Raw genomic sequence first — 57,671 nt, forward strand, 5'->3', positions numbered from 1 at the left:
CCCTCCCACATTTCTAAGCCGTCTTGCCGGTATGGTTATTCAACGAAATAACCTTGGTCTTGCCGATGCGATGACGGTAGATCTCGCGCAGGTACTTGATCGCCTTCTTCACGCAATCGCGTGACAGGCGAATGTCATTGATCGACACAAACTTGTCTTTGTCATTGATCAGCTCGCGGTACTTCTTCTCATACATCGGCTTGATCGCGTACCAGTTGGTGTCGAGGATCTTGGCCGGGTTCTCGAATTCGTTGAGCAGTTCGTCGATACGGTCTTCGTCGAAATCCTCGTGGATGATGAAGTCCAGCATCGAATTGTCCAGCGTGTCATCGAATCGATACGGGTTGCGTGCAAAGCAGCGTTTGATGAACGCGACGATCAAGGTGAGGAAGTCATCCGACAGGCATGGGCTCTTGGCGATCAATGTTGTCAGCGATAAGTTGGCCGAAGCGCCGATCACCAGCGCGTAGCGCTTGAGCGTGGTGTTGGGGAACAGGCTGTTGAGGTGGGTCTTGAGCCGGTTCAGGTCCATGTAGGACAGCTTGTAGTCCTTGGGCAGCGAGACGATGGACACCACCGACGAGCAGTTCTTGAAGAAGTGCAGGTCGTGCAGCGCCGCGGCGTCGTAGCCGGAGTTCTTGTACTGTTCCAGGGAAGCTTTGTAGCGTTTGGACTCGATCGGCAACAGGCTGATGCCTTCGATGGCCTGGGTGACCTTGTTGAAGTGCGGCAGGTCGATGGAGCGGAAGAACAGGTCATCGATGTTCAGGCGTTGCGGCTCTTTTTCGAACACCTTGAACTTGTCATTCGAAGGCGCCGGGGTTTCCGGGACGACGGACTCGGCGTAGGCAATCGCTACGGGACCTGCCAGGCTCATGAACAGGTCGTTGGCATCCAGGCGGATGGTTTCGCCGATGTCGATGCCGGCGCGACGGAAGTAGTTCTGGTCGTAGTCGGTGGTCACGGCCTGGGCGGTGAGGATGTTGAAGATCTGTTGGGAGATGTACTGGTTGGCGTGTTTTTCCATGGCGTTGACGTCAATGTTCTGGATGTTGCCGTCATCGCTTTCTTCGGCGTAACGCATGATGTCGTTGGAGATCAGCATCATCGCGTTCCACGGCCGGATGCGGCCTTTCACGCTGGCTTCGCTGCTGTCTTCGTTGGCGAAGTTGTACGAGAAATCCCATTCTTCCGACAGGTATTTGCACAGCAGTCGCCCGGCGTTGATGTGCAGCGCCTCGGACATTTCACTGCGGTGGTCGGAGATGTTCGGCAATACGCAAATGCCGCTGGTGAAGATCGGCTCGAACACAAAGGCGTGGCCGCTCTTGCTGTCGTGCTCGTCTGCGGGTTTGGTGTCGAACGTTTTGTTCATGTACGAATGCTGCTGGGCAAGGCCGAATTCCGAGGCCATCCCCGACCCCGTCCCGCCGCCGGCGCTGAAGATCGAAAAATACAGACGCGACTGGTTGGCCTTGATGCCGCAGGAGTCGATCAGGTACGAATGGATCATCTTCCAGTCGGGGCTGGAGAAACGCTGGGTGTCTTTGTTGAGGATGATCTTGGCCAGGTACTGGCCGAGGATCGGCGCGTTACCGGCGCCGCCGGCATGGACTTCGGAGAGGTCCATGATTTTCATCTTGCTGTAGTCGCGCAGGAAGCCGCTTTTTTCGCCCTTGCGCGAGAAGCGGATACGCCCGGCGATGTCTTTGTCCAGGTCGCCGAGCATCACCAGGGGTTCGACCAGGAACACCGGTTTGCTGGCCTTGCCGCTGCCCAGGCGCAGGTTGTTGCGGATCCACTGGGTAGGGCTGTAACCCTTGTCTGTATGGCTCTTTTTAAATTGAAGCTTGTCTTCGTTACTGAATTCGTTCAGGTAGAACTTGCGCGCGTTGTACACCAGTTCCGCCACGTCCAGCGCGATGTTTGAACCGCACCGCCCCAGGCCGATCAGGCACACCGACGGGAATTCCTGTTCGCTGCGCGGATCGCTGTCGCCTTCAAGATGGGGCGGGCGCGGGAACACCATGTCGCGCAGGCCATCAAGGTTATCGAGGATACGGTCGGTATTGGTTTCGGTGAAGTACAGGTACTGCTGGGTGGCCAGCGGGGGGGTGGTGCTCAATGACTTTGAACCTGAGGGTTTGTCCGCAGGAGCTGTGGGCAACACGTCGGATACCACGGTGGCAGAGCTGTTTTTAGAAGTCATTGTGCGCCATGTGCCTGGGCGGATGGCTGAAAAGAATCAAAGGGCCATCACGGAATGGGAGTTCGCGACTTTACAGTGCGTCCTTGTCCGGAGAATCGGGCTGACCCTGATAACCCCAGGCAAAACCTGGGCGGACTCTGATTAATCGGCCGTTCGTCGCCGATCTTTAGGCGAGTGATGGCGAAATGCCAAATTTTCGGCGTCAGCAGGTCGGCCTGGCGATGTTCGTTTGACCCTAGGCGCTGACGGGCAGCTCCAGCTCGAAGGCGGGCGCTTCCAGCGGCGCCAGGCCGAACGCGGCACGTGCGGCATCGCAATCGACGTTTTGCTCGCCCTGGCTCCACGAGGCATCGAACTCTCGGCAGGGGCTTGAGCGTTGCTCATAGATCGAACAACGGGTGCCTTGACCCACTTCACCTTCAAGGCTGCAGCAGCGCGCGGGTTTCTGGTCGGTGCCGATCATCGCGACGCGAGTGGGGTTGATCTGGACCACCAGGTCGTCGGGCACCGTGCCGCCCGATGAGGCGCACTCGCCCCAGAAGAAAGACACACGAAAGTATGAACAGCAGGCACCGCAATTCAGACACGGACTGGCTTCGGACATGGGCGTCATCAATAAAAAGTAGGGAGGGGCACTACGGGAAGGCTCGCCATTCTATCTGGGCCATGGCCGTTGGGAAGAGGGGGCAGCACTTATATTTTGCGTAGGGAAAGTCCGGAATACCGGACGAAATCATGCCCTATCAGCTTTACGAATCATTACAGACAAGCGGCGCTCGCCTGACTATGTTGCAAGTACCCGAGCAGGGTGCGTCGTGCATCGCAGCTCTCATAACAATAAAAGAGACGGACCCATGCAGAACTCGACCCAAGCGGCGAATGCCTGGCGCATTCTGTTCCTGCTGTTCCTCGCCAACCTGTTCAACTTCTTCGACCGCACCATCCCGGCCATCATCATCGAGCCAATCCGCATGGAGTGGCACCTGAGCGACTTCCAGCTCGGCATCATCGGTACCGCATTCACCATCGTCTACGCTATCGCCGGCCTGCCGCTGGGGCGTATGGCCGACACCGGCTCGCGCAGCAAGCTGATGGGCTGGGGCCTGTTTGCCTGGAGCGGGTTGACGGCGATCAACGGATTCGTCGGCAGTTTCTGGACCTTTTTGCTGGTGCGCATGGGCATCGGTATTGGTGAAGCCAGCTACGCGCCGGCGGCCAACTCGCTGATCGGCGATTTGTTTCCTGCGCATCGCCGTGCACGCGCCATGGGGATTTTCATGCTCGGTCTGCCGTTGGGCCTGCTGCTGGCGTTTTTTACCATCGGTGCGATGGTCAAGGCGTTCGACAGCTGGCGCGCGCCGTTCTTTATTGCAGCGGTGCCGGGGCTGATCCTCGCGGTGTTCATGTTCTATATCAAGGAACCCAAGCGCGGTGCGGCGGAAACCGTGCAGGTGTCCCAGGAGCGCGTCGACCGCCCGATCCGTCGCGTACTGGCCGTGCCCACTTTCCTCTGGCTGGTACTGGCCGGGTTGTGCTTCAACTTCGCCACTTACGCGTGCAATTCGTTTCTGGTGCCGATGCTGCAGCGTTATTTCCTTATGCCGCTGCAGGACGCCGCCGTCGCTACCGGTGTCATCGTCGGCTTGACTGGCCTGGTGGGCCTGACGGTGGGTGGCTGGATTGCCGACAAGATCCATCAACGCGTCGCCAATGGCCGGCTGCTGTTCGCGGCGTTCAGCCTGATCATCTCCACCGTCACCACCGCCTGGGCCTTGCATGCCGGACGTATCGAGATTGGTGTGTTCGTGGCGCTGTTCAGTGTGGGCTGGTTGTTTGCCTATAACTTCTACACCTGCGTGTACACGGCGATCCAGGATGTGGTTGAACCACGCCTGCGGGCGACGGCGATGGCGTTGTTCTTTGCCGGCTTGTATTTGCTGGGCGGCGGCATGGGGCCGATCGTGGTGGGCGGCTTGTCCGACCATTTCGCCCATTCGGCGATGTATGCCGCGGGGGCCGAGCAGATGACTGAGGCCTATAAAGCAGTGGGTTTGCACGACGCCATGTACCTGATTCCGGTGGCGCTGTTCTTGACCATGCTGTTTCTGTTCCAGGCCTCGCGCAGTTTTGTGCGTGATGCCAGGCGGATGAAAGAGGGGTTGAGCGCGGTTGAGGTGCCGGTTGCGGCCGCGACGGCTTGAAACCGCGGTGACGCTATCGGGGCAAGCCCCATCCCACACTTAACGGTATTCACAAATCAAAATGTGGGAGGGGGCTTGCCCCCGATGAGGCCCGCAAAACCAGCACTGTTCTCAAGTGAATAAAAAAGCCCGCATTGCGGGCCTTTTTTTAAACAGGGCAGGGCGTTAATCAACCCGCCACCAACACCCGAATCGCTTCCAGTCTCAGCGCAGCCTTGTCGAGCATGGCCAGGCCTTGCTCGCGCTGGTTGCGCAGGGCAACCAGTTCACTGTCACGCACGGTCGGGTTGACTGCTTGCAACGCGGTCAGGCGCGCCAGTTCTTCATCGGTGTCTGCCGCCAGGCGACGCTTGGCCTCGGCCACGCGCTCGGCATGACGCGGGGTGATCTTCTCTTCACCGGCGTTGATGCGCGGGGTGAGTTGATCGCGCTGGGCCTGTACGAACTTGTTGGCACTGGCCCGTGGCACGCTTTCCAGCTGGTCGTTCAAGGTTTCGAACGAGACGCGCCCGGACAGGTCATTGCCATTGGCGTCCAGCAGGCAGCGCAGTGCGGCCGGTGGCAGGTAGCGACCCAATTGCAGCGAACGCGGTGCAACCACTTCACTGACGTAAAGCAGTTCGAGCAACACGGTGCCTGGCTTGAGCGCCTTGTTCTTGATCAGTGCCACGGCGGTGTTGCCCATGGAACCGGACAGCACCAGGTCCATGCCGCCCTGCACCATCGGGTGTTCCCAGGTGATGAACTGCATGTCTTCGCGCGACAGCGCCTGGTTGCGGTCGTAGGTGATGGTCACGCCTTCGTCGTCGCCCAGGGGGAAGCTGGCGTCGAGCATTTTTTCGCTCGGCTTGAGGATCAGCGCGTTTTCCGAATGGTCTTCGCTGTCGATACCGAAGGCGTCGAACAGGGTTTCCATATAGATCGGCAGGGCGAACTGGTCGTCCTGCTCCAGGATGTCTTCCACCAGCGCATCGCCTTCACCTGCACCACCGGAATTGAGCTCCAGCAGGCGGTCGCGACCGGTGTGCAGCTCTTGCTCCAGGCGTTCGCGCTCGGCACGGGCCTCGTCAATCAGCGCTTGCCACTCGCCGTCATCGGCGTTTTCCAGCAGCGGCAGCAGGCGCGGGCCGAACTGGTGCTGCAGGGCGTTGCCGGTCGGGCAGGTATTGAGGAACGCGTTCAGCGCTTCGTGGTACCACTGGAACAGACGCGCTTGCGGACTGGTTTCCAGGTACGGCACGTGCAACTCGATCACATGCTTCTGGCCGATCCGGTCCAGACGGCCGATACGCTGTTCCAGCAGGTCGGGGTGGGACGGCAGGTCGAACAGCACCAGGTGGTGGGCGAACTGGAAGTTGCGGCCTTCAGAGCCGATTTCCGAGCAGATCAGCACCTGGGCGCCGAACTCTTCGTCGGCGAAGTAGGCGGCGGCACGGTCACGTTCGAGGATATTCATACCCTCGTGGAACACCGTGGCCGGGATGCCGGAACGCACGCGCAGGGCGTCTTCCAGGTCCATGGCGGTTTCGGCGTGGGCGCAGATCACCAGGACTTTGGTGCGCTTGAGCATTTTCAGCTGATCGATCAGCCACTCCACCCGTGGGTCGAAGCGCCACCAGCGGTTTTCTTCCTCGATGTCCGGCTGCGACTGGAAGCTGACTTCCGGGTACAGCTCGGCGTGTTCGCCCAGTGGCAACTCCAGGTATTCGTCCGGGTTCGGCAGCGGGTAGGCGTGCAGCTTGCGTTCCGGGAAGCCCTGGACGGCGGCGCGGGTGTTGCGAAACAGCACGCGGCCGGTGCCGTGGCGGTCGAGCAGCTCACGCACCAAGCGTGCGCTGGCTTCGGTATCGCCATCGTTGACGGCGCTGAGCAGCGCTTCGCCTTCGTTGCCGAGGAAACCCTGGATGGTCTTGTGGGCCGCCGGTGACAGCCGGCCTTTATCGAGCAGCTCCTGCACGGCCTCGGCCACCGGGCGATAGTTTTCGCTCTCGGCGCGGAAGGCCTGCAGGTCGTGGAAACGGTTCGGATCCAGCAGGCGCAGGCGTGCAAAGTGGCTGTCCTGACCCAGTTGCTCCGGAGTGGCGGTGAGCAGCAGCACGCCAGGAATCACTTCGGCGAGTTGCTCGACCAGCGAATACTCCGGGCTGGCTTTCTCTTCGTGCCACACCAGGTGGTGAGCCTCGTCGACCACCAGCAAGTCCCAGCCGGCGGCGAACAGCGCGTCCTGGGCCTTTTCGTCGTCCACCAGCCACTCAAGGGCGACCAGGGCCAGTTGGGTGTCTTCGAACGGGTTGGCGGCATCGCTTTCGATAAAGCGTTCTTCATCGAACAGTGCAACCTGCAGGTTGAAGCGGCGGCGCATTTCCACCAGCCATTGGTGCTGCAGGTTTTCCGGCACCAGGATCAGCACGCGGCTGGCGCGGCCCGAAAGCAGTTGGCGATGGATCACCAGGCCGGCTTCGATGGTCTTGCCCAGGCCCACTTCGTCGGCCAGCAACACCCGTGGCGCGATACGGTCGGCGACTTCCCGGGCGATATGCAATTGGTGAGCGATAGGTTGCGCACGTACGCCACCCAGGCCCCACAGCGAGGACTGCAGTTGGCGGCTGGTGTGTTCCAGGGTGTGGTAGCGCAGCGAGAACCAGGCCAGCGGGTCGATCTGCCCGGCGAACAGACGGTCGCTGGCCAGGCGGAACTGGATGAAGTTGGAGAGTTGGGTTTCCGGCAGGGTCACCTGCTCGTTCTGCCCATTGAGGCCGTGGTAGACCAGCAAGCCGTCGACGTCGTCGACTTCCTGTACGGTCATTTTCCAGCCTTCGAAATGGGTGATGGAGTCGCCCGGCGAGAACCTCACGCGGGTGAGGGGCGCATTCCGTAGCGCATACTGGCGCGTGTCGCCAGTGGCCGGATAGAGCACGGTCAACAAGCGGCCGTCCTGTGCCAGAACGGTGCCTAACCCCAGCTCTGCTTCGCTGTCACTAATCCAGCGTTGCCCCGGTTGATACTGCTGCGCCATGCTGCCTGACTCCCGCCGTGAAAAAGCCGACTATGTTAACGGAACAAGGCTCCCACGCCCAAGGATTCTGATAAAAACTACTCTGTTTGAAGGCGGCGTCGGCAGTTGGATCGACGGATGGCGGGCACTTGGGAGTGTCGACTGGGTCACAGGTTGGCGAGCTTTTGCTCAAGTCGCCCTGCGGCCCGCCGACAGCCTGTTGATCAGGAGAGTAAAGATTATGTTGCCACCCATGCTGCCCGTCAGCGTTGTGCCGGTCACGTCACAACTTGATCCGGTACGCCAGAAGCCGGATATCCCGCCCGTGGTGCCTGTGCAAGCAGGCGCCAACGAAAGCGCGATCGACCTGAAAAAGGGCGATGCCGAGCAGTCGGCCTTTGTGTTGCGCGAAGAGCAACGCCGCCAGCAGGAACAGCAAAAACGCCGGCGTGAAGCCGAGGAAGACCCGGACCAACACCTGGCCATCCCAGGCGACGAGCTCAATGCCGACAACACCGTGCCCGTGGTGCCGTTGATCGAAGACGCGCCGCGCCAGGGCTTATGGGTGGACGTCGAGGTTTGATCGCTCGGTTGCGGGCGAAGGCCTGCCTTTTGTCGCGCGCTGATTTGCCGTCGGGCGGGGGAGGCCGCATTATTAAGCCCTTCTCGCCACGACGTAAGCCAAGCCATGAGTGATGATGACAAATTGATCGACCTGAATGCCGAGCGCGCCAAGCGGGTTCATGACCTCAATGACAAGCGCCTGAACGAAGTGCGCCAGGCGTTTGAGCAGGCAATGCCGTTAGGCAAAGCCAATAAGAAGCCGAAGAACAAACCGAAAAAGCGTTGAAATGGCCTGCATCTATTGATGCAGGTCAGTTATTGCCCTTCTTTACGCCCCGTTGCGGGCGACATTGATCCCCGTCAATTTTCCCGTCCGACTTCTCCAGTAACTTAGCCCTATCGCAACAGGGCAAGCACAGGAGGCCGGTCATGTTTATCGATAATGTGGTATTCGCCGGAGTGCTGACCGTAAGCCTCATGGTGCTGTTTTTTGTAGGATTTGGAGTTTTTATCTGGAAAGACGCGAACAAGCGTAAAAAACCTTAGGTCTTTCCGGGTTACATGAGCACGCAAGGCATTTTGGGCGACTTCGGTCGCCTTTTTTTTCGTCTGTTATTTGGCAATAAAAAAGGTGCGACCCTTGCGGATCGCACCTGTTTTCGTTGCAGCGCAGTATCAGCTGCCGAGTGCCTTTGATGCCAGCCAGAACAACCCGGCCGACAGGCCACCGTTGCCGGCAGGGTCAACACCCACGCCATCAGGATGGTCTTGACCGTGCCACCTTGCAGGCCGCTCTTGTTGGCGACCATGGTGCCGGCCACGCCAGAAGACAGCACGTGGGTGGTGGATACCGGCAGGGAGAAGATGTTGGCAAAGCCGATCATGGTCGCGGTGGTGATCTGCGCCGACATACCCTGGGCATAGGTCATGCCCTGCTTGCCGATCTTCTCGCCGATGGTCAGTACCACGCGCTTCCAGCCCACCATGGTGCCCAGGCCCAGGGCCAATGCAACCGCGAGGATCACCCAGAACGGTGCGTACTCGGTGGTGGCGGTGAGGTCTTTGCGCAGCTTGTCGAGGTCGGACTTCTCACGTGCGTCCAGGCCCGGCAGTTTGCCGACTTTCTTCGCGGTATCGTCCAGGCAGAGCAGGTAGCGGCGCACTTCGATGCGCTGATCGGCGTTCAACGAATGGTAGTCGGAGACGCCTTTCAAGGTGCTCACGAGCGCGTTGATGGTCGGCTCGGTCTGCTGCGGGTTGCACTGGAACTTGCCCGGCAGGTCGTCCTTCACGCTTTTACCCAGCGCCAGGAATTCGCCGAGGGTGGCGTTGTTGCGCTGGTAGAACTGGCTCAAATGCACGGTAGCGTCGCGGGTACGCTCGATCTGGTAAGTGGTGCTGCCCAGGTCAAGGACGAACTGCGCCGGCACGATACCGATCAACACGAGCATGATCAGGCCGATACCTTTCTGGCCATCATTGGAGCCGTGTACGAAACTCACGGCCATGGCGGAAATCACCAGGACCAGGCGGTTCCAGAATGGCGGGTGTTTCTTGTCGTCGAGCTTGCGGCGCTGGTCGGGGGTCTTGTGCATCTTCGACAGCGGACGCCACCATTTCAGGCCGATCAGCACCAGGGCCGCGACCAGGAAACCGGCCATCGGCGAGAACACCAGCGAGGCACCGATATCGATTGCCTTCTGCCAGTTCACACCGTCAGCCAGGGGGATATCGTTGATCAGCGCGTTGGCCAGGCCAACACCGAGGATCGAGCCGATCAGCGTGTGGGAACTGGAGGCGGGGATGCCAAAGTACCAGGTACCCAGGTTCCAGGTGATCGCGGCGGCCAATAAAGAGAAGACCATGGCCAGACCGTGGCCGGTATTCACATTGATCAGCAACTCCACCGGCAGCAAGTGCACGATGGCGTAGGCGACACCGACACCACCGAGCAACACGCCGAGGAAATTGAACACCCCGGAGAAGAACACGGCCAGATGCGGCGGCATGGCTTTGGTATAGATGACTGTGGCCACCGCGTTAGCGGTGTCATGAAAGCCATTGATGAACTCGAAGGCGAGGACAAAGGCCAGGGCGAGCAACAGGCTCACGAGAACCCAAGCATCCAGTCCGCTGAATAAATCGATCATGAAGGTTTTCTGACCCGGTCGTAAGGGGGCGCGATTATGCCAGAAAACCTCGGTAATCGATGCACTAGCTGCTCATCGGTCACCCTCTTCATTGAAAAAAAACCGGCAAAGGCCCTTCATCCCAGGGTTTTCGGGGCTTTGGCAAGTCTTTGATTTATAAAGCAGGGGGGCCAAAACAACGGTTTTTGTCATCAATCCGTCATGCCAGAAACATTTGTATGAAATTTTACCGAGGCGATGGGCGACGGGTAGCCAATTGATAGCTATGTGCCCTTGGTCAGGGTTGCAACCTTGAGGCTCAACCTGAATCGCTCAGGGCTCTTCGGCTTTGAGTTCCTGTTCGATCTTTTGAATTTCCTGGGCAAATGCCTGATCGAGCAAGCTGGCTCGCTTGCGCCAGGGTTTGCGTTCAGGTTCTGGCTGGGCGGCGTAAGTGGTGACTTCCCCGCCGTAAACGTCCTTGTAACGTTGTTCCTGGCGCTCTAGTTCTGCGCGCAGTTCATCTTTCGTCACGTTGTTACCTAATTGAGTTGAGTGTAAATCGCTTGCAGCGTTATCCCTGAATATCGCCCTCGGCTTGTTCAAAGTTGAACGTTCTAAACGTTCAACTAAAAGCAGAGGCGCCGTCACTTGTTATGGCATTGATTCAAGGTAAGTGTTGCAACCGGCACTGCATGACATATGCACGACCTGGCGAGCTCTGGTGCCGATGGTGAAACCGGGCAGACCTGAGCACAGGGTGCATTATAGCGACGCATTTGGATAACACTATCGGTATAAAGTTAAAAAGCGTCAACATTATGTGCGGGTTTTGTTACACGAGCATGTGAATACGTGCTCATATTCTGACGTCATAAAGTGTGCCCGACATGCGGTGTTATAAAACATGCCTGAAATTGTGCCGGGGACGTGAAAAGCGCTCAGGGTGCCGGCAACCGGTAGAATTGCGATAATCGAATGATCGTCCGATAATCGCCCAATGTTCCCGGCTCTGCCTTGTGCCCCACGTCCGGCGCGGCTTGTAATAGCGGCCGAAGTCCCTGCGGTCGACAATAAAAGAAGGATCCCCTCATGAACGATCAATTGCGCAACTCTTTCGCGTCAGCCGCGCGCCGATCGTTGCCTCGCCGGCCAAGCGCATCCAGGCGTTTACCGGTGATCCCGACTTCATGACCTCCCTGGCGCGTGGCTTGGCCGTGGTGCAGGCATTCCAGGAGCGCAAGCGCCACCTGACCATCGCCCAGATCAGCCACCGTACCGAGATTCCTCGCGCCGCCGTGCGTCGTTGCCTGCATACGCTGATCAAGCTCGGCTACGCCACCACCGATGGGCGCACCTATTCATTGCTGCCCAAAGTACTGACGCTTGGCCACGCCTATCTGTCGTCCACGCCGCTGGCTGTGTCGGCCCAGCCCTATCTGGACCGCATGAGCGAGCAACTCCACGAAGCCTGTAACATGGCCACCCTCGAAGGCGACGACATTCTTTATATCGCCCGTTCGGCCACCACTCAGCGCCTGATTTCGGTGGACCTGTCGGTGGGTGGGCGCTTGCCGGCCTATTGCACCTCCATGGGTCGCATCCTGCTGGCAGCGCTGGACGATGCTTCGCTGCAGGACTACCTCGATCATGCCGACCTGCAAACCAAGACCAGCCGCACCCTGACCACGCCCGAAGCTTTGTTCGAATGCCTGCAGCAAGTGCGTCAGCAGGGCTGGTGCATTGTTGACCAGGAACTGGAGCAGGGTTTGCGCTCGATCGCCGTGCCGGTGTATGACGCCTCGGGTCAGGTCTTGGCGGCGCTCAATGTCAGCACCCACGCCGGACGCGTCAGCCGCAGCGAATTGGAGCAGCGCTTCCTGCCGAGCATGCTCAGCGCCAGCCGTGAGTTGAGTACACAGCTGTTCGCCTAAGCTGTTCGGTGATCGCACAGATCCCGGCGTGATCGATTGACGGTGTTTCACCTGGCTTATTACTGTGCGGCAGCGCGCTTCTGGCGCCGCCCAATAATAATGACGACCCCAGGTCGTCGGCCCGCCCCCGGTGTGGAATAAAAACAATGAATCAACCTTCTGTCGGTGCCCCCCTGGACGTGCAGTCCTTTATCAATGCCCAGCCACTGTCACGCTACCAGTGGCGTGTGGTGATTCTGTGTTTCCTGATTGTGTTCCTCGATGGCCTGGATACCGCCGCCATGGGCTTTATCGCGCCTGCCCTGTCCCAGGACTGGGGCATCGACCGCGCGAGCCTCGGCCCGGTGATGAGCGCCGCGTTGATCGGCATGGTCTTTGGCGCACTAGGTTCCGGCCCGCTGGCCGACCGCTTTGGTCGCAAAGTCGTGCTGGTGGGGGCGGTGCTGGTGTTTGGTGCGTTCAGCCTGGCGTCGGCCTACAGCAGCAATGTCGATCAACTGCTGGTGCTGCGCTTCCTCACCGGGCTGGGCCTGGGGGCCGGGATGCCCAACGCCACCACGCTGCTGTCCGAATACACCCCCGAACGTCACAAGTCACTGCTGGTGACCAGCATGTTCTGCGGTTTCAACCTGGGCATGGCCGGAGGTGGGTTTATCTCGGCCAAGCTTATCCCCGCGTTCGGCTGGCACAGCCTGCTGCTGATCGGCGGCATCCTGCCGTTGATCCTGGCCGTGGTGCTGCTGGTGTGGCTGCCGGAGTCGGCGCGCTACCTGGTGGTGCGCAATCGCGGCACGGACAAAGTGCGCAAAACGCTGTCACCCATCGAGCCCACTATCGTCGCCCGAGCCACCGACTTCAGTGTGCCCGAGCAAAAAACCGTCAAGGCACGCAACGTGTTCGTGGTGATTTTCTCCGGCACCTACAGCGCCGGCACCTTGTTGCTGTGGCTCACCTATTTTATGGGCCTGGTGATTGTTTACTTGCTCACCAGTTGGCTGCCGACGCTGATGCGCGACAGCGGCGCCAGCATGGAGCAGGCCGCGTTTATCGGTGCGTTGTTCCAGTTTGGTGGCGTGTTGAGTGCGGTCGGCGTGGGTTGGGCGATGGACCGGTTCAACCCTCACAAGGTGATCGGCGCTTTCTACCTGCTGGCCGGGGTGTTTGCCTACGCGGTAGGGCAGAGCCTGGGCAATATCACGCTACTGGCGACCCTGGTGCTGATCGCCGGGATGTGCGTCAACGGCGCGCAATCGGCGATGCCCTCCCTGGCGGCCCGTTTCTACCCGACCCAGGGCCGCGCCACCGGCGTGTCATGGATGCTTGGCATCGGCCGCTTCGGTGCGATTCTTGGCGCGTGGATGGGCGCCACCTTGCTCGGCCTGGGCTGGAACTTCGAGCAGGTGCTCACCGCTCTGGTGATTCCGGCGGCGTTGGCCACCACAGCAGTGGTCATCAAAGGCATGGTCAGCCACGCCGACGCTACCTGAGGCCTGACCGAGTTCGCCCAAGTGAGTAGCTAGACAACAATCAGTTCGATAATCGAACGGTTAGTCGATTATCGGATTGTTTGACCCATTTGCCCGGCTTAATCTGCAAGCACTTCGGCGCCCTCTCAGCGCCTTTTTCGAACAACACCGGGAGCCCGACCCCATGGCTGAAATTCTTGCGCTGCGCGACGCGGTGAAGCGATTTGTGAACGATGGCGATACCGTCGCCCTCGAAGGCTTCACCCACCTGATCCCTACGGCCGCAGGTCATGAAATCATCCGTCAGGGCAAGAAAGACCTGACGTTGGTGCGCATGACGCCCGACCTGATCTACGACCAGTTGATCGGCGCCGGCTGCGCACGCAAGTTGATTTTCTCCTGGGGCGGCAACCCAGGCGTGGGCTCCCTGCACCGGCTGCGTGACGCCGTCGAAAAGCAATGGCCGCAACCGCTGGAAATCGAAGAACACAGCCACGCCGATCTGGCCAATGCCTACGTCGCCGGCGCCTCGGGCTTGCCGTTCGCGGTGCTGCGTGCCTATGCCGGTTCCGACCTGCCCAAGGTCAACCCGCTGATCAAAAGCGTGACCTGCCCGTTTACTGGCGAAGTGCTTGCGGCGGTACCGTCGGTGCGTCCGGACGTCACGGTGATCCATGCACAGAAAGCCGACCGCAAGGGCAACGTGCTGCTCTGGGGCATTCTCGGTGTGCAAAAGGAAGCGGCGCTGGCGGCCAAGCGTTGCATCGTGACCGTTGAAGAGATCGTCGACGACTTGAATGCACCGATGAACAGCTGTGTGTTGCCGACCTGGGCCCTGACTGCGGTGTGCCACGTGCCCGGCGGCGCACACCCGTCCTACGCTCACGGCTACAACGAGCGCGACAACCGTTTCTACCAGGCGTGGGACCCGATCGCCCGCGACCGTGAGACCTTTACCGCGTGGATCAACGCATACATCCACGGCACCGCCGACTTCACTGAATTCCAGGCCAAGCTGACCGCACAGCAGGAGGCCAAGTAATGGCTTACTCGACCAATGAAATGATGACCGTCGCCGCCGCGCGCCGCCTCAAGAACGGCTCGGTGTGCTTTGTCGGCATCGGCCTGCCCTCCAAAGCGGCCAACCTGGCGCGCCTGACCTCATCGCCCGATGTGGTGCTGATCTACGAGTCCGGCCCGATTGGCGCCAAGCCCTCGGTGTTGCCGTTGTCCATCGGGGACGGCGAGCTGGCGGAGACTGCCGACACCGTGGTGCCGACCGGTGAGATCTTCCGCTACTGGCTGCAAGGCGGGCGTATTGACGTGGGGTTCCTCGGCGCGGCCCAGGTCGACCGTTTCGGCAATATCAACACCACCGTGGTCGGTGATTACCACCGGCCCAAAGTGCGCCTGCCGGGTGCCGGTGGCGCGCCGGAGATCGCCGGTTCCGCCAAGAGCGTGCTGATTATCCTCAAGCAGTCGTCGCGTTCGTTTGTCGACAAGCTGGACTTCATCACCTCCGTCGGCCACGGCGAAGGCGGCGATTCACGCAAACGCCTGGGCCTGCCGGGTGCCGGTCCTGTAGGGATTATTACCGACCTGTGCATCATGGAGCCGGAGGAGGGCACCCATGAATTTGTGGTCACTGCGCTGCACCCTGGCGTGACCCGCGAACAAGTCGTGGCGGCCACCGGTTGGGCGATTCGTTTTGCCGACCAGGTTGACACCACCGCCGAACCGACAGACATAGAACTGACGGCCTTGCGTGACCTCGAAGCCCGCACCGCCGCCGCCCATGGCCAAGCGCCAGGAGAGGCCTGATGCGCGACGTATTTATCTGTGATGCCATTCGCACCCCCATCGGCCGGTTCGGCGGCGGCCTCGCCACCGTGCGTGCCGACGACCTGGCGGCGCTGCCGATCAAGGCACTGATGGAGCGCAACCCGTCGGTGGAGTGGACGGCCGTGGACGAGGTGTTCCTCGGCTGCGCCAACCAGGCCGGCGAAGACAACCGCAACGTCGCCCGCATGGCGCTGTTGCTCGCGGGCCTGCCGGAGAGCATTCCGGGTGTGACCCTCAACCGTTTGTGCGCCTCGGGCATGGACGCTATCGGCACTGCGTTCCGTGCCATTGCCAGTGGCGAGATGGAGCTGGCGATTGCCGGCGGCGTCGAGTCGATGTCCCGCGCGCCGTTTGTGATGGGCAAGGCCGACGCGGCGTTCTCGCGCAACATGAAGCTGGAGGACACCACCATCGGCTGGCGCTTTATCAACCCGTTGATGAAAGCCCAGTACGGCGTGGATGCGATGCCGCAGACCGCCGATAACGTCGCCGACGATTACAACGTTTCGCGCGCCGACCAGGACGCCTTTGCCCTGCGCAGCCAGCAACGTACCGCTGCCGCGCAGGCCGCCGGCTACTTCGCTGAGGAAATCGTGCCGGTACGGGTCGCCCATAAAAAAGGCGAAACCGTGGTGCAGCACGATGAGCATCCACGCGACACCACCCTAGAAGCCCTGGCCAAGCTCAAGCCGGTCAATGGCCCCGACAAGACCGTCACCGCCGGCAACGCGTCGGGTGTGAATGATGGCGCCGCCGCGCTGATTCTGGCCTCGGCCGAAGCCGTCAAAAAACACGGCCTCACCGCCCGCGCCCGGGTACTGGGCATGGCCAGCGCCGGTGTCGCGCCACGTGTGATGGGCATCGGTCCGGTACCGGCGGTACGCAAACTGGTCGAGCGCCTGGGCCTGGCCGTGACTGATTTTGATGTGATCGAACTCAACGAAGCCTTCGCCAGCCAAGGCCTGGCGGTGCTGCGTGAACTGGGCATTGCCGACGACGCGCCGCAGGTCAACCCGAACGGCGGCGCCATCGCCCTTGGTCACCCATTGGGCATGAGCGGTGCGCGGCTGGTACTGACCGCCTTGCACCAGTTGGAAAAAACCGGCGGCCGCAAAGGCCTGGCGACCATGTGCGTGGGCGTCGGCCAAGGCCTGGCCCTGGCGATTGAACGCATCTAACAAGAGAGGAACGCTCCATGAGTGACAAGCCCGGTTACCGCGCCCGCAAGCGGGCACCCAACCTGATTACCTGCACCCGGCCTACCAGTCGACGAACCTGCGTTCGCCGTCCCAGCCGTTGGTGTTTTTGCCGCATTCACTGTCGGAAATTACCGGCCCGACCATCGGCGCCGAGCGTGTCGATGCGAAGGACAACGACCTCACCGCCCAGCATGAAGGCGAGCCCCAGGGCGAGCGCATCATCATTCATGGCCGTGTGCTGGATGAAAACGGCCTGCCGGTGCCGGGCATCCTGGTGGAGATCTGGCAGGCTAACGCCGCGGGTCGCTACAACCACAAGCGCGACCTGCACGACGCGCCGCTGGACCCGAATTTTACCGGCACCGGGCGGACCGTCACCGACGCCGACGGCTGGTACCAGTTCCAGACCATCAAGCCCGGCGCCTACCCGTGGGGCAACCACCACAACGCGTGGCGCCCGGCGCATATCCACTTTTCACTGTTCGGCCCCAGCGTGCTGACGCGCCTGGTGACGCAGATGTATTTCCCCGGCGACCCGTTGCTGGAATACGACCCGATCTACAACTGCGTGCCCGATACCAGCGCCAAGGAACGCCTGATCGCGCGTTTTGACCTGGAAAAAACCATTCCTTCCTATGCCCTCGGCTACCGCTGGGACATCGTCCTGCGCGGCCGCGACGCCACGCCGATGGAGAAATGAGATGAGCCTTTACGCAACCACGTCCCACACCGTTGGGCCGTATTACCACATCGGCCTGACCTGGCTGAACCGCGAGGACCTGACCAGCGCCGCCACTCTCGGTGAGCGTGTGGCGATCAGCGGGCAAGTGGTGGATGGCAACGGCGATGCGGTCAACGACGCCATGCTCGAAGTCTGGCAGGCCAACGCCGCCGGCAAATATGACCACCCCGAAGATGAGCAGGACAAGGCCGTCGACCCCAACTTCGAAGGGTTTGGGCGTGTGCCGGTGGATGCCGAGGGGCGTTTCCGCTTTACCACCATCAAGCCGGGCTGTGTGCCGGGGTTGAAGGGCACGACCCAGGCGCCGCATCTGGTGGTGCTGGTGTTTGCGCGGGGTCTGGTCAAGCACCTGTTGACGCGGATTTATTTTGACGGTGAAGCGCTGAACGGGGACGACCCGTTGCTGGCGTGTGTGCCGGCAGAGCGGCGCGGTACGTTGATTGCCAAGCCGGGGGATGATGGGGTGTACCAGTGGAATGTGATTTTGCAGGGGACAGATAAGGAAACGGTGTTCTTCGATTATTGATCAGTAGCAGCGGTAGGTTTCAAGCTGCAAGCTACAAGGAAAAGCAGTGACCGCGTCGGTTCTTCTCTTGCAGCTTGTAGCTTGCTGCTTGCAACTACCTCTGGTTGTTGCAAAGTATGTCTAGGCTATAACCGTTCCCACTGAGTGAAAAAATCATGACCACAAAAACCAGTCATTACACCGGAGAAGAACGCAGCAAACGAATCTTTGCGATTGTCGGTGCCTCTTCCGGCAACCTGGTCGAATGGTTCGACTTCTACGTCTACGCCTTCTGCGCGATCTATTTTGCCCCGGCGTTTTTTCCTTCTGACGACCCCACGGTGCAACTGCTCAACACCGCCGGCGTGTTCGCCGCCGGGTTTTTGATGCGGCCCATCGGCGGCTGGTTGTTCGGCCGCGTGGCCGACAAACACGGTCGCAAAAATTCGATGATGATCTCGGTGCTGATGATGTGCGCCGGTTCCCTGGTCATTGCCTTTTTACCCACCTACAAGGACATCGGCGCCTGGGCCCCGGCCCTGCTGCTGGTGGCGCGGCTGTTCCAGGGCTTGTCGGTGGGCGGCGAATACGGCACCACCGCCACCTACATGAGTGAAGTCGCGCTCAAGGGCCAGCGCGGCTTCTTCGCGTCGTTCCAATACGTGACCCTGATCGGCGGACAATTGCTGGCGGTGCTGGTGGTGGTGATCCTGCAACAGATCCTCAGCGAAGAAGAACTGCGGGCCTGGGGCTGGCGCATTCCCTTCGTGATCGGCGCGGTGGCGGCGCTGATCTCGCTGTTGCTGCGGCGCACCCTCAAGGAAACCACCAGCAAGGAGATCCGCCAGGACAAGGACGCCGGCAGCATCGTCGCGCTGTTTCGCGACCACGGCCGGGCGTTCATCACGGTGCTGGGCTACACCGCCGGTGGCTCGCTGATTTTCTACACCTTTACCACCTATATGCAGAAGTACCTGGTGAACACCGTCGGCATGCACGCCAAGACCGCGAGCTACATCATGACCGGCGCGCTGTTTCTGTATATGTGCATGCAGCCGCTGTTCGGCATGCTGGCAGACAAGATCGGCCGACGTAATTCGATGCTCTGGTTTGCCGGCCTGGGTACCCTGTTCACGGTGCCGATCCTGTTGACCCTGAAGACCGTCAGCAGCCCGTTCCTGGCCTTTGTATTGATCACCCTGGCGTTGGCGATCGTGAGTTTCTACACCTCGATCAGCGGGCTGGTCAAAGCCGAGATGTTCCCGCCTCAGGTGCGTGCCTTGGGCGTGGGCCTGGCGTATGCGGTGGCGAATGCGGTGTTTGGCGGTTCGGCGGAAGTCGTGGCGTTGAGCCTTAAATCCATCGGTATGGAAAACACCTTCTATTGGTATGTCACGGCGATGATGGCGGTGGCCTTCCTGTTCAGCCTGCGCCTGCCCAAGCAGGCCGCTTACCTGCACCACGATCTGTAAAGGACGAGTTATGACACTGCGCACGAGCAACCAACTGTTCGACGCCTACTTCACCGCCGACAGCATGGCCGAGGTGTTCTGCGACAGGGGACGTTTGCAGGGCATGCTGGATTTTGAGGCCGGGCTGGCCCGGGCGCAGGCGCGGGTGGGGTTGATCCCCCAGGCCGCTGTCGCGCCGATTGCCCAGGCGTGCCTGGCCTCGCTGTATGACGTGGACGCCCTGGGCGCCGCGATTGCCACGGCGGGCAATTCAGCGATTCCGCTGGTGAAGGCGCTGGGCAAGTTGATCGCCAGTGAAGATGCCGGGGCCGAGCGCTATGTGCACCTGGGCGCCACCAGCCAGGACGTGATGGACACTGGTTTGGTGCTGCAACTGCGGCGCGCGCTGAGGTTGATCGAAACCGACCTGGCCCGCTTGGGTGACGTGCTGGCCGCCCAGGCCCAGCGTTACGCCGAGGTGCCAATGGCCGGGCGCACCTGGTTGCAGCACGCGACGCCCGTCACCCTGGGTATGAAAATCGCCGGTTGGCTGGGCGCGGTGACGCGCAGCCGGCAACGTCTTGCCGAGCTCAAGCCGCGCCTGCTGGTGCTGCAGTTCGGCGGCGCCTCCGGGACCCTGGCGGCGCTCGGTGAACAGGCCATGCCGGTGGCCGAAGCCCTGGCGGCGGAGTTGCAGCTGGGCCTGCCCGAACAGCCCTGGCATACCCAGCGTGATCGCCTGGTGGAGTTCGCCGGCGTGCTGGGCCTGATCGCCGGCAGCCTCGGCAAACTGGGGCGGGATATCAGCCTGCTGATGCAAACCGAAGCGGCGGAAGTGTTTGAACCGTCGGCGCCGGGCAAGGGCGGTTCATCCACCATGCCGCACAAGCGCAACCCGGTCGGCGCCGCCGTACTGATCAGCACGGCGACCCGCGTGCCTGGCCTGGTGTCGACGATGTTCAGCGCCATGCCTCAGGAACACGAACGCAGCCTGGGCCTGTGGCATGCCGAATGGGAAACCCTGCCGGATATTTGCCGCCTGGTCTCGGGCGCGTTGCAACAGGCGTTGCTGGTGAGCGAAGGGTTGGAAGTCGACCCCGAGCGCATGCAGCATAACCTCGACCTGACCCAGGGCCTGGTGCTGGCCGAAGCGGTGAGTATCGTGCTCGCCCAACGCCTGGGCCGTGAAACCGCGCACCACCTGCTGGAGCAATGCTGCAAGCGTGCCGTCGCAGCGGGGCTTCACCTGCGCGCCGTGCTGGCGGATGAAGCGCAGATCACCGCCGAACTCTCGGCGGCCGAACTGGACCGCCTGCTCGACCCCGCCCACTACCTGGGCCAGGCGCGCACCTGGGTCACGCGTGCGGTCACCGAACATTTTGCACTGACTGCCTGAGGAGGCCACTGTGGCATTTGTACAACTCGCCGAGGGCGAACTGCATTACCAGCTCGATGGACCCGTCGATGCACCGGTGTTGGTGCTGTCCAACTCCCTGGGCACCGACCTGCATATGTGGGACCTGCAGGTCCGGCCTTTACCGAGCATTTTCGGGTGCTGCGTTTCGATACCCGTGGTCATGGCAAATCTCTGGTGACCGAGGGGCCGTACAGCATCGAGCAGTTGGGTCACGACGTGATTGCGCTGCTGGATGCGCTGGATATTCACCGCGCGCACTTTTGCGGCCTGTCCATGGGCGGCCTGATCGGCCAATGGCTGGGGATCAACGCCGGCGAGCGTCTGCAGCGCCTGGTGGTGTGCAACACCGCCGCCAAGATCGGCACGCCGGACATCTGGAACCCGCGCATCGAAACGGTACTGCGCGACGGCGCGGCGGCGATGGTTGCGCTGCGCGATGCATCGATTGCGCGCTGGTTCACCGCCGATTTCGCCGCGGCCAACCCGCACCAGGCCACGCGGATCACCGACATGCTCGCGGCCACCTCGCCGCAAGGCTATGCGGCCAATTGCGCGGCCGTGCGTGATGCGGATTTTCGCGAGCAACTGTCTGCAATCAAGGTGCCGACCCTGGTGATTGCCGGCACTGAAGACGCCGTCACACCGCCTGCCGGTGGCCACTTTATCCAACAGCGTGTGCAGGGCGCCGAGTATGCCGAGTTCCATGCGGCCCATCTGTCGAATGTCCAGGCCGGTGCTGCGTTCAGCAACCGGGTGATTGAATTTCTGCTGGCCCGTTAAGGAGCTTTTTGTGGACGAGAAACAACGTTATGCCGAAGGCCTGCACGTACGCCGCGAGGTGTTGGGCGATGCCCATGTCGACCGCAGCCTCAATGCCCTGACCGAGTTCAACAGCGAGTTCCAGGAAATGATCACCCGCCACGCCTGGGGTGACATCTGGACCCGCCCGGGCCTGCCTCGGCACACCCGCAGCCTGATCACCATCGCGATGCTGATCGGCATGAACCGCGCCGAAGAACTCAAGCTGCACCTGCGCGCCGCGGCCAGCAATGGCGTGACCCGCGCCGAGATCAAGGAAGTGCTGATGCAGAGCGCGATCTATTGCGGGATTCCGGCGGCGAATGCCACGTTCCACCTGGCTGAATCCGTGTGGGATGAGTTGGGAGTGGAGTCCCGCCATGACTGAAACACGCTAGAGAATGTGGGAGGGGGCGGGGCTTGCTCCCACATGTTTGCTCTTCACAAGGGCTGTAGATCTCAGTGGGAGTCGGCGTCCCACACCCAGTTCCACACGCCCGGCAGATGCACTTGCTCGTTCACATCCTTCACCGTCCGCGCCAGCGCCGCGCGTTCCAGCGCGGCGTGGTCGGTGTAGAACGGCTCGGCAGCCGTCTTCATGCCGTTGATGCGGGCGCTGTCCATCAGGATCTGCAGGTATTCCTGCATGTGCCGCGCGGTGTAGCGGTTGATGTCGTGGAAGGTCACCACCACCGGGATCACGCCGTCCACTGTCGGCAACTCACCCAACGCAATATGCTCGCGCACCACCGACAGCTGTCGATACAGGTTGGCGTGCCGGCGCGGGCTTGCGTTGAACCCCCAGATCTTGCCGTCGTTGGCGCTCAAGTCGGTCAACAGGACGTGCATGCCATGGCGCTGATAGGCGGCGAAGGTGCGGCGGTCGTAGTTCCAGAACGGCGGGCGCACCAGGGTCGGTGGCGCGCCGGTGATCGCCGCGATGTCGGCGGCGCCCTGGGTGAGGGTGCGCTCAAGCTCGGCGTCGTTCAGCCAGCGGTGGTTGGTATGAAACGCGGTGGCGGTGTGGAAGGCCAGCACATGCCCGCCCGCGTATTCGCGCTCCATGGTCTTGCGGCCGCGTGAACTGCCGCCGGAGCGAGTCGCTTCGGTCTGCAAAAAGAACACCGCCTTGATCCCCGGCAACACCGGGTTGTTGGCCAGGTCGGCGACCACCGAGCGGGTCGGGTTGTTGTAGCCCGACGCGCTGGGCCCGTCATCGAAGGTCAGCAGAAAACGGATCGGCGCCTGGGCTTGCAGGCGTTGTTCGGTCTGCGGCGTCAATGCGACAGGCGCACCGATACAGCCACTGAGGCTCACGGCCAGGGCCAGCACGGCGGATGCGAGGGCAAAGGATTTCATGGTGGGTGCGGGCTCGAATAAGAGGCCGCCGCCGGGAGAGCCAGCGGCGGCAGGCGCGCACGATACCGCAAGTGTCGCGCCGGTTTACAGCAGACTGAGCGGGTAACTGACGATCAACCGGTTTTCGTCGAACTCGTTGTTGCTGTAGTCACGCCGCATGCTGGAATTGCGCCAGCGCAGAGTGAGGTTTTTCAGGCTGCCGCTTTGCACGGTGTAGCCCAGTTCGCTTTCGCGACCCCACTCCTTGCCGTCGGTGACGGTGCCGGTGTGTACGTTGCTGCCGCTGATATAGCGGTTCATCAAGGTCAGGCCCGGTACGCCAAGGGCGGCGAAGTTGTAGTCATGGCGCAACTGCCAGGATTTCTCCTGGGCATTGTCGTAGCTGGAGTTGTAGCTGTCGTTGGCCAGGGTGCCGCCGCTGGTGCCGTTGACACGCATCCAGGCACTGTTGCCGGTGAGTTTTTGCAGGCCCACGTAGAAGGTGTTGCCGCCGTATTTGGCCGAGAACAGGCCGGACCAGGTCTTGTTGTCCAGGTCGCCGACGCGGGCGCTGCCGTCGTCCTTGCCATAGAAGAATCCGAGGTTGGCGCCCAGGGTCCAGTCGCCCAAAGGCTGGCTGTGGACCAGGTTGATGAACTGCTGGCTGTAAATGTCCTTGAGCTGGGCATTCCATAGGCCGACCTGGGTGCGTTTGTCGTTGAAGGCGTATTCGCCGCCCTGGAAGTTGAAGCGGTCGGAGGTGAACGCGGGTTTACCGGTCATCGACAGGTCGGTCATGCTGCTGTCATCGCGCGGGCTGTTGGCGCGGAACTGGCCGCCATAGAGGGTCAGGCCGTCGATTTCCCTGGAGGTGATCTGCCCGCCGCGCAGGGTTTGCGGCAGGGAGCGGCCGTCGTCGGAACGCAGGATCGGCAGCACCGGCATCCACTCGCCGACCTTCAGTTCGGTCTTCGAAATGCGTGCTTTGAACGCCACACCGAGACGGCCGAATTCATCCGCCGGACGGCCGTCATGGTCCAGCGGCAGCAACTGGGTGCCGCCGGTGCCACGCCCGCCGTCGAGCTTGAGCGAATACAGACCCAAAACGTCCACACCAAAACCTACCGTGCCCTGGGTAAAGCCGGATTTAGCGTCGAGGATGAAACTCTGCGTCCACTCCTGCGCGCCGCCCTGGGTTTTGGTCGGGTTGGTGAAGTTGCGGTTGATAAAGAAATTGCGCAAGTTGAGGTTGGCGCTGGCGTCTTCGAGAAAGCCGTGCTCGTCGGCGAAAACCGGCAAGGCAGCACTGGCGACAGCGGCAGCCAGCAACAGCTGGCGAGGATGGAATGTGCTCATGGCGTCTGACCTGTTGTTATTGAGGTTATGCAGGTGGCGGCCATGGTGCTTGGCGGTGCGGGGGCGAAGAAAGTAGGGGCGGGCGGGTTTTGGGCGGTGATCGAACGAAAACTGGCGGGCCGGCGCGTATCGCGGCGGCACGGGCTCGTACGGTCAGATCAGGTGGACCAGGCTGGTCCATGGGATCTCAGGCAAATACCGCTGGGACAGCAAGGTGGCGGCTATCATCACCAACAATAACCAGACTTGCAGTGGGCTCCAGTATCCCCAATGAATGCCGCTGAACCAGGGGTAATAATGGTCAAAATGCTCACTCACGGTGCCGATGCGGCGGCGGTGCAAGAGATGGATCAGTATCATCCCGGCATACGTCAGCATGCCCATCAGCCCCAGCAATAATCCAACCATCAGCAGCATGCCCAGTTGCGGAACGCCGTGGCGTAACACCAGCCAATACTGATGCGGATTGAAACGTGCAGGTAGCAGGCGCTCGCTCAGCCATAGGTCCGGCAAGATCAGCCGCGCGGTCAGGGCCGCCCATAACTGAGTAGCACGGATCGCCAGGAAGGCCGGGATAACGGTCAGCGCCACGACCAGGCCTGCTTCGGTCATCTTGTCCCAGGGTGTATGTGGCGCCATCGCCAGTGCGGCGGCCAGGGCCAGGCCGCCCCAGATACGGATCCAGCTTTGATGGGACACCGGGCGCGGCAGGAATTTGCGCCAGAAAAACACGTCGCTCTGGGGCAGGCGTTCCAGCAGTTGCGGATAGCGCCCGTCGAGGACTTGCGCCAGATGCTGGCAGGCGTGCCAGTCGTTATCGCTGAAGCCTGCCGTCATCCGCTGCTGTTGAGTATTGGTCATGGGTGTCAGCAGCAGTCGCGCAGCCATGGCATCGGCAGATTTCCAGGTCAAGTCCTGGGCTTTGTCTTGCAGGTTTGCGTAGAAACTTTCCTGCTCGCAGCGCGACACCAGTTCACGCCACATCCACGCCGGTTCCGGGTACACGCCTTTCTGGTCGTCCCAGCCGAAGGCCTGGCACACGCGTTCGAACAGCGGCACGCTCCATTGGGTATCGTGGAGCAACTGCAAGACGATGCGTTGCCACTGTTGCTGCAGGTCGAACACCCGCAACCACGGCTGGTTGTTGTAGTGGGCGAGTTGGGTGATGAACTCGCGCTCGGCCTTTTGCTCCAGCAGTTCCTGCAGGGCGCGGCGGTAGTCTTGCAACAGTTCGCCGGTCAGCGCTTCATGCTGCCAGGAGGTCATGGCCACCTGTTGCCATGGGGTCAGCCAGTCCAGATGCTGCGCCGCCCACCCGGCGATTGCACTGCGCTCACCCGGCACGTCGAAACAATGGCGCAGCAGACCTGCTTGGAACGCGTCGGCGCAGCCCTGTTGCCGCGCTTGGGCCCAGCGCTCGTCGAGGTTGCCGATGGTGAGTCCACTGAGCAAGGCCTGCGCCGGGTTGGGCGCGGGCGCGTCGAAGGGGGCCGGACTCACGGGGCGCACGTCCATCCGTTCGGCCAGGTCGCCGAGGTTGTCGTAGGCCTGTTCGACCCGCGGCGCCTCGACGCTTTGCTCTGCCTCGTCGTCGGCTCGCCAGCGCGCCTCGTTCAAGGCTTGCTCGTAGGCGTCGCGCAGGCGCTGGAAGCCTGCGGCGTCGTCATCCGGGCGGCAGCTTTTGAGCAGCCGCGCGTAGGTGCGCTTGATGGTGCGCTCGTCGGCGTCTTCCGGCAGTTGCAATACGGCCCAACACTCCATGTGGTTTTCCCTCAGCGCCAGAACCCGTTGTCGAGCTGCTCAAGTTGACGGGTCAGTTCGCTGCGTGCCTCACGGATGCGGCGTTCGTCCTGGGTATCGAGCACCTGCTGGAATTGCGCGGCCCAGTGGCCAAGCTGCTCGCGCAGATCGCCGAGGCTTTCCTGGTAGAGCCGTTCAAGGCGCGCGGTGAGCACGGTGTTGACCTGTTGGTCGCGCGGGTGAACCTTCAACTGCGCCAGGGCTTGCAGGCGTTGCTGGATTTCCTGCGGGTTCAGCACGCCGGGGTTGTTCTCGATCACCAACGAATGTTGCTCGCCGGTCAGCGGGATATTCACCTGGGCTTCCAGCAGGCCGTTGTTGTCATAGGTGAAACGCACATCCAGCGCGACTTCACCGGCCTTGCGCTTGGGCACCGGAATCTCCAGCTGGCCCAGCTCGATGTTGTCTTTGACCAAGCGACTTTCGCCCTGGTAGATCTTCAGCAGGACGCGGGTCTGGTCATCGTGCAGGGTAAACACGCTTTTGACCCGACTCACCGGCACGCTGCTGTTGCGTTCGATCAACGGCAGATAATGGCCGCTTTCGATATGGCCGCCGTACTGGTTCGAGGTTTCGATGCCCAGGGTGTAGGGGCACACATCGGTCAGCACCACTTCTTCAAGCGCAGCGGAACGCGCCTTGAGCGCCGCCTGGATTGCAGCGCCGTGGGCGACCACCTGGTCGGGGTCGAGGCTGATGGACGGGAAGCGCCCGAACAGCCCGGCGGCGAGTTTGCGCACCAGCGGCATGCGCGTGGTGCCGCCCACCAGCAGGATTTCATCGAGGTCGCCGACGCGAATCCGTGCATCGCGCAAGGCGCGTTCAATCGGCGCGCGCAGGCGTTCGAGCAGGGGCGTGTAGAGTTTGGCCAGTTCCTGTTGGGTGATGGTCTTGACCCATTGCTGGCCGTCGACGCGCAGGGTGAAGTCGGCGCTGTCGTCCTGGCCCAGGGCTTTGCGCACGCGCTCGGCCTCGCGGCGCAGGGCTTGCAGCACGCTGCTGGTGGGTGGGAAACCCGCGGCGGTGCGCTGGCTGTCGACGAAGTGTTCCAGCAACAGGGTGTCGAAGTCTTCGCCCCCGAGGAAGTTGTCACCGGCGCTGGCGCGCACTTCCATCACACCGTCGAACAGTTCGATGATCGACACGTCAAAGGTGCCGCCGCCGAGGTCGAACACCAGGAACGAAGTCTCCTTGTCGCGCTGATGCAGGCCATAGGCGAGGGCGGCGGCGGTGGGTTCGTTGATCAGCTTTTCGACGTTGAGCCCGGCCAGCTCACCGGCGATGCGCGTGGCCTTGCGCTGGCCGTCGCTGAAGTAGGCGGGCACGCTGATCACGGCTTCGGTGACGGTATGGCCGTAGGTGCGTTCGATGTCTTCCTTGAGGCTTTTGAGCACCAGCGCCGAGAGCTCTTCGGGGCGGAACGAACGATCGCCCAGGCGCACTTCGGTGGCGCTGCCCATGTAGCGCTTGAACAGCGATGTGGTCAGGTGCGGGTGGGTGTGCAGACGCTCTTTGGCCGCCTGGCCGACCAGCACGCGCCCCTGATCATCCAGCCCGACCACGCTTGGCGTGAGCAACTGGCCCAGGGCATTGGGCACCAGTTCGGCGGCATCACCACGCCAGACGGCCGCGAGGCTGTTGGTGGTCCCCAGGTCGATTCCTACGATCATTACGACAAGCTCCCTCTGTGGTCTGTAAGAATCTGTGACCGATTTTACCCCGAAAGGTTAACGAAAAAGCAAGGCGGCAGGTTTAGGGCAACTTGATACGGCTCGTCAGGCATAGCTGATTAAATGTGGGAGTGGGTTTAAAAAAATGGCATAAAAAAACCGCCTCCTGGTAAGGAAGGCGGTTTTTTATTTACAGCGCTGCTATCAGAACAACTTCAGCTTCGGCGCTTCTTCTTTCAACGGCTCGTTCTTAGCGGTCTGCTCGTTCCAGCCGCCGCCGAGGGCCTTGTACAGGTTGACCTCGGCGGTGAGTTGCGCCAGGCGGTCGGTGATCAGCGATTGCTGGGCACTGAACAGTTGGCGCTGTGCGTCGAGGAACGTCAGGTTGCTGTCGACCCCGATGCGGTAGCGACGCTCGGCCAGGCGGTAGTAATCCTGGTTGGCCGCGACGAAGCCACGCTGGGCATCCAGTTGCTGCTTGTAGGTCTCACGCGCTGCGAGGCCGTCGGAAACTTCCTGGAAACCGGTCTGGATGGCCTTCTCGTAGTTGGCCACGTTGATCTCTTTCTGGATCTTCGAGTAGTCCAGGCTGGCGCGCAGGCTACCGGCGTTGAAGATCGGGATGTTGATCTGCGGCGCGAACGACCAGGTGCCCGAGCCGCCCTTGAACAGGCCGCCCAGTGTCGGGCTGGCGGTGCCGGCGCTGGCCGTCAGGCTGATGCTCGGGAAGAACGCAGCACGGGCCGCGCCGATGTTGGCGTTGGCCGCCTTGAGGTTGTACTCGGCCTGCACGATGTCGGGGCGACGTTGCAACAGGTCCGATGGCAACCCGGCCGGCACTTCACTGAGCAGGTCATCCGACAGCGGCTTGCTGGCGATATTGGCCGGCAGGCCGGTGCCCAGCAGCAGGGTCAGGCTGTTTTCGTCCTGGGCCACCTGGCGGGTGTAGCGCGCCAGGGCGACCCGGGCGTTTTCCACCGAGGTGCGTGCCTGGCTAAGGTCGAGGGCAGAGGCCACGCCGACTTCGTTGCTGCGCGAGGTCAGCTTGAAGCTCTGTTCGTAAGCGCCCAGGGTGTCCTGGGTGAGCTTGAGCAGTTCCTTGTCCGCCTGCCAGGTCAGATAGGCATTGGCCACACTGGCTACCAGGCTGATCTGGGTGCTGCGCCGCGCTTCTTCAGTGGCGAAGTACTTTTGCAGTGCTTCTTCACTCAGGCTGCGCACGCGGCCGAACAGGTCCAGCTCGTAGGAACTGATCCCCAGGCCCGCCGAGTACTGGCTGGCGATGGTCGCCTGACCGGACTGCGACAGCTTGGCCGGCGTACGTGAACGACTGCCGTTGCCCGTGGCCGAGACGGCCGGGAACAGGTCGGCACGCTGGATCTGGTACTGCGCGGCATACGCGTCGATGTTGAGGGCCGCGACGCGCAGGTCACGGTTGTTCACCAGCGCGGTCTGGATCAGCTGTTGCAGTGCGGGGTCATGGAAAAACTGCTTCCAGCCCTGCTCGGCGGCGGTCTGGTTCGGCGCCTGGGCGGACGAATACGCCGGGCCTTGCGGGAACTGTGCCGCCACCGGCGCTTCGGGGCGCTGATAGTCAGGTATCAGCGAGCAGCCACTGAGCACGAATGCCGTGACGGCTAAGGAAAGTAGCGACTTGCTCATTGGCCAGCCTCTTTAGGAGTGTGCTTGGGTTCAATCTGTTTACGCTCGCCTGCGGCGGACACGGTTGCAAAGAACAGTGGCACCCAGAAGATCGCCAGGACAGTGGCCGTGATCATACCGCCAATCACGCCGGTACCAATGGCGTGCTGGCTGCCGGAACCGGCGCCCGAGGAGATCGCCAGCGGCAGTACGCCGAGCACGAACGCCATGGAGGTCATGATGATCGGGCGCAGACGCATGCGGGATGCTTCGATGGCCGACTCGACGATGCCTTTGCCTTGTTCATGCAGTTCTTTGGCGAACTCGACGATCAGGATGGCGTTTTTCGCTGCCAGGCCCACCGTCACCAGCAAGCCCACCTGGAAGAACACGTCGTTGGACAGGCCGCGCAGGCTGGTGGCGATCAATGCACCCACGACACCCAACGGCACTACCAGTACCACCGCGATCGGGATCGACCAGCTTTCGTACAGCGCCGCGAGACACAGGAATACCACCAGCAGCGACAGGGCATACAACGCAGGCGCCTGGGAGCCGGACAGACGCTCCTCGTACGACAGGCCCGTCCAGGCATAGCCCACGCCCGCCGGCAATTGCTTGGCGATGCGTTCGACTTCGGCCATGGCATCACCGGTACTGTAGCCCGGTGCCGGGGTACCGAGGATTTCCATTGCCGCAACACCGTTGTAGCGCGAGAGCTTCGGCGAACCGTAGATCCACTTGCCCGAAGAAATGGCCGACAGGGGCACCATCTTCCCGGAGTCGCTGCGTACGAACCACTTGTTCAGGTCTTCCGGGGACATCCGGCTGGCGGCGTCGCCCTGCACGTACACCTTCTTCACACGACCACGGTCGATGAAGTCGTTGACGTAGCTGCCACCCAGGGCAATCGCCAGGGTCTGGTTGATGCTCGACAGCGTAATGCCTTGGGCACTGGCCTTCTCGTCGTCGACGGTGAGTTCGTACTGCGGCTCATCGTTCACGCCGTTGGGGCGCACACCGGCGAGGATCTTGCTCTGCGCGGCCATGCCGAGGAACTGGTTGCGCGCTTGCATCAGTTTTTCGTGGCCGACACCGCCCTGGTCCTGCAGGAACACGTCGAAGCCGGTAGCGTTACCCAATTCCAGAACCGAAGGCGGCACGATGGCAAAGACCATGGCGTCCTTGAAGGCCCCGAAGAAGTAACCCTGGGCACGCTTGGCCACTTCGAATACCGACTGTGAAGCGTCACGCTCATCCCATGGCTTGAGCATCACGAACGCAAGGCCCGAGCTCTGGCCGCGACCGGCGAAGTTGAAGCCGTTGACGGTAAACACCGATTTCACGGCCTTGCCCTCGCCGGGTTCGCCTTCCTTGTCGTTGAGCAGGAAAGCACGCATGTCGTCGATGACTTTTTGCGTACGTTCAGCCGAAGAACCGACCGGAGTCTGTACCTGGGCGAAAATCACACCCTGGTCTTCCTCGGGCAGGAACGCGCTTGGAATGCGGGTGAACAGCCAGATCATGCCGACGAAGATGATCAGGTACACAAAGAACGCCGGGTACTTGTGCTTGATCATGTTGCCCACGCCGCGCTCGTAGCTGATAACGCCACGGTCGAAGGTGCGGTTGAACCAGCCGAAGAACCCACGCTTGGGTTGGCCGTGCTTCTCAGGGTCGATTGGCTTGAGCATGGTGGCGCACAAGGCCGGGGTGAAGATCAGGGCAACCAGTACCGACAGCGCCATGGCCGAAACGATGGTGATGGAGAACTGTTTGTAGATCACACCGGTGGAACCACCGAAGAATGCCATCGGCAGCAATACCGCCGACAGTACCAGGGCAATACCTACCAGCGCGCCCTGGATCTGGCCCATGGACTTGACCGTCGCTTCTTTGGGCGACAGGTGCTCCTCGGCCATCACCCGCTCGACGTTTTCCACCACCACGATTGCATCGTCCACCAGCAAGCCGATGGCCAGGATCATGCCGAACATGGTCAGGGTGTTGATGGTGAAACCGAACGCTGCCAGGATCCCGAAGGTACCCAGCAATACCACCGGTACCGTCATGGTGGTGATGATGGTGGCGCGGAAGTTCTGCAGGAACAGGAACATCACCAGGAACACCAGCACGATCGCTTCGACCAGGGTGTGTACCACGCCGGAGATCGATTCGGTCACCACCGGTGTGGTGTCATACGGCACCACGGCTTTCATGCCTGGCGGGAAGAACGGCTCCAGGGACGCCACGGTGGCCCGGATGGCCTTGGCGGTGTCCAGGGCGTTGGCGCCCGAGGCCAGTTTGATCGCCATGCCCGAAGCCGGCTTGCCGTTGAACTGCGCACTGATGCTGTAGTTCTGGCCGCCCAGTTCGATACGCGAGATGTCACGCAGGCGGACCTGCGAGCCATCGGCGTTGACCTTCATCAGGATCTTGCCGAACTCTTCTGCGGTTTGCAGGCGAGTCTTGCCGATGATGGTTGCGTTCAACTGGGTACCGGGCAGGGCGGGCAGGCCACCCAATTGGCCGGTGGCCACCTGCACGTTCTGCGCGGAAATGGCGGTGCTGACGTCGACCGGTGTCAACTGGTAGTTGTTCAGCTTGGCCGGGTCCAGCCAGATACGCATGGCGTACTGCGAACCGAATACCTGGAAGTCACCGACACCCGCTGTACGGGAAATCGGGTCCTGGATGTTGGACACGATGTAGTTGGACAGGTCGTCCTTGGTCATGCTGCCGTCTTCCGACACCAGACCGATCACCATCAGGAAGTTCTTCACCGACTTGGTCACGCGGATACCCTGCTGCTGCACTTCTTGAGGCAGCAGTGGGGTCGCCAGGTTCAGCTTGTTCTGCACCTGGACCTGGGCGATGTCCGGGTTGGTACCCTGGTTGAACGTCGCGGTGATGGTCATGCTGCCGTCGGAGTTACTGTCCGAGGCGACATAACGCAGGTTGTCGATACCGTTGAGCTGTTGCTCGATGACCTGCACTACGGTGTCCTGCACGGTTTGTGCGGACGCGCCTGGGTAGGTCACCTGGATATCAATAGCGGTCGGCGCGATGGCCGGGTACTGGTTGATGGGCAACTTCAGGATCGACAGTGTCCCGACCAGCATGATCACCAGGGCAATTACCCAGGCGAAAATGGGACGGTCGATAAAAAATTTCGACATGGGTTATTCCCCTTTGCCAGCAGCGGCAGCAGGAGCGGAACCGGCGGGCTTGGCGTTGTCAGCGTCCTTGACCTTGACTTCGATGCCCGGCTTGATGAACTGCAGGCCTTCGGTGATCACGCGGTCGCCGGCGTCCAGGCCTTTTTCCACCAGCCAGTAGGCGCCGTCGGTGCGGTTGGCCACCAGGGTACGTTGTTCGACCTTGTTGTCCTTGGTCACCACCAGCGCCGTCGGAATGCCCTTGATGTCGCGGGTCACGCCTTGCTGCGGTGCCAGGATAGCCTTGCTGTTCACACCGGCTTGCAACTGGGCGTGTACGAACATGCCCGGCAACAGGTTGTGGTCAGGGTTGGGGAACACGGCGCGCAGGGTCACCGAACCGGTGGTCTGGTCGACCGACACTTCGGAGAACTCCAGCTTGCCTTCCTGGCCGTAATCGCTGCCATCTTCCAGGGTCAGCTTGACCTTGGCGGCATTGGCGCCGGCTTTTTCCAGCTGGCCGCTTTCCAGGTCGCGGCGCAGTTTGAGCATTTCAGCGGACGACTGCGTCACGTCGACGTAGATCGGGTCCAGTTGCTGGATCACCGCCATGGCATCGGCCTGGCCATTGCTGACCAGTGCGCCTTCGGTCACCGAAGAACGGCCGATACGCCCGGAGATCGGCGCGAACACTTTGGTGTAACGCACGTTGATCTGGGCCGTTTGAACGTTTGCTTCGGCGGTCATGCGGTTGGCGACGGCGGTGTCGTATTCCTGGCGGCTGACGGCTTGTTCATCGACCAACTGCTTGTAGCGGTCGGTGATGGACTTGGTCTGGGTCAGGGTGGCTTGTGCGCTTTTCAGGGTCGCGTCGTACACCGACGGGTCGATCTGATAAAGCTGCTGGCCTTCCTTCACGTCCGCGCCTTCTTTGAACAGGCGCTTGAGAATGATGCCATTGACCTGCGGGCGAACTTCCGCGATGCGGTAGGCGGTGGTGCGGCCTGGCAGCTCGGATGTCAGGGTATAGGCTTGCGGTTGAAGGGTGACCACGCCGACCTGAGGGATTTGAGCGGGCGGAGCCGCTTCTTCCTTTTTACATCCGCTGAGCAGCGATGCCAGGGCGACGGCAGTGACCAGAGCGGTAACAGCTGGCTTAAGTTGCATGAAGATCCTCGGGTCAGGCGCGCAGGGTGCGCACAAGAAGTGTGGAAGGGTAAAAAACAAACGGCGAGTAGATAAGTAGCTTGCTACGCAATATACTTACGTTCATGGTTGTTTGTAAACTCTTGACAGGTTTCGCGCAATGTTGACAAAGCAACGATCGAAACCTCGATTTCATTACGTTCGGCACCCATGAAGGTGTGCGTCCCACAAAATTCTCTGATGATCGTTAACGTCTATTAACGCTGCGTTAACGATAGTCTCAAGTGTCCTGATTGAGGTTGTACTGCCATGGTTCGTCGCACCAAAGAGGAAGCTCAGGAAACGCGCAGCCAAATTCTCGATGCCGCCGAGCACGCTTTTTACGAGCGCGGCGTTGCGCGTACTACGTTGGCGGATATCGCCGCATTGGCCGGTGTGACGCGGGGCGCCATCTACTGGCACTTCAGCAATAAATCCGATCTGCTGCAGGCGCTGCTCGACACGTTGCATGAGCCGCTGGATGAGTTGGCCAGGGCCAGCGAAAGCGAGGATGAGCTCGACCCGCTGGGCTGCATGCGCAAGCTGCTGATTCATCTGTTTCATCAAGTGGCCCTGGACCCGAAAACCCGGCGCATCAACGAGATTTTGTTCCATAAGTGCGAATTCACCGATGAAATGTGTGACATGCGCCGCCAGCGCCAGACCCACAGCCTGGAATGCAACCTGCGCATCGGCCTGACACTGCGTAACGCGGTCCATCGCGGGCAGCTTCCGGAAAATCTCGACACTGCCCGCGCCGCCGTGTGCATTCATGCCTACATCAACGGGCTGATCGGCCAATGGCTGCTGGTACCCGACAGCTTCCAGTTACACCAAGAAGCCGAACGCTGGGTGGACGCAGCGCTCGACATGCTGCGCTTGAGCCCCAGCCTGCGCAATTGAGACAAAATGCGTAATTGCATCAGGTTGTGTCAACAGTAAAGCCTAAGGACAGTCAATCGTCCTTCTGCCTGATAGGTGGGGTGACTTTATATACGGGCTGGCGGGCGGTTGATAGGTAGCCGCCTAAGTATTTTGTAGGGATTTTGTTGCGGTTCTGTGAAGCGATGTTACCAAGCGGATACATGCGGTCAAAACGTGGGAGGGGCGGTGCCCCTCCCACATTTGGTTTTGCGTTTCAGGTGATTACAGCGTCGGATAATCGATGTAACCCACCGCGCCCTTGCCGTAGAAGGTTTCCGGATGCGCTTCGTTCAGCGGCGCATCGGCCTTCAAGCGCGCCGGCAAGTCCGGGTTGGCAATGAACGGTACGCCAAACGCCACTGCGTCCGCCTTGCCCTCCGCCAGCCACGCATTGGCGCTGTCCTTGGTGAAGCGCTCGTTGGCGATGTACACGCCGCCGAAGGCTTTCTTCAATTGTGGACCGAGGCTGTCGGCGCCTTCTTTCTCGCGCGAGCAGATAAACGCGATGCCGCGCTTGCCCAGTTCGCTGGCGACGTAGGTGAAGGTTTGCGCCAGGTTGTCATCACCCATGTCATGGGCATCCGCACGCGGTGCCAGGTGCACACCCACACGGCCGGCGCCCCAGACTTCGATGGCCGCATCGGTCACTTCCAGCAGCAGGCGCGCGCGGTTTTCCAGGGAACCTCCGTAGTTGTCGGTGCGCTGGTTGGTGCTGCTTTGCAGGAACTGGTCAAGCAGGTAGCCGTTGGCACCGTGGATTTCCACGCCATCAAAGCCGGCCGCCTTGGCGTTTTCGGCTCCGGTGCGGTAAGCGTCGACAATGTCGGCGATTTCAGCGGTTTCCAGGGCGCGCGGCGTCGGGTAGTCGGCCAGCGGACGCACCAGGCTGACATGGCCCTTGGCTTGAATCGCGCTCGGCGCCACCGGGGTTTCGCCGTTCAGGTACGACTCATGGGAGATGCGGCCCACGTGCCACAGTTGCAGGAAGATCTTGCCGCCCGCGCCGTGCACGGCCTTGGTCACGTTGGCCCAGCCGCGTACCTGATCGTTGGACCAGATGCCCGGCGTGTCCGGGTAGCCTACGCCCAGCGGCGTCACGGAAGTGGCCTCGCTTAGGATCAGCCCGGCGGAGGCACGCTGCACGTAGTACTCGGCCATCAGCGCGTTGGGCACGCGGCCTTCATCGGCACGGCAGCGGGTCAGCGGCGCCATGATGATGCGGTTCGACAGTTGCAGGTCGCCCAGTGTGATCGGATCGAAAATAGTCGTCATGAGATAACACCCTTCAAGTGAGTTGATCAGTGGGTCGCAGGGGCCAGGTCGGCGTCGCCGCTCTGACGGAAAGTAATCAGGGTCACCAGCAGCGCAAGGATCGCCAGGGCCGCCGCCGCCAAAGGCACGCTGGTCAGGCCGAAACCGTGGGCGATTACGCTGCCGCCGACCCAGGCGCCGAGGGCGTTGCCGATGTTGAAGGCACCGATGTTCAAGGTGGACACCAGGTTCGGTGCGGCCTTGCCGAAGGTCACCACGTTGATCTGCAGCGCCGGCACGGCGGCAAACGAGGCGGTGGCCCACAGGAACAGGGTGATTTCAGTCGGGATCACCGCGACGCTGGTCCAGCTCAGCGCGGTGGTCACCACGGCCATGCTGATAAACACGCCGATCAGGGTGGCCGCCAGGCGCTTGTCCGCCAGCTTGCCGCCGATGATGTTGCCGACGGTGAGGCCCAGGCCGATCAACAGTAGCGTCCAGGTCACCCCTTTGGGCGACACGCCGGTGACATCGCCGAGCAGCGGCGCAACGTAAGTGAAGAGGGTGAACATGGACGCGGCGAACAGCGCGGTCATGCTCAGCGACAACCAGATACCGGCACCCTTGAGGGCCGCCAGTTCGGCGCGCATATTGAGTTTTTCTTCGTCACGCTTGGCTGGCAGGAAGCGGATCAGGCCAATCAGCGCCACCACACCAATCAATGTCACGGCCCAGAAGGTCGAGCGCCAGCCGGCTTGCTGGCCCAACGCGGTGCCCAGCGGCACACCGAGCACGTTGGCCAGGGTCAAACCGGTGAACATCAGGGCCACGGCCGAAGCGCGTTTGTTGGCCGGCACCAGGTTGGCGGCGACCACCGAGCCGATTCCGAAGAACGCGCCATGGCACAGTGCGGTGACCACACGGGCAACCATCAGCACGTTGTAGTCACTGGCCAGGGCGCAGAGCAGGTTGCCGATAATGAAGATCCCCATCAACGCTACCAGGGCCGCCTTGCGTGGCAACCTGGCGGTGGCCAGAGCCATGAATGGCGCGCCGATGGCGACGCCCAGGGCGTAGCCGGTGACCAGCCAGCCGGCGCCGGGAATCGACACGCCGAGGTCCGCCGCCACATCGGGCAGCAAGCCCATGATGACGAATTCGGTGGTGCCGATGGCGAAGGCGCTCAGGGCCAGGATAAGTAGCGAGAGAGGCATTTTCGTGTCCTTTACAGCGGCGCGCTGATTTCAGCGCTGAGTTCAGTGATAAGCGCCGCGAGGAAGGCTTGGATCACGTCCTCATTGCGCTTGAAAAAATGCCACTGCCCGGCCTTCTGGCTGCTGATAAGTCCCGCCCGTTGCAAGGTGGCCAGGTGGGCCGACACGGTTGACTGGGACAAGCCGCAGCGCTGGTCGATCTGCCCGGCACAGATGCCGTATTCGTGGTTGTGCAGTTGCTCGGGGAACTGCACCTTCGGGTCTTTGAGCCAGGTGAGGATGTCTCGTCGTACTGGGTGCGCCAGGGCTTTTATTATTTCGTCGAGGTCGATGGACATGGCAGTTGCTCGGTGGCTTGAAGCGTTATATCGCGATGAGGCGAACTTTAAATCGCTATATCCCGATATACCAATATGATTTTGATCTGAGGTCAGGCTAAATCGGTATATCGGGTTATAACGATACGTTGGCGGCAGTGCTAGACTGCGCGCCATGAATTATCTCGCACATCTGCACCTGGGCGGCCAACTTCCAGCGCAACTGTTGGGCAGCCTGTATGGCGATTTCGTCAAAGGTCGCCTGCAAGGGCAGTTCAGCCCGTCCATCGAAGCGGCGATTCAGTTGCACCGCGCTATCGATCGCTTTACCGACAGCCACCCGTTGGTGGGGGAGGCGTTGTCGCGCTTCAGCCTGACTCGCCGGCGTTATGCGGGAATCGTCCTCGATGTGTTTTTCGATCACTGCCTGGCGCGGGATTGGGCGCTGTATGCCGAGCAGCCGCTGGAGCGCTTTACCTCGCAGGTGTACCGCGTACTGGCGGCCGAACCGCAGCTGCCGGGGCGGCTGGCGCAGATTGCACCGTATATGGCGGCGGACGATTGGTTGGGCTCGTACCGTGAGTTCGCGGTGATGGAGCAGGTGTTGCGGGGGATTTCGCGGCGGTTGACGCAGCCGGAGGCATTGGGGCATGCGATGCAGGAGTTGCGGCTTTTATATGAACCGTTGAGTGAGGATTTCCGACTGTTCTATCCACAATTGCAGGAATTTGCACAAAACCAACTGACAATTCACGTCTAAATGTGGGAGGGGGCAAGCCCCCTCCCACATTTGGAACAGTGTTTAGCTCATGTCAGGCGGCGAAGGCAGGTCGGGCGTCTACCTGCTCAGCTTCCGGCAACGGCCCGAACAACGCCTTCTGCACCGCCTGCTGCGCCTGATACGCCAGCGCCGCACGTTCCTGCCCGGCGCAGGCAATCGGCTTGAGCACATGGATTTCCACGTCGCCCTGATCATTGCCGAACAGGCGCATCAGGTGCGAGAGCAAATCGTCATCGCCAATGAACGGCGCCAACGCATCCACTTGTCCATCGCGTAGGTAACGAATCGCCACCGGTTGCAGCGACACATCCGCATCGATCGCACTGGCCAGCAAGCGACCATGGAAGGTACGCAGGCTGCGCCCGTCGGTGGTGGTGCCTTCCGGGAACATCAACAGCGGGTGCTGTTGTTCCAGGTGGCGGGTCATCTGCTTGCGGATCAACTGGCTGTCACCCGAACCGCGACGAATAAACAAGCTACCGGCCTTGGCCGCCAACCAACCGGCAACCGGCCAGGTACGCACCTCGGCTTTGGACAAAAACGACATCGGCGCCACGGCGCCGAGCAGCGGAATGTCGGTCCAGGACACATGGTTGCTCACCCACAGCATCGGCTGCGTCGGTAGTTCGCCGTGCACCGTCACGCGAAAAGGCAGGGCGTTGGTCAGTCGGGCCATAAAGAACCGCGACCAGCGTTGGCGGCGCACCATCGAGTTGGCCACGCCCAAGCGTTCGAACAGGCCAAACACGCTGGCCATGCTCAAGCCCAGCGCCACCACCACCAGCACGCGGGCAATGCGCCCGTACACGCGCAGGCGGCTCATCACATGGCCGCCTTGAAGTGGCGCGCGTAACGCGGGCACAACTCATCGCGCTTGAGCAGGATGAACACGTCGGCGACCTGGAAGTCTTCGTCCCAGCACGGCTCGCCGCAGATCTTCGCGCCCAGGCGCATATAGGCCTTGAGCAGCGGCGGCATCTCGGCGATGACGTTGGACGGCAGGTCCAGCGCCGGCAATGGTTTTTTCGGTTCGGCGCGCAGGTGTTCGTTACACAGGTAGCGTTCGCGCAGGCGCTGCATGATCGCGTGGGCCTGGATGCCGCCGTCGTGCATCGGAATGCTCGCGCAGCCCATCAAATAGCTGTAACCGCCCTGATTGAGCACTTCGGCCAACTCGCCCCACAACACCGCGATGGTGCCGCCGTTGCGGTAAGCCGGGTCGACGCAGGTGCGACCGATCTCCAGGATCGGCCCTTGCAGGTGCAGCAAGCCGTGCAGGCTGAATTCTTCTTCGCTGTAGAACCGGCCCAGAGTGCTGGCGGCCTGGTGGTCGAGCAAACGGGTGGTGGCGACGAGCCGACCGCTGTTCAAATCCCGCACGCCGATGTGGCTGCAGTGAACATCATAGTCATCCATGTCCAGGCCAAGTTCCGCGCCTTTCAGCTTGGCGTTGAACTCGCCGCTGAACACGTTGAACCGCAGGGCCTGTGCTTCCTGCAATGCCTGTGCGCCAACCAGGCGTTCGGCTTGCAGACGGCGTTCATTGCCGGTGTCGCTGATGCGGGCGATCTGAGTCATGGCGAATCTCCGAGTGCCAGCCACTGTTCGGCCGGTCGACTTGTTTGTCCAAACTCAGGCTATGGAGCCCCGGTGTCATCTCCATGAAGTTATGGTGACGCTTGGATGACAGCCTCTTTGTCGCCAATCTGTCATGCGTCTGGGCTAGCCTCGCGGGCTTGAATGCCCCCTTGAGTTCGTGTCCATGGTCAGAGGCTTGTTGTGTGTTGCCCTGCTGTTCGTCACCGTTACCGCCCACACCCACGCCGACACCTGGCCCGACAAGGACTGGGCCAGGGGCACGCCACTGGCCGGCCCCGCCGTCGACGCCCTCGACACCTACGCTTTCCCGCCACGTGATGACGCCAGCCGCCAAGGCGTCCGCACCGATGCGCTATTGGTGATCCGCGATGGCCAGATCGTTTATGAACGCTACGCCGCGCCCGCCACCGTGAGCACGCCGCACCTGACTTGGTCGATCAGCAAAAGCCTGATGGCCACGGTGCTCGGCGTGGCCTACGGCGATAACCGCTTCAAACTCAGCGACCCCGTGGCGCGTTTTTATCCGCCAATGAAACAGCACCCCACGGTGAGCATGGCCGACCTGCTGCACTGGGCCTCGGGCCTGGACTGGCAGGAAGACTACGAATACGCGCCGTTGAAATCCTCGGTAGTGGCGATGCTCTATACCCGTGGTCACACCGATATGGCGGACTTCGCCGCCGGCATGGACACCTTCAGCGCGCCGGGCCAGGCCTTCCGTTACTCCAGCGGCGACAGCAATTTATTGTCCGCCGCGCTCAAGGGCATGCTCGGCCACAAGGCCTACATGAGTTACCCGTGGGATGCGCTGTTCAAACCGCTGGGCATTCACAACGCCACCTGGGAAACCGACGCCGACGAAACCTTCGTCGCCTCGTCATACGCCTACCTTACCGCCCGCGATCTGGCGCGTATCGGCTTGCTGATGGCACGGGACGGACGCTGGGGCGAGCAACAGTTGCTGCCCAAGGAGTGGGTCGCCTTCAACCGCCGGCCGTTCGCTCACTACAAAACCGGCCAGGACGAAGCCGTCCCCGGTGGCCATTGGTGGCTCAACACAGGCACCCCAAAGCCTTGGCCCGATGCCCCCGCCGACACCTTCGCTGCCCTCGGCCACTGGGGCCAGGCGCTGTTCGTAGTACCCGCCGAACACCTGGTGATCGTGCGCTACGGCGATGATCGCGATGGCACTTATCGTCACAACGAACTGCTCAAACGCGTGCTCGCGGCGGTGCAGCCATGATCCGTCGTCGGCCGTTCACCAGCGTGTTTCTGCTGCTGTTGCTCGCCCTGCTCGGCTGGGTGTGGCACGAGCGCGTCAACCTGCAAGCCTTCCCCGACATCATCGCGGCGTACACCGCCAAGGAGTACTGCTCGTGCCGGTACGTGGCGAACAACCCGGCGCAGTATTGCCTGGGGTATGTGAAGCAGTACGTGCCCACCAGCGCGTTCAGCGATAACCCGGAGCGCAGTGAGGTGACGGCGAGTGGGTTGGGGCGTACGCACACGGCGCGGTGGGTGGGGGAGCGGCAGGGGTGTCGCCTGAATCCGTGACACACCACACTTTCCCGCTTCCACATTTGGGTTTGCGCCGTTCGTGACATGCGCTTAAGGTTCGTGCAGGTTTTTTGCCCCACGAGTGTTTATGTTCAACGTCAGACCCCTGGCTTTGGCCCTGCTGGCCGCGTTCGCCGTCCCTGCCCACGCCGACTGGTACCTGGACAACGAGTCCTCACGCCTGTCTTTCGTCACCACCAAAAACACCGAAGTCGCCGAAGTGCAGCGCTTTCTGGTGTTGCACGGCAAGGTCGACAGCCAAGGGGCGGCGCAGTTGGAGGTGGAGCTGGAGTCGGTCAACAGTGGCATCCCACTGCGCGACGAGCGCATGCGCAATACGCTGTTTCAGGTCAAGACCTTCCCCGAAGCGTTGATCAGTGCGCAGATCAACCTGCAACCGATCAATGACCTGGCTTCCGGCGCGCAATTGGAATTGCGCCTGCCGCTTTCAGTGACGCTGCACGGCAAGACCCAGACCTACAGCGCCGAGTTGCTAGCCACGCGCCTGGATGATCGGCGTTTTCAGGTTGTGACGCTGGAACCTTTGGTGTTGCATGCCGAGGATTTCGACCTGGCGCCGGGAGTGGCGGCGTTGCGTGAAGCAGCGGGGCTCAAGTCGATCAGTTTGTCGGTGCCGGTGGGTGCGGTGCTGATTTTCACGGCGCGCTGACGTGGCCGGCGCGGTGTTCCCGTGGCGCAGCGCCAACCGGTTCGAGTTGTTGATCGACGGGCCGCGTTTTTTTCCACAGATGCTGCTGGGCATTGCCAGGGCCGAGCGTCAGGTCGATCTGGAGTTGTACCTGGTGGAAGCCGGTGCCTGCGCCGAAGCCATGGTGCAGGCGCTGGTGCAGGCGGCCGAGCGCGGCGTGCGGGTGCGTTGCCTGTTCGATGATTACGGCAGCCTCGCGTTTACCCTCGGGCTGCGCAAGCGCTTGACCGATGTGGGTGTGGAGTTGCGTTTCTACAATCGCCTGAGCTGGCGACGCTGGATGCGCAACCTGTACCGCGACCATCGCAAGCTGTTGTTGGTTGACCAGGGCATCGCTGTGGTCGGTGGCACCGGGGTCACCGACGAGTTCTGGACACCTGGGCAGGACACCGCCGAGTGGCATGAAGTGATGGTGCAGATCAGCGGGCCGCTGGTGCTGGACTGGCAGGCGTTGTTCGACCGCCAATGGCACGCCAATGCGGCTCGCCGCGCCTGGAAACCCGCAACCCATTTCGGTTTACCGCGCCTGCCCAAGGTGCCGGCGACCGGGCCTGGCCTGGGCCGCGTCGCGTATGCCGACGCCGGCCAGCATCGTGACATCCTGCAATCGCTGATCCGCGCCCTCAACAACAGTCAGACGCGGATCTGGTTGGCCACGCCGTACTTCCTGCCGACCTGGAGCGTGCGCCGCGCCTTGCGCCGTGCCGCAGGGCGCGGTGTGGACGTGCGTTTGCTGCTGACTGGCCCGCGTACCGATCACCCATCGGTGCGTTACGCCGGGCACCGCTATTACCCGCGCCTGCTACGTGCAGGCGTGCAGATTTTCGAATATCAGCCGTGCTTCCTGCACCTGAAAATGGTGCTGGTGGATGACTGGGTGAGCATCGGCTCGTGCAATTTCGACCACTGGAATTTGCGCTTCAACCTGGAAGCCAATCTGGAAGCGCTGGACCCTGAGCTTACACAGGCAGTGGTGGCGAGTTTTACTGCGGACTTTGCCCAGAGCCAGGTGGTCAGCCTGGAAGCGTGGAAGGCGCGGCCAGTGTGGCGGCGGGTGAAGCAGCGGGTGTGGGGGTGGGTGGATCGGCTGGTGGTGAACCTTCTTGACAGAAGGAGCTAGGAACAGCGGCAAGCTGCAAGCTGCAAGTTAAAAGCAGAACTGCTCTTCCTTGCCGCTTGTAGCTTGCAACTTGAAGCTGCCTCCTATAGCAATTCGAACGTCTGCTGCTGCACATCCTGGGAATCGAGCCCGATCTGCACATTGAACTCACCCGGTTCCGCCGCGTACTTGAGCTGAGTGTTGTAGAACTTCAAGTCGTCCTCGGTGATGGTGAAGTGCAGCGTGCGCTCTTCGCCGGCCTTGAGCATGATTTTCTGGAAGTTCTTCAGCTCCTTGATTGGGCGGATCATCGAGCCGGCCACGTCCTGGATATACAGCTGCACCACGGTTTCGCCGTCGACCTTGCCGGTGTTTTGCACGGTGACGCTGGCGTCGAGCTTGCCGGTCTTGTTCAGGGTGGTGGACGACAGCGCCATGTCCGACAGGCTGAACGTGGTGTAGCTCAGGCCATAACCAAACGGGAACAGGGGCCCGGTGGTGTCATCGAAGTACTGCGAGGTGTAGTTGCCCGGCTTGCCTGGGGTGAACGGTCGGCCGATGGTCAGGTGGTTGTAATAGGTCGGAATCTGCCCCACGGAGCGTGGGAAGGTGATCGGCAGCTTGCCCGACGGGTTGTAGTCACCGAACAGTACATCGGCGATGGCGTTGCCGCCTTCGGTGCCGGCGAACCAGGTTTCCAGGATTGCGTCGGCCTGTTGGTTCTCTTCGAGAATCGACAACGGACGGCCATTCATCAACACCAGCACCAGTGGTTTGCCGGTGGCCTTGAGGGCCTTGATCAGGTCGCGCTGGCTTTGCGGGATGTTCAGGTCGGTGCGGCTGGAGGACTCGTGGGACATGCCGCGGGACTCGCCCACGGCCGCCACCACGACGTCGGCCTCTTTGGCGGCCTTGACCGCTTCGTCGATCATCACCTGCGGCGCGCGCTTGTCATCCACCACTTCCGGGGCATCGAAGTTGAGGAAGTTGAGGTAGTCGACCACCGCCTTATCGTTGGTGATGTTGGCGCCACGGGCGTAGATGATCTTGCCTTTCTCGCCGATCACCGCGTTCAAGCCGTCGAGCAGGGTCACCGATTGTTCCGGCTTACCGGCGGCGGCCCAACTGCCCATCATGTCGATCGGCGCCTTGGCCAGCGGGCCGACCAGGGCGATGGTCGCGGATTTTTTCAGGGGCAGGGTGTTGTTCCGGTTTTTCAGCAGCACCAGACTGCGGCGGGCGATATCACGCGCATCGGCGCGGTGCAGGCGGCTGTCGGCGTAGGTGTCGGCCGGATCGTCCTCGGCCTTGCCGATACGCAGGTAAGGGTCCTTGAACAGGCCCATGTCGTACTTGGCGCCGAGCACTTCGCGCACGGCGTTGTCGATGTCGCTCTGCTCGATCTCACCGGACTTGAGCAGCCCCGGCAGTTCCTTGCCGTACAGCGAGTCGTTCATGCTCATGTCGATACCGGCCTTGATCGCCAGCTTGGCGGCTTCACGCCCGTCCTTGGCCACGCCGTGCTTGATCAGCTCGAAGATCGCGCCATGGTCGCTGACGGCCAGGCCCTTGAAGCCCCAGTCCTTGCGCAGCAGGTCGTTCATCAGCCAGGTGTTGGCGGTGGCGGGCACGCCGTTGATCGAGTTGAGCGCCACCATCACGCCGCCGGAACCGGCCTTGATCGCCGCGTGGTAGGGCGGCAGGTAGTCCTGGTACATCTTGACCGGGCTCATGTCGACCACGTTGTAGTCGCGCCCGCCTTCCACCGCGCCGTACAGGGCGAAGTGCTTGACGCTGGCCATGATGCTGTCGGCGTTCGCGGGGCTCGCGCCCTGGAAGGCCTTGACCATCACTTCGGCAATGCGCGAGACCAGGTAGGTGTCTTCACCGAAACCTTCGGACGTGCGGCCCCAACGTGGGTCGCGGGAGATGTCGACCATCGGCGCGAAGGTGATGTCGAGGCTGTCGGCGGCGGCTTCCTGGGCGGCGATGCGCCCGGAGCGGCCAATGGCCTCCATGTCCCAGCTGGACGCCAGGGCCAGGCTGATCGGGAAAATGGTGCGGTGGCCGTGGATCACGTCATAGGCGAAGAACATCGGGATCTTCAGGCGGCTGCGCATGGCCGCGTCCTGCATCGGACGGTTTTCCGGGCGTGTAATGGAGTTGAACGTGCCACCGATGCGGCCGGCGGCGATTTCCTTGCGGATCAGCTCGCGGGGCATTTCGGGGCCGATGCTGATCAGGCGCAATTGGCCGATCTTTTCATCGAGGGTCATCTGCTTGAGCAGATCGCTGACGAAGGCGTCCTTGTCTTTAAGCGCAGCAGGCTTTGTTTCTGCCCATACGGGGTGACTGGCCAGAGTGGCAACAAGGCCGAGCAAACACAGCTTTTTCATGAATATCCTTTTTCGGCTCACTGCGCAGCATCCATGGATGCCGTCGGCCAAAATGTGGGGAGCGTCTATTGTTGTTCGGGTGTTGTTCCGATAAATGCAGCACACTCGGAACTCTTATTTGCGCTGGGCATCTTTGTAGCTGATTGGCTCGATGCAATCCAGTGGTGGCGGATTATGCCCCAAGCGCGCGGTTTATAGGGTTAGTCGTCATATTCCATCCAGATTGGGCAGGAGAAACACCATGCAAGCAGCACAGGGTTACCGCTGGGGCTTGAAAGCCGCGGCTTTGCTATTGATCAGCACGGTGCTGAGCGGTTGCGGCATCAACAACATTCCCACCCTGGACGAACAGGCCAAAGCCGCCTGGGGCCAGGTGCAGAACCAGTACCAACGCCGCGCCGACCTGATCCCCAACCTGGTGGAAGTGGTCAAGGGCTACGCCGCGCACGAGCAGGACACCCTCACCGCCGTGATCGAAGCGCGGGCCAAGGCCACGTCGATCCAAGTGGATGCCAGCACCCTCGACAACCCCGAAAAACTCAAGCAGTTCCAGCAAGCCCAGGACGGTCTGAGCGGTGCCCTCAGCCGCTTGATGGTGGTGTCCGAACGCTACCCGGACCTGAAGGCCAACCAGAATTTCCTGGCCCTGCAATCGCAACTGGAAGGCACCGAAAACCGCATCGCCGTGGCCCGTCGCGACTTTATCCAGGCCGTGCAGGCCTACAACACCGAGATCCGCACTTTCCCCGGTCGCCTGTGGCACAGCGTGATGTACAGCGACTTGCCGATCCGCGCGACGTTTGAAGCCACCAGCGCCGATGCCGATAAAGCGCCGCAAGTGAAGTTCAAATAAAGCTGCACTGAGGTGTCGATGCGTTTATTACGGATAGGCCTGGCGCTGTGGCTGTTGGCCTGCGTGGGCGCGGCGCAGGCGGCGTTGACCTTCCCGGCGTTGACCGGGCGGGTGGTGGATAGCGCCCAGATGATCGATCCGGCGGTGCGCGAGCAACTGACCCAGCAGTTGCAGGCGTTCGAGCAAACCTCGGGTGATCAAATCGTGGTCGTCACCGTGCCCGACCTGCAAGGCACGAGCATTGAAGATTACGGTTATCAATTGGGCCGCGCGTGGGGGATCGGCCAGAAGGGCAAGGACAACGGCGCGCTGTTGATCGTCGCCCGCGCCGAGCGCACATTGCGCATCGAAGTCGGCTATGGCCTGGAAGGCGTGCTGACCGACGCGCAGTCCTGGGTGATCATCAACCAGGTCATTGTGCCCAAATTCAAGGCCGGCAATTTCAGCCAGGGCATCAGCGACGGTGTGGCCGCGATGATCCGAGTGGTCGGTGGTGAACCCTTGGCGGTGCCCGCCCATGTGGCGGATGCCAACTTTGCCAAGGATAATCCCGGGCTTTCCATCGGCCTGTTTGTTTTGCTGATCGGCGTGTTGTGGCTGTGTAATCGCATGGGCCTGCCGGTGGGCGCGATCCTGCTGGCGATCCTCAGCAGCAGCGGGCGCGGCGGCGGGGGAGGCGGTGGCGGCGGAGGTTTCCGTGGCGGCGGTGGTGGTTTCGGCGGCGGCGGCGCTTCGGGCGGCTGGTGATGACAATAACGAGAAAAGAGCACGTAGAACCATGGCATTACTGACTGAACACGAACAACGCCAAGTCGCCGAAGCCATCGCCCGGGTCGAGCAACAGACTGATGCCGAACTGGTGACGGTACTGGCCGCGCGTGCCGACGATTACGCCTACATCCCGTTGCTGTGGGCCAGTTTGATCGCGTTGGTGGTGCCGGGGGTGGTGCATTACCTGTCGGGCTACCTGACCATGTATACCTTGCTGTTGGCGCAGTGGGTGACGTTCATTGTGTTGTGCCTGGTGTTTCGGCTGCCCAAGGTGACGACCCGCTTGATCCCACGTTCGGTGCGCCATTGGCGTGCCTCGAACCTGGCACGCCGACAATTCCTGGAGCAGAACCTGCACCACACAGTCGGCAGTACCGGCGTGCTGATTTTTGTCAGCGAGGCGGAGCGATATGTGGAGATCCTGGTGGATGAGGGCATTTCCACGCGCCTGGATGACAGCAACTGGGATGCCATCGTCAAGGTGTTTACCCAGCAGGTGAAGCAGGGGCAGACGCTGGCGGGGTTTATCAGTTGCATTGAGGCCTGTGGCGAATTGCTCAAGGTGCATGTGCCGGTGACTCAGGCGCGTAATGAGTTGCCCAATCGCCTGGTGGTACTCGAATAAACCAGACACCACATTTGGATCCACTGTGGCTGCTGGAATCGACCATTGATCAAATAACCCCGTGCCCTTAACTCCCTTCCCCCCTAAAATGCCCGGCATTCCCTGCCCGAGGCGTTTTTGTTCATGTCTGTCACTGCTCAACCGGATCATCACGCCCAGTTCATCGAACTGCTGAGCGCAAGCCTGGCGCAGAACGCCTTTATCAAGCTGGTGCTGGCCAAGTACGTGGGCACGCAAGCCGAGTTGCAACGGCTGATCATCAAGCCGGTCACCGTCAAGGAACAGCCGTGCCTGTCCTTCGTCTACCGCTACAAGACCCGCGATATCACCAAGAATTTGCCCTTGGCCGACGGTGTGGCGGCGATTGCCGAGCTGCTGCCGGCTTCGTTCAAGAACGCGCACCTGCTGTCGCTGACTGATGAAGCGCAGCTGGAATACAGCAAGAAAAACAAAAGCTCGCTGTTCAAAAGCCAGCCGCAGCAACTGCGCGAGGCGCCTTCGGCCGAACATAACCGCGAGAAAAATCGCTTCCTCGACCTGAGCCGGCCGTTCCTCGTCGACCTGGGCGTGACCGACGCGAAACAGGCGTTGATCCCCTCCATGTCGCGCAAGTGGAAGCAGATCAACAAGTTCCTCGAAGTGTTCAGCCATGCGCTGACCTCTTCACCGCTCAAGCTCGATCAACCGCTGCGCGTCGCCGATTTTGGGTCGGGCAAGGGCTATCTCACATTTGCGATCCACGACTACCTGCGCAACACCCTCAAGGCCCAGGGCGAAGTCACCGGCGTGGAACTGCGCGAAGACATGGTGACCTTGTGCAATACCGCCGCCGCCCGCCTGGAACATCCGGGGCTGGTGTTCAAGTGCGGTGACGTGCGCAGCGTGGCACCCAGCGAGCTGGACGTGATGATCGCCCTGCATGCGTGCGACATCGCCACCGACTATGCGATCCACACCGGCATCCGTTCCGGCGCGTCGATCATCATGTGCTCGCCATGCTGCCACAAGCAGATCCGCCTGCAGATCCAGAGCCCGGTGCTGCTCAAGCCGATGCTGCAATACGGTCTGCACCTGGGCCAGCAGGCGGAAATGGTCACCGACAGTTTGCGGGCGCTGTTCCTGGAGGCCTGCGGGTATGAAACCAAGGTGTTCGAGTTCATCTCGCTGGAACACACCAACAAGAACAAGATGATCCTGGCGGTCAAGCGCGCCGAGCCTGTGGATAACGCGCAGTTGCTGGAGAAGATCCAGGCGCTGAAGGCGTTCTACCACATCACCGAACACTGCCTGGAGACCTTGCTGCGCGCGGATGGAATGTTGAGCTGAAGCGGCTCCCTCACCACGGTAAGCGTCAGAAGAAGCGCGTCACGCTGATCCTGGCGTCACGCCCCTTGGTGTAGGCGCGGTCGCCGCTCAGGGCTGGGCGGAAGTTGTTGTTGAACATATTGTCCAGGGTGAAGTTGACCTCGGTGCCCTTGAGGTAAGCCTGCTGCGGCTTCCATTTGGCGAACAGGCCCTGGGTGTTGTAGCGCTTGTTGCCGTACTGGTCGTAGAACTGGTCGCCGACGCTGGAGCCGGGGCCGCCTGAATAGTTATCGCTGGGCAGGCGGTCGGTCGCGCCGATGAATTGCCCCATCCAGCCTACCTGGGCATCCCACGCCGGGATGTTTGTGCCCAGCACCAGCACCCATTTGGTGGGCGGAATATCGCGTGCCGAGACATCCGGTCCCCACGGGTTGGTATAGGCGCCTTCGTGCTGGCCTTTGGCATAGGCGTAGGACACCGAGCCGAACAGGTAGGTGGAGTTGTAGAACGACTCGACTTCAAAGCCCTTGATGGTCAGGCCGCCGATGTTGCGATAGTTGGCCATCGCCCCCGGTGGACATGCAGTGGCAATGGTGCCGCCGTTGACCGCCTGGTTCTGGCAACCTACCCCGGTGGCCTTGAAGATTTCGTCTTCGACCTTGTTGTGAAAGAGCGTCGTGCGTATTTGCAGGTTGTCATCCTGGGTGATCAGCTTGTCGAAGCTGGTGATGTTGCCCACGGTGATCGAGGTAATGCGCTCCGGGTCCAGGCCAACGCTGGTGGCCGTGCGGTTGCCTACGCCTTGCACTTCGTATTGCTCGTCGATCACCGGCGCACGCCAGGTCTGGCTCCAGTTGGCGAACAGCCCGACCTGCGGGGTGACGGTCCAGAACACCGCCAGGCGTGGCGACCAGCCGGTGTAGGTGCGGTCGCTGTAATCATGGCCGACCGCCGGGTCGGGGTTGCTGTAGTACGGCGCATCGTTGGCTTCGCCACGGTTGCGCACATGGTCGTAGCGCAGCGACGGCGTGACTGTCACGTCGCCCAACGTGACCGCGTCTTGAATGAAGAAACTGTTGGTATCGACCTTGCCATGGGGCATGAAGCCCGGCTGGAAGTGCCCGTTGTTGTAGCGCGGCGTGTTGTAGGTGGCGCCGGGCATCCACATTTCGGTTTCACGGATGTGCTTGCGCACCTGCCCGCCGATGGTGAGCGCATGCTGCAAGGGGCCGGTGTCGAACAGGCTGACGTTGCGGACATCGAGGTTTTTGTCGGTGTAGGCGGTGTCCATCCTGCGCCCGCCGGTGGCCAACTGAAAAAACGCCGTGGCGTCGCGGGCATCGGTCTGGTCGGTGTTGGACTGTGAGTACTTGATGGTCAGGTCCACCAAGGGGTTATCCAGCGGCTGGTATTCGTACTTGCCCGACCAGGTGGTGTCGACGGTGTCGCGGTGGGCTAAAAATCGCTTGAGCGCGCCTTCGTAGCCATAACGGTCAATGTTGGCCTGGGTGGGGGGTGTCGGGTAGCTCGCCGCGGAAAAGGGTGTCCAGCGGTTACTGTGGGAGCGCGAGTAGGAAAATCCGACGCTGTGTTCATCGGTGAGGTGCGCGTTGATCTTGAACAGTTTGCCGTCCACATCCTGGGCGGTGTTGGGCAGGCGCTGGGGGTTGATCGGGTATTGGTTGTTTTCGTTGGGCAACTTGGCGGCGACTTTCATGTCGCCGCCGTCGCGTTGGGTCAAATAGGCCAGGGCATCGAAACGGCCATCTTCGGTGCGGCCATACACGGCGCCGCTGTAGACCTGTTCGTGGTCGTTGCTGGCGTAACCGTATTTGAGCATCGCGCCGCTGTTGCGGCCGACCTCCAGCAGGTCCGGGGCATCTTTGGTGGTCATGTTGACGGTACCGCCGAAACCGCCGTTGCCGGTGAACGGAGAGTTGGGGCCTTTCTCGACTTCGATGCTCTTGATCAGCTCGGGCTCGATAAACACCGTGCCTTGCTGGTAGCGCTCAAAGCCGCTCTTGGTGGCGCCATCGACCGTCAACGGCACGTCTTCGGCATCGCCGAAACCGCGAATATTGATGGTCTGGCCGCCGGGCTTGAGCGAACCGCCCTGGCTGACACCAGGCAGCGTCTGCAACAGACTGGGGATGTTATTGGCCTGGTAGCGATCGATATCCGCCTGGCTCAGGGTGGAACGGCCGACGGTGCTGGAGTCGACTTCATTGCCGGTGCCGATCACGCTCAGGGCATCCAGCTGGATCGCGCCACTTTGGGTGGTCTTGGTATCAATGGGTTTTACCACGTAGGTGCTGCCGACCATGACCAGGGTGAACGCGCTGTTTTTCAGCAGGGTGCGGATCGCTACCTGCGCTGTGAAGTCGCCGTTGAGCGCTGGCGCCTGCACGTTGTTGAGCAGCGCTTCATCGAACAGCAGCTGGATTTTTGCCTGTTGCGCCACCTGGCTCAGGGACGCGGCCAGCGGCTGGGCGGGCAGTTGCAGGCGCAGCGATTCGGCCTGGGCAGTGAGGCTGAAGGCCAGGCCGGCGGCGATAACGGTCGGTCGGAAAAACAGGTGCGAAACAGGGCAAGGCGCGCGAAACATGAAATCCCCCGGTGCGGCCAAATGGCCAAAAAAGGTGTGCGTATCAAACGCAGACGGGAGGAAGACGGGGCAGCCAAAAAAAACCACACATGCAAATGCAAAATATTCTCATGTGTGGAATTGGCGGATTATTTGTTCGGCTCAATCCGCAGGATGCCATCGGCCGACGCCACGGTTTTCACCGGCAGCAGGGCGGGCAGGGCATTGAGCAGGGCGTCTGGATCATTCACATCCAGGTTGCCCGAAATCTTCAGGTGCGCTACGGCGTTACTGACCTGCAAGGGCGCCTGGGGCCGGTACAGGCTCAGTTCATCGATCAGGCTGGCCAGTTCGCGGTTGCGAAACGACAGGTGCCCGCTGCGCCAATCCGCCACCTCTTCGGTGGTGAGCGTTTGCTGCTGCACGGTGCCCTTGGCATAGCTGTAGCTGGCGCGTTGCCGAGCGCCGAGCAGCGTGACCGGGCTGTTCGCAGCCGGCTCGAAGGCGACCTGGCCGTGAGCGACGCTGACCACCAGTTGCTGCGGGCTGCGCCGCACATCAAATCCGGTGCCGACGACGCGTACGGACGCCTCGCCTGCCTGCACATAAAGCGGTCGTTCTTTATCGGCGGCCACTTCGAGGTACAACTGGCCCTTGTCCAGGTGCACGATGCGCCGTTGCGCGGTGAAGTCCACGCGCAGACCGGTGTTGGCATTCACATACAAGGTACTGCCGTCCGGCAGGTTCAAGGTGCGCATGCCCTTGGCTTGGGCTTCGACCTGGGTGTGATAAGCCTCCAGGGGCGCGCCGATATAGGGCGACAGCACTGCGCATAACAAGGCGGCCGCCACCGCCACCGCCGGGCGCCAGATCGACGGTTTGCGCGCGGGCAGCGCCACGGGCTTGTTCAGTTGCTGCAACTGGGCCAGGTCCGCCCACAGTTGCTCGAACTCGGCATAGGCGCGGGCATGGGCAGGCTCGGCCAGCCAGGCGGCAAAGGCCTTGCGGTCGGCACGCGCCGGGTCGTTGCGGTTGCGGGCAAACCAACTGGCGGCTTGGGCATCGATGGCGTCGCTGTCTTCGATATCCAGGGCGTCGGTGTCGCTCAGGCGGTTCATTCTGGCTGCTCCGTGCCGGGTTCGGGTTGAAGGCGTCGCTTGCAATGCAGCAGGGCAAACGCGATGTGCTTTTCCACCATGCTGGTCGAAATCCCCATGCGCTCGGCGATCTGCGCCTGGCTCAGGCCTTCGAAGCGGTGCAGCATAAGGGCTTCTCGCCTGCGCGGCGAGAGTTCGGTGAGGACTTCCTTCAACTGTTCCAAGCGTTGCAGGCGAAGTGCAGCGGCCATGGGCTCGTTTTGCTCCTCGGTGACAGGTTCCGCGTCCCTGTCCGGCTGATCGGAATGAACGGTCTGGCGCACCTTCTGTTTGCGCCAGTGATCACGCAGCAGGTTGCGTGCCATCTGGAACAGGAACGCCCGCGGCTGCTCGACCTTGCTTCGGTCGCCGTAATCCAGCCATTGGGTGAAGACATCCTGGGTCATGTCCGCCGCGTCGCTGGCGTTGTCCGTGCGTTTGCGCAGGAAATACAGAATATCCGTATAAACCCCGCGAACGGCGTCGGCCGACAACGGGTCGGGCTTGGGACGAGACATGGATATCCTTCTTGACGAAGCACGACTGGGAAAAGTCGCGAATACTATCGAGAATTATTGTCATTTGTCTCTATTTAAAGGATTCACTCGATTTGATCAGCGTTCCACAGGTACTGAGAGTGCCGGATTGCCCAATGGATGCGTACGTGCTGCGAAAAACTTCAACTCAACGCCCGTGCCATCGAACAACTGCGAATACCGCCGCTTCTGCTGGCGAATAAAGCCATCGCTGCGTCCCGATACCGAGATCGCCAGGGTGCTCACATTGGCTTGGCCAATCGCATCCACCAGGTGTTTGTCCTGCGGCCCCAGGTCATGGCCGAAGATGCACAACGCGCCCGCGTGGCTCAGCAGTTGCTCATAACAGAACGACAGATAATCCGAACTGCGGATGCTCTTGAGCTTCTCCTCCACCTTGCCTTCACTGACAAACAGCGGCACATCGTCGAGGGTCTTGATCGTATTGTTGATCGCGAAACTGCTGAGCAACGTGCTGTCGGTGGAAGGCAATTTGCGCGCGGTGCCGTCGAGGTTGCGCACCAGGTGCAGGCCGCCATGCAGGTAAAGGATACGGGTGGTATCGGTGTGGGTGTCGCGCAGATCGAAACGGGCGTCGGCGCTGCGGAACAGGTCGTCGATGCCGGAGGCGTGCAGGATTGCCCAGTAGTTGAGCAGGTCGTAATTGGTGGTGAACACCGTCGCGTAGTGTTTCAACTCTGTGTTGATCGTCGCCAGCGTCGACGGCTGCACCAGGCGCCACGGGATGTGCACGCTGTGGATGGTATTGATCAGGGCTTCCTTGATCGCGTAGTAGCGGTTGCGCGGCGCCGCCGAGCTGACGGCCAGGGCCTTGTTGACCCGGCTGGTGGTTTTCAACGCCCCCAGGGCCTGCTCGAAGCTGCGGGTTTGCAGGGCGTCGAACACGCTGAGCTCGGATTGGCCCAAGGGTTTTTCTTCGACCGTGCGGGCGTTTTCGAACAATGAGTCGTAGGCAAAGTCTTCCCAAATAGCGCGGCTTGCGCCGTTGCCGATCAGAATCCCGCTGAAGTCGAGGGCCGTGCGCAGTGCGCTCCAGTCTTCAAGGTGGGCGTCAACATCCTGGAAATCCTTCATTGCGGCGGTTCTACTCGAAATCGGCTGGGCGGTGACTTTATCACGAGCCGGCGTTGATCCTGATCAAGATGCCGCAGCCATGTGAGGCCGATGCTGTAGGGCATAAACGTCATCCCGAGGATTCGCCATGAGCAGCACCTTCTTCATTCCCGCCGTCAACATCATGGGCACCGACTGCCTCGACGAAGCCATGCTCGCCATTCGCAACTATGGCTTTCGCAAGGCGCTGATTGTTACCGATGCCGGCCTGGCCAAGGCGGGCGTGGCCAGTATGATCGCCGAGAAGCTGGCGATGCAGGACATCGATTCGGTGATCTACGACGGCGCCAAGCCCAACCCCAATGTGGAAAACGTCGAGAAAGGCCTGGCACTGTTGCAGCAAAGTGCCTGTGATTTCGTGGTGTCTCTGGGCGGCGGCTCGCCCCATGACTGCGCCAAGGGCATCGCCCTGTGCGCCACCAACGGCGGACGTATCGGCGACTACGAAGGCGTCGACCAATCGGCCAAGCCGCAACTGCCGCTGGTGGCCATCAACACCACCGCCGGTACCGCCAGCGAGATGACGCGCTTTGCATCATCACCGACGAAACCCGCCACGTAAAAATGGCCATCGTCGACCGTAACGTCACCCCTTTGCTGTCGGTCAACGACCCCTCGCTGATGGTCGGCATGCCCAAGGGACTCACCGCCGCGACTGGCATGGACGCCCTCACTCACGCCATCGAAGCCTACGTGTCCACGGCCGCTACGCCGATCACCGACGCCTGCGCCATCAAGGCCATCGAGCTGATCAGCGCCAACCTGCGCCTGGCAGTACGCGACGGCAGCGACAAGGCCGCGCGGGAAAACATGGCCTATGCGCAATTCCTCGCCGGCATGGCCTTCAACAATGCATCCCTGGGTTTCGTGCACGCCATGGCACACCAGTTGGGCGGCTTCTATGACCTGCCCCACGGCGTGTGCAACGCGGTGCTGCTGCCCCATGTACAAAGCTTCAATGCCAGCGTTTGCGCCAAACGCTTGAGCGATGTAGGCCGTGCGTTGGGCACCGATACCCGCGGCATTACCGATGAAGAGGGCGCCCAGTCCGCCATCGCCGCGATCCGCAGTCTGGCTCTGGACGTGGAAATTCCGGCCGGCTTGCGCGACCTGGGGGCCAAGTTGCAGGACATCCCACTGCTGGCCAGTAATGCGCTCAAGGATGCCTGTGGTTTGACCAACCCACGCCGTGCGGACCAGCGTCAGATCGAGGAGATTTTCCGCAGCGCGTTTTGATAGGGGCAGCCTTGAGCCGCAAGCGTTAAGCTACAAGTTGATTTGCACTTGAGCTTCAAGCTTGCGGCTTGCCGCTGAGGTCCCTTATGAGAGTTCTGTTATTCGGCGCCACCGGCATGGTCGGCCAGGGTGTTCTGCGTGAATGCCTGCTGGCCGCCGACGTTCAGGAAGTCGTCGCCGTTGGCCGCACACCGTTGACCCAGGAGCACGGCAAGTTGCACCAGTGCTGCACAGCGACATGCTGGATTTCCAACCGCTGGAAAACCTGCTGCAGGGTTTCGACGCGTGCTTCTTTTGCCTCGGTGTTTCTTCGGCGGGTATGAACGAGGTCAAGTACACCCACCTCACGTATGACCTGACGCTGGTTGCCGCCAGCACGCTGGCGCGGCTTAACCCGCAGATGACGTTTATCTACGTGTCCGGCGCCGTACGGACAGTTCCGAAGCGGGCAAGTCGATGTGGGCACGGGTCAAGGGCAAGACCGAGAACGCGTTGCTGCGCCTCCCGTTCAAGGCGGTGTATCTGTTCCGGCCGGGAGTGATCCAGCCGTTGCACGGCGTACGCTCGAAGACGCCGTTGTACCAGTGGTTCTACAGCGCGCTCGGGCCATTGCTGTCGCTGGTGCGTCGGGTAAAACCGGGCTGGGTGGTGAGCACCGAAACGGTCGGCCGTGCGATGTTGGCGGCGGTGCGTCATGGCGCGCCGCAACCGCTGGTGGAGCAGGCCCAGATTCATCGCCTGGCCAGCGAGCGGCATTGAGGTTGCACAAACACAGCTTGATCAGCCGGCCGCAGGGTATTTACAAGTCTCGATAGACGCTACCAGGATAAGGGCGGTTGGCGACGGGTGTGGAAAATCCGCATTGCTTGCAATCGCCCTCTCGAATTCTGTAGGGGGCGATGTTTGGTCAGCGAGGCACCGCCCACTCGCGCGTCCCAGGCACCTGACCCTCCTTCCCCATCGCTGGGAACTTTGCGACGTGTTCAAGGCCACTCAAAATCGCCTGGACAAACTCATGGGCGGCTTTGGGGTTTTCTTCGGCGATGTAAGCCGCTTCATCGTCAAGGTTTCCAAGGGCTGCCTTCAGCCACTCTTCATAAGGAATCTTTATGTTTTCTGGCCTCAATCACCTGACCCTGGCAGTCACCGACGTGCCTCGTAGCGTCAGCTTCTACCATGGCCTGCTGCAACTGCGGCTCGAGGCAACTTGGGACACCGGGGCCTACCTGTCATTGCCAGGCCTATGGCTATGTTTGTCGCTGGATCCACTGCGTGACTCGATGCCAACGGCCGATTACACCCATTATGCGTTTACCGCGGGTGCAGGCGATTTCGCTGCGCTGGTTGAGCGCCTGCGGGGCGCCGATGTGCAGGAGTGGCGCGACAACCGCAGCGAAGGCGCGTCGTTCTATTTTTTCGATCCCGATGGTCATAAGCTTGAAGCCCATGTCGGCGACCTGGCGTCGCGCCTGCAAGCCTGTCGCGTCAAGCCGTATGCCGGCATGACGTTTTACCCCTAGCCCTGGAACAGGCAGAATCCACCCACCTGCCAACCCTTTGCCAGAGTCGCGCCCATGACCCCATCCATGTTGTTCGCTGTCCTTGCCTCGGGTTTTATCTACGGCATTACGCCAGGCCCAGGGGTTCTCGCTGTGTTCGGTATCGGCGCCGCCCGTGGCCGCCGTGCCGGGGCAGGGTTCCTGTGCGGGCACTTGTTGGGGGATGTGGTGTGGTGCAGTACCGCGCTGATTGCGATTGTCGGTGCGAAGGAAGTGGGCAGCCGCGCGTTTGATGTACTGGGCATGCTCAGTGGCCTGTACCTGTTCTGGCTCGGCTGGCGCGCCATTCGCACTCAACGCCGTAGCATTGATGCGCCTCAGGGGGCGGCGCGGCATCCGTTCTGGCACGGCATCCTGTTTGGCCTGACCAACCCCAAGGCCTATCCGGTCGCGGTGGCGACCTTTACCGCGCTGCTGTCCAGCCGCGCCGAGTTGCTGACCTGGTCGATGTTGCCGGCGTTGATCACCTTGAGCTTCGTCGGTGG

General features: G+C 61.5%; 45 protein-coding genes and 7 pseudogenes (1 of these 52 running past the window's edge). 29 read left to right on the forward strand and 23 right to left on the reverse strand.

Going from position 1 to position 57,671, the window contains the following annotated elements; genetic code table 11:
* Nucleotides 1-13: 13 nt before the first annotated feature.
* Nucleotides 14-2,209: a hypothetical protein gene (locus JWR98_RS10105; RefSeq protein ID WP_078731920.1), complete on the reverse strand. Its 2,196-nt coding sequence runs from the start codon at nt 2,207-2,209 to the stop codon at nt 14-16.
* A 235-nt stretch (nt 2,210-2,444) separates the two neighbouring features.
* Nucleotides 2,445-2,813, reverse strand: coding sequence for a YkgJ family cysteine cluster protein (locus JWR98_RS10110; protein ID WP_078731921.1), 369 nt, complete (start codon nt 2,811-2,813; stop codon nt 2,445-2,447).
* 250 nt (nt 2,814-3,063) lie between these two features.
* Here JWR98_RS10110 and JWR98_RS10115 point away from each other — a divergent pair, with 250 nt between their 5' ends.
* The gene (locus tag JWR98_RS10115; RefSeq protein ID WP_078731922.1) at nt 3,064-4,410 is read left to right on the forward strand and encodes a spinster family MFS transporter; all 1,347 of its coding nucleotides are present in this window, start codon (nt 3,064-3,066) and stop codon (nt 4,408-4,410) included.
* 169 nt (nt 4,411-4,579) lie between these two features.
* Here the strand turns inward: JWR98_RS10115 and rapA are convergent, their stop codons facing one another.
* On the reverse strand, nt 4,580-7,426 hold the full coding sequence (gene rapA / locus JWR98_RS10120; RefSeq protein ID WP_078731923.1) for an RNA polymerase-associated protein RapA: 2,847 nt from the start codon (nt 7,424-7,426) through the stop codon (nt 4,580-4,582).
* Nucleotides 7,427-7,646: 220 nt separating this feature from the next.
* Between rapA and JWR98_RS10125 the strand changes: the two genes are divergently transcribed.
* From JWR98_RS10125 to ccoM, 3 genes are all read left to right on the forward strand, one after another.
* Complete coding sequence (locus tag JWR98_RS10125) at nt 7,647-7,988, forward strand: aspartate-semialdehyde dehydrogenase (RefSeq protein WP_078731924.1); 342 nt, start codon at nt 7,647-7,649, stop codon at nt 7,986-7,988.
* A gap of 105 nt (nt 7,989-8,093) precedes the next feature.
* Entirely contained in the window at nt 8,094-8,255 is a 162-nt protein-coding gene (locus JWR98_RS10130) for a hypothetical protein (RefSeq protein WP_179119889.1), read from the forward strand.
* A gap of 143 nt (nt 8,256-8,398) precedes the next feature.
* Nucleotides 8,399-8,515, forward strand: coding sequence for a cytochrome c oxidase subunit CcoM (ccoM, locus tag JWR98_RS29895; protein WP_279654131.1), 117 nt, complete (start codon nt 8,399-8,401; stop codon nt 8,513-8,515).
* Between the two features lie 129 nt (nt 8,516-8,644).
* Here the strand turns inward: ccoM and JWR98_RS10135 are convergent.
* Both JWR98_RS10135 and JWR98_RS10140 read right to left on the reverse strand, forming a co-directional pair.
* Nucleotides 8,645-10,119, reverse strand: a pseudogene (locus tag JWR98_RS10135) (inorganic phosphate transporter).
* A 312-nt stretch (nt 10,120-10,431) separates the two neighbouring features.
* On the reverse strand, nt 10,432-10,632 hold the full coding sequence (locus JWR98_RS10140) for a hypothetical protein (protein WP_003172389.1): 201 nt from the start codon (nt 10,630-10,632) through the stop codon (nt 10,432-10,434).
* A 558-nt stretch (nt 10,633-11,190) separates the two neighbouring features.
* On the opposite strand from JWR98_RS10140, the pseudogene pcaR reads away from it, so the two are divergent.
* From pcaR to pcaC, 11 genes and pseudogenes are all read left to right on the forward strand, one after another.
* A pseudogene (pcaR, locus tag JWR98_RS10145) lies at nt 11,191-12,032 on the forward strand (pca regulon transcriptional regulator PcaR).
* Between the two features lie 146 nt (nt 12,033-12,178).
* The gene (gene pcaK / locus JWR98_RS10150) at nt 12,179-13,519 is read left to right on the forward strand and encodes a 4-hydroxybenzoate transporter PcaK (RefSeq protein WP_205489938.1); all 1,341 of its coding nucleotides are present in this window, start codon (nt 12,179-12,181) and stop codon (nt 13,517-13,519) included.
* 163 nt (nt 13,520-13,682) lie between these two features.
* Nucleotides 13,683-14,540 carry a CoA transferase subunit A gene (locus JWR98_RS10155; RefSeq protein ID WP_078731927.1) on the forward strand — a complete coding sequence of 286 codons (858 nt, stop codon included), beginning with the start codon at nt 13,683-13,685 and terminating at the stop codon, nt 14,538-14,540.
* Entirely contained in the window at nt 14,540-15,319 is a 780-nt protein-coding gene (locus tag JWR98_RS10160) for a CoA-transferase subunit beta (RefSeq protein WP_003172394.1), read from the forward strand. Before JWR98_RS10155 ends, JWR98_RS10160 begins: the two co-directional genes overlap by 1 nt.
* Nucleotides 15,316-16,518 carry a 3-oxoadipyl-CoA thiolase gene (pcaF, locus tag JWR98_RS10165; protein WP_179119894.1) on the forward strand — a complete coding sequence of 401 codons (1,203 nt, stop codon included), beginning with the start codon at nt 15,316-15,318 and terminating at the stop codon, nt 16,516-16,518. The genes JWR98_RS10160 and pcaF overlap by 4 nt, the downstream gene beginning before the upstream one ends.
* Nucleotides 16,519-16,588: 70 nt before the next feature.
* A complete protein-coding gene (gene pcaH, locus JWR98_RS10170; protein WP_205489984.1) occupies nt 16,589-17,239 on the forward strand; it encodes a protocatechuate 3,4-dioxygenase subunit beta in 651 nt (216 codons plus the stop codon).
* A 1-nt stretch (nt 17,240) separates the two neighbouring features.
* Entirely contained in the window at nt 17,241-17,807 is a 567-nt protein-coding gene (pcaG, locus tag JWR98_RS10175) for a protocatechuate 3,4-dioxygenase subunit alpha (protein ID WP_078731930.1), read from the forward strand.
* A 155-nt stretch (nt 17,808-17,962) separates the two neighbouring features.
* On the forward strand, nt 17,963-19,258 hold the full coding sequence (locus JWR98_RS10180) for an MFS family transporter (protein WP_078731931.1): 1,296 nt from the start codon (nt 17,963-17,965) through the stop codon (nt 19,256-19,258).
* A 10-nt stretch (nt 19,259-19,268) separates the two neighbouring features.
* Nucleotides 19,269-20,633 carry a 3-carboxy-cis,cis-muconate cycloisomerase gene (locus tag JWR98_RS10185; RefSeq protein ID WP_078731932.1) on the forward strand — a complete coding sequence of 455 codons (1,365 nt, stop codon included), beginning with the start codon at nt 19,269-19,271 and terminating at the stop codon, nt 20,631-20,633.
* Nucleotides 20,634-20,643: 10 nt separating this feature from the next.
* Nucleotides 20,644-21,434: pseudogene (pcaD, locus tag JWR98_RS10190) on the forward strand (3-oxoadipate enol-lactonase).
* 10 nt (nt 21,435-21,444) lie between these two features.
* Nucleotides 21,445-21,840: a 4-carboxymuconolactone decarboxylase gene (pcaC, locus tag JWR98_RS10195; protein ID WP_078731934.1), complete on the forward strand. Its 396-nt coding sequence runs from the start codon at nt 21,445-21,447 to the stop codon at nt 21,838-21,840.
* A 71-nt stretch (nt 21,841-21,911) separates the two neighbouring features.
* Here pcaC and JWR98_RS10200 read toward each other — a convergent pair whose 3' ends face one another.
* The 7 genes from JWR98_RS10200 to JWR98_RS10230 form a co-directional block, all read right to left on the reverse strand.
* On the reverse strand, nt 21,912-22,811 hold the full coding sequence (locus JWR98_RS10200; protein WP_205489940.1) for a polysaccharide deacetylase family protein: 900 nt from the start codon (nt 22,809-22,811) through the stop codon (nt 21,912-21,914).
* Between the two features lie 84 nt (nt 22,812-22,895).
* Entirely contained in the window at nt 22,896-24,146 is a 1,251-nt protein-coding gene (locus JWR98_RS10205; RefSeq protein ID WP_205489942.1) for an OprD family porin, read from the reverse strand.
* Nucleotides 24,147-24,299: 153 nt separating this feature from the next.
* Nucleotides 24,300-25,907: a J domain-containing protein gene (locus tag JWR98_RS10210; protein WP_078731942.1), complete on the reverse strand. Its 1,608-nt coding sequence runs from the start codon at nt 25,905-25,907 to the stop codon at nt 24,300-24,302.
* 11 nt (nt 25,908-25,918) lie between these two features.
* On the reverse strand, nt 25,919-27,616 hold the full coding sequence (locus tag JWR98_RS10215; protein ID WP_078823567.1) for a molecular chaperone HscC: 1,698 nt from the start codon (nt 27,614-27,616) through the stop codon (nt 25,919-25,921).
* A 204-nt stretch (nt 27,617-27,820) separates the two neighbouring features.
* On the reverse strand, nt 27,821-29,278 hold the full coding sequence (gene adeC / locus JWR98_RS10220) for an AdeC/AdeK/OprM family multidrug efflux complex outer membrane factor (protein ID WP_078731944.1): 1,458 nt from the start codon (nt 29,276-29,278) through the stop codon (nt 27,821-27,823).
* On the reverse strand, nt 29,275-32,436 hold the full coding sequence (locus tag JWR98_RS10225; protein ID WP_078731945.1) for an efflux RND transporter permease subunit: 3,162 nt from the start codon (nt 32,434-32,436) through the stop codon (nt 29,275-29,277). Before JWR98_RS10225 ends, adeC begins: the two co-directional genes overlap by 4 nt.
* A 3-nt stretch (nt 32,437-32,439) precedes the next feature.
* Entirely contained in the window at nt 32,440-33,582 is a 1,143-nt protein-coding gene (locus tag JWR98_RS10230) for an efflux RND transporter periplasmic adaptor subunit (protein ID WP_078731946.1), read from the reverse strand.
* Between the two features lie 288 nt (nt 33,583-33,870).
* Here JWR98_RS10230 and JWR98_RS10235 point away from each other — a divergent pair, with 288 nt between their 5' ends.
* On the forward strand, nt 33,871-34,503 hold the full coding sequence (locus JWR98_RS10235; RefSeq protein ID WP_205489944.1) for a TetR family transcriptional regulator: 633 nt from the start codon (nt 33,871-33,873) through the stop codon (nt 34,501-34,503).
* A 243-nt stretch (nt 34,504-34,746) separates the two neighbouring features.
* Here JWR98_RS10235 and JWR98_RS10240 read toward each other — a convergent pair whose 3' ends face one another.
* From JWR98_RS10240 to JWR98_RS10250, 3 genes are read right to left on the reverse strand one after another with little or no spacing between them, the layout of a single operon-like run.
* Complete coding sequence (locus JWR98_RS10240; protein ID WP_205489945.1) at nt 34,747-35,796, reverse strand: alkene reductase; 1,050 nt, start codon at nt 35,794-35,796, stop codon at nt 34,747-34,749.
* A gap of 26 nt (nt 35,797-35,822) precedes the next feature.
* The gene (locus JWR98_RS10245) at nt 35,823-36,989 is read right to left on the reverse strand and encodes an MFS transporter (protein WP_078731948.1); all 1,167 of its coding nucleotides are present in this window, start codon (nt 36,987-36,989) and stop codon (nt 35,823-35,825) included.
* Between the two features lie 11 nt (nt 36,990-37,000).
* Nucleotides 37,001-37,327, reverse strand: coding sequence for an ArsR/SmtB family transcription factor (locus tag JWR98_RS10250; protein ID WP_042944312.1), 327 nt, complete (start codon nt 37,325-37,327; stop codon nt 37,001-37,003).
* 154 nt (nt 37,328-37,481) lie between these two features.
* Between JWR98_RS10250 and JWR98_RS10255 the strand changes: the two genes are divergently transcribed.
* A complete protein-coding gene (locus JWR98_RS10255) occupies nt 37,482-38,066 on the forward strand; it encodes an acyl carrier protein phosphodiesterase (protein WP_078731949.1) in 585 nt (194 codons plus the stop codon).
* Nucleotides 38,067-38,118: 52 nt separating this feature from the next.
* On the opposite strand, the gene JWR98_RS10260 is transcribed toward JWR98_RS10255, so the two are convergent.
* On the reverse strand, nt 38,119-38,910 hold the full coding sequence (locus JWR98_RS10260; protein WP_078731950.1) for a lysophospholipid acyltransferase family protein: 792 nt from the start codon (nt 38,908-38,910) through the stop codon (nt 38,119-38,121).
* On the reverse strand, nt 38,910-39,665 hold the full coding sequence (gene olsB, locus JWR98_RS10265) for an L-ornithine N(alpha)-acyltransferase (RefSeq protein ID WP_003172415.1): 756 nt from the start codon (nt 39,663-39,665) through the stop codon (nt 38,910-38,912). Before olsB ends, JWR98_RS10260 begins: the two co-directional genes overlap by 1 nt.
* A gap of 184 nt (nt 39,666-39,849) precedes the next feature.
* On the opposite strand from olsB, the gene JWR98_RS10270 reads away from it, so the two are divergent.
* The 4 genes from JWR98_RS10270 to JWR98_RS10285 all read left to right on the forward strand — a co-directional run bounded on the left by JWR98_RS10270 (nt 39,850) and on the right by JWR98_RS10285 (nt 43,072).
* A complete protein-coding gene (locus JWR98_RS10270) occupies nt 39,850-40,929 on the forward strand; it encodes a serine hydrolase domain-containing protein (protein WP_205489946.1) in 1,080 nt (359 codons plus the stop codon).
* A complete protein-coding gene (locus tag JWR98_RS10275) occupies nt 40,926-41,240 on the forward strand; it encodes an amidase (protein WP_205489947.1) in 315 nt (104 codons plus the stop codon). Before JWR98_RS10270 ends, JWR98_RS10275 begins: the two co-directional genes overlap by 4 nt.
* A 91-nt stretch (nt 41,241-41,331) precedes the next feature.
* Nucleotides 41,332-41,913 (forward strand): YceI family protein, encoded by a 582-nt coding sequence (locus JWR98_RS10280; protein WP_078731953.1) that lies wholly within the window; start codon nt 41,332-41,334, stop codon nt 41,911-41,913.
* A 1-nt stretch (nt 41,914) separates the two neighbouring features.
* Complete coding sequence (locus JWR98_RS10285; protein ID WP_205489948.1) at nt 41,915-43,072, forward strand: phospholipase D-like domain-containing protein; 1,158 nt, start codon at nt 41,915-41,917, stop codon at nt 43,070-43,072.
* Nucleotides 43,073-43,155: 83 nt separating this feature from the next.
* Here JWR98_RS10285 and bglX read toward each other — a convergent pair whose 3' ends face one another.
* The gene (gene bglX / locus JWR98_RS10290; RefSeq protein WP_205489949.1) at nt 43,156-45,447 is read right to left on the reverse strand and encodes a beta-glucosidase BglX; all 2,292 of its coding nucleotides are present in this window, start codon (nt 45,445-45,447) and stop codon (nt 43,156-43,158) included.
* A 241-nt stretch (nt 45,448-45,688) separates the two neighbouring features.
* Here bglX and JWR98_RS10295 point away from each other — a divergent pair, with 241 nt between their 5' ends.
* The 4 genes from JWR98_RS10295 to JWR98_RS10310 all read left to right on the forward strand — a co-directional run bounded on the left by JWR98_RS10295 (nt 45,689) and on the right by JWR98_RS10310 (nt 49,022).
* On the forward strand, nt 45,689-46,300 hold the full coding sequence (locus tag JWR98_RS10295; RefSeq protein WP_010212287.1) for a LemA family protein: 612 nt from the start codon (nt 45,689-45,691) through the stop codon (nt 46,298-46,300).
* 18 nt (nt 46,301-46,318) lie between these two features.
* A complete protein-coding gene (locus tag JWR98_RS10300) occupies nt 46,319-47,047 on the forward strand; it encodes a TPM domain-containing protein (RefSeq protein WP_205489950.1) in 729 nt (242 codons plus the stop codon).
* A gap of 31 nt (nt 47,048-47,078) precedes the next feature.
* Nucleotides 47,079-47,696: a TPM domain-containing protein gene (locus tag JWR98_RS10305; RefSeq protein WP_078731957.1), complete on the forward strand. Its 618-nt coding sequence runs from the start codon at nt 47,079-47,081 to the stop codon at nt 47,694-47,696.
* Between the two features lie 123 nt (nt 47,697-47,819).
* On the forward strand, nt 47,820-49,022 hold the full coding sequence (locus JWR98_RS10310) for a class I SAM-dependent methyltransferase (protein ID WP_205489951.1): 1,203 nt from the start codon (nt 47,820-47,822) through the stop codon (nt 49,020-49,022).
* Between the two features lie 25 nt (nt 49,023-49,047).
* Here the strand turns inward: JWR98_RS10310 and JWR98_RS10315 are convergent, their stop codons facing one another.
* The 4 genes from JWR98_RS10315 to JWR98_RS10330 form a co-directional block, all read right to left on the reverse strand.
* Entirely contained in the window at nt 49,048-51,606 is a 2,559-nt protein-coding gene (locus JWR98_RS10315) for a TonB-dependent receptor (protein ID WP_205489952.1), read from the reverse strand.
* Between the two features lie 128 nt (nt 51,607-51,734).
* The gene (locus JWR98_RS10320; RefSeq protein WP_078731959.1) at nt 51,735-52,703 is read right to left on the reverse strand and encodes a FecR family protein; all 969 of its coding nucleotides are present in this window, start codon (nt 52,701-52,703) and stop codon (nt 51,735-51,737) included.
* The gene (locus JWR98_RS10325) at nt 52,700-53,239 is read right to left on the reverse strand and encodes an RNA polymerase sigma factor (RefSeq protein WP_078731960.1); all 540 of its coding nucleotides are present in this window, start codon (nt 53,237-53,239) and stop codon (nt 52,700-52,702) included. Before JWR98_RS10325 ends, JWR98_RS10320 begins: the two co-directional genes overlap by 4 nt.
* A 96-nt stretch (nt 53,240-53,335) precedes the next feature.
* Nucleotides 53,336-54,352, reverse strand: a complete 1,017-nt coding sequence (locus JWR98_RS10330; RefSeq protein ID WP_205489954.1) for a DUF4917 family protein — start codon at nt 54,350-54,352, stop codon at nt 53,336-53,338.
* A gap of 127 nt (nt 54,353-54,479) precedes the next feature.
* Here JWR98_RS10330 and yiaY point away from each other — a divergent pair.
* Nucleotides 54,480-55,627 (forward strand): annotated as a pseudogene (yiaY, locus tag JWR98_RS10335) (L-threonine dehydrogenase).
* 86 nt (nt 55,628-55,713) lie between these two features.
* Nucleotides 55,714-56,386: pseudogene (locus JWR98_RS10340) on the forward strand (NAD-dependent epimerase/dehydratase family protein).
* A gap of 59 nt (nt 56,387-56,445) precedes the next feature.
* Here the strand turns inward: JWR98_RS10340 and JWR98_RS10345 are convergent.
* Nucleotides 56,446-56,732 (reverse strand): annotated as a pseudogene (locus JWR98_RS10345) (type II toxin-antitoxin system RelE/ParE family toxin).
* 4 nt (nt 56,733-56,736) lie between these two features.
* Between JWR98_RS10345 and fos the strand changes: the two are divergent.
* A complete protein-coding gene (gene fos / locus JWR98_RS10350; RefSeq protein ID WP_205489955.1) occupies nt 56,737-57,147 on the forward strand; it encodes a fosfomycin resistance glutathione transferase in 411 nt (136 codons plus the stop codon).
* Between the two features lie 54 nt (nt 57,148-57,201).
* A pseudogene (locus JWR98_RS10355) lies at nt 57,202-57,671 on the forward strand (LysE family translocator); it runs 171 nt beyond the window's last position.

Origin of the sequence: Pseudomonas lactucae (assembly GCF_016937615.1) — a bacterium.
GTDB lineage: Bacteria > Pseudomonadota > Gammaproteobacteria > Pseudomonadales > Pseudomonadaceae > Aquipseudomonas > Aquipseudomonas lactucae.

Excerpts from the sequence above, each read along its gene's own strand:
- JWR98_RS10105 (WP_078731920.1), bottom strand. The coding sequence starts at position 2,209 with ATGACTTCTAAAAACAGCTCTGCCACCGTGGTATCCGACGTGTTGCCC.
- JWR98_RS10110 (WP_078731921.1), bottom strand. The coding sequence starts at position 2,813 with ATGTCCGAAGCCAGTCCGTGTCTGAATTGCGGTGCCTGCTGTTCATAC.
- JWR98_RS10115 (WP_078731922.1), top strand. The coding sequence starts at position 3,064 with ATGCAGAACTCGACCCAAGCGGCGAATGCCTGGCGCATTCTGTTCCTG.
- rapA (WP_078731923.1), bottom strand. The coding sequence starts at position 7,426 with ATGGCGCAGCAGTATCAACCGGGGCAACGCTGGATTAGTGACAGCGAA.
- JWR98_RS10125 (WP_078731924.1), top strand. The coding sequence starts at position 7,647 with ATGTTGCCACCCATGCTGCCCGTCAGCGTTGTGCCGGTCACGTCACAA.
- JWR98_RS10130 (WP_179119889.1), top strand. The coding sequence starts at position 8,094 with ATGAGTGATGATGACAAATTGATCGACCTGAATGCCGAGCGCGCCAAG.
- ccoM (WP_279654131.1), top strand. The coding sequence starts at position 8,399 with ATGTTTATCGATAATGTGGTATTCGCCGGAGTGCTGACCGTAAGCCTC.
- pcaK (WP_205489938.1), top strand. The coding sequence starts at position 12,179 with ATGAATCAACCTTCTGTCGGTGCCCCCCTGGACGTGCAGTCCTTTATC.
- JWR98_RS10155 (WP_078731927.1), top strand. The coding sequence starts at position 13,683 with ATGGCTGAAATTCTTGCGCTGCGCGACGCGGTGAAGCGATTTGTGAAC.
- JWR98_RS10160 (WP_003172394.1), top strand. The coding sequence starts at position 14,540 with ATGGCTTACTCGACCAATGAAATGATGACCGTCGCCGCCGCGCGCCGC.
- pcaG (WP_078731930.1), top strand. The coding sequence starts at position 17,241 with ATGAGCCTTTACGCAACCACGTCCCACACCGTTGGGCCGTATTACCAC.
- JWR98_RS10180 (WP_078731931.1), top strand. The coding sequence starts at position 17,963 with ATGACCACAAAAACCAGTCATTACACCGGAGAAGAACGCAGCAAACGA.
- JWR98_RS10185 (WP_078731932.1), top strand. The coding sequence starts at position 19,269 with ATGACACTGCGCACGAGCAACCAACTGTTCGACGCCTACTTCACCGCC.
- JWR98_RS10200 (WP_205489940.1), bottom strand. The coding sequence starts at position 22,811 with ATGAAATCCTTTGCCCTCGCATCCGCCGTGCTGGCCCTGGCCGTGAGC.
- JWR98_RS10205 (WP_205489942.1), bottom strand. The coding sequence starts at position 24,146 with ATGAGCACATTCCATCCTCGCCAGCTGTTGCTGGCTGCCGCTGTCGCC.
- JWR98_RS10210 (WP_078731942.1), bottom strand. The coding sequence starts at position 25,907 with ATGGAGTGTTGGGCCGTATTGCAACTGCCGGAAGACGCCGACGAGCGC.
- JWR98_RS10215 (WP_078823567.1), bottom strand. The coding sequence starts at position 27,616 with ATGATCGTAGGAATCGACCTGGGGACCACCAACAGCCTCGCGGCCGTC.
- adeC (WP_078731944.1), bottom strand. The coding sequence starts at position 29,278 with ATGAGCAAGTCGCTACTTTCCTTAGCCGTCACGGCATTCGTGCTCAGT.
- JWR98_RS10225 (WP_078731945.1), bottom strand. The coding sequence starts at position 32,436 with ATGTCGAAATTTTTTATCGACCGTCCCATTTTCGCCTGGGTAATTGCC.
- JWR98_RS10230 (WP_078731946.1), bottom strand. The coding sequence starts at position 33,582 with ATGCAACTTAAGCCAGCTGTTACCGCTCTGGTCACTGCCGTCGCCCTG.
- JWR98_RS10235 (WP_205489944.1), top strand. The coding sequence starts at position 33,871 with ATGGTTCGTCGCACCAAAGAGGAAGCTCAGGAAACGCGCAGCCAAATT.
- JWR98_RS10240 (WP_205489945.1), bottom strand. The coding sequence starts at position 35,796 with ATGACGACTATTTTCGATCCGATCACACTGGGCGACCTGCAACTGTCG.
- JWR98_RS10245 (WP_078731948.1), bottom strand. The coding sequence starts at position 36,989 with ATGCCTCTCTCGCTACTTATCCTGGCCCTGAGCGCCTTCGCCATCGGC.
- JWR98_RS10250 (WP_042944312.1), bottom strand. The coding sequence starts at position 37,327 with ATGTCCATCGACCTCGACGAAATAATAAAAGCCCTGGCGCACCCAGTA.
- JWR98_RS10255 (WP_078731949.1), top strand. The coding sequence starts at position 37,482 with ATGAATTATCTCGCACATCTGCACCTGGGCGGCCAACTTCCAGCGCAA.
- JWR98_RS10260 (WP_078731950.1), bottom strand. The coding sequence starts at position 38,910 with ATGAGCCGCCTGCGCGTGTACGGGCGCATTGCCCGCGTGCTGGTGGTG.
- olsB (WP_003172415.1), bottom strand. The coding sequence starts at position 39,665 with ATGACTCAGATCGCCCGCATCAGCGACACCGGCAATGAACGCCGTCTG.
- JWR98_RS10270 (WP_205489946.1), top strand. The coding sequence starts at position 39,850 with ATGGTCAGAGGCTTGTTGTGTGTTGCCCTGCTGTTCGTCACCGTTACC.
- JWR98_RS10275 (WP_205489947.1), top strand. The coding sequence starts at position 40,926 with ATGATCCGTCGTCGGCCGTTCACCAGCGTGTTTCTGCTGCTGTTGCTC.
- JWR98_RS10280 (WP_078731953.1), top strand. The coding sequence starts at position 41,332 with ATGTTCAACGTCAGACCCCTGGCTTTGGCCCTGCTGGCCGCGTTCGCC.
- bglX (WP_205489949.1), bottom strand. The coding sequence starts at position 45,447 with ATGAAAAAGCTGTGTTTGCTCGGCCTTGTTGCCACTCTGGCCAGTCAC.
- JWR98_RS10295 (WP_010212287.1), top strand. The coding sequence starts at position 45,689 with ATGCAAGCAGCACAGGGTTACCGCTGGGGCTTGAAAGCCGCGGCTTTG.
- JWR98_RS10300 (WP_205489950.1), top strand. The coding sequence starts at position 46,319 with ATGCGTTTATTACGGATAGGCCTGGCGCTGTGGCTGTTGGCCTGCGTG.
- JWR98_RS10305 (WP_078731957.1), top strand. The coding sequence starts at position 47,079 with ATGGCATTACTGACTGAACACGAACAACGCCAAGTCGCCGAAGCCATC.
- JWR98_RS10310 (WP_205489951.1), top strand. The coding sequence starts at position 47,820 with ATGTCTGTCACTGCTCAACCGGATCATCACGCCCAGTTCATCGAACTG.
- JWR98_RS10315 (WP_205489952.1), bottom strand. The coding sequence starts at position 51,606 with ATGTTTCGCGCGCCTTGCCCTGTTTCGCACCTGTTTTTCCGACCGACC.
- JWR98_RS10320 (WP_078731959.1), bottom strand. The coding sequence starts at position 52,703 with ATGAACCGCCTGAGCGACACCGACGCCCTGGATATCGAAGACAGCGAC.
- JWR98_RS10325 (WP_078731960.1), bottom strand. The coding sequence starts at position 53,239 with ATGTCTCGTCCCAAGCCCGACCCGTTGTCGGCCGACGCCGTTCGCGGG.
- JWR98_RS10330 (WP_205489954.1), bottom strand. The coding sequence starts at position 54,352 with ATGAAGGATTTCCAGGATGTTGACGCCCACCTTGAAGACTGGAGCGCA.
- fos (WP_205489955.1), top strand. The coding sequence starts at position 56,737 with ATGTTTTCTGGCCTCAATCACCTGACCCTGGCAGTCACCGACGTGCCT.